Consider the following 57,671-nt stretch of genomic DNA (forward strand, 5'->3'; position numbering starts at 1 on the left):
TTGAAGAATCTATAAGCACTGATGCAAAACAAAGTTCGAGGATTAATTTCCATGGAGATATGGCAGCGTTGGAGTTAGAGTTGAGTAAAACCAAAAGATCAATAGCAGGAACAACCGGAGGGGGAATGCAAAACTTTGGTGATGGAAAACATGATGGAGGTGGAATGGGCGGAATGCAAGGCGGTGGTCGCCACGGAGGAGGAATGCATAGAGGAGGTATGGGAATGAATGGCGGTAATAGCAGCTTCCCAATGCAAAGTTCAGGAACAGAAAATACTTCTTTTAGTGGAGGAAGTCAAAACCCAATTGAATTAAAATAAATTACAAATGAAAAAAATAACCCTCATTGCTTTAGTTCTGTCGATGCAAAGTGTTTTTGCACAGGTGAACAGGTTTGTATATCAGGTGACTATGAAACCTGATGCTGAAAATAAGAGTGATATAAAAACTGAGAATGCGTATTTGGATATCTCACAGGAAAAGTCCGTTTTTTACTCTGAAAATAGAGTGAAAAGAGATTCAATTATGCAAAAAACATTTCAAAGTGGAGGAGCGATTAGCTTTAACAGAGACCAGATGGAAGGGCTACGAAGTAATATTAATTACTCAGTAGAAAAAGATAAGAAGGATCAAAAAATATTTTTTAAAGATAGGTTAGGACGCGATATGTATTCTTATGAGGAAGATCGTCCTTTAACCTGGAAAATACTGCCTGAGACTACAAAAATCGGAGATTATAAAGTTCAAAAGGCTGAAACCGATTTCGGAGGAAGAAAGTGGACGGCATGGTTTACTACTGATCTTTCCTATCAGGATGGCCCCTATAAATTCAATGGACTTCCCGGTTTGATTGTAAAGGTAGAAGATAGTCAGGGAGACTATTCTTTTGATTTAATGAAAAATTATAAGATAGCTGCTTTTCCCACAATGAATCAATTTGGGAATATTATTAAAGTTAAAAGAGCCGACTATTTAAAACAACAGAAGAAATTCTTTGAAGATCCAATGTCTTTCATGACTCAGGGCGGTGGTGGCTTTGCTCAAACCAGAATTGGCGGTGGAGAAAGAGGCGTAACAGGACCAAGAGGTAATGGTGGCAGAAATCCAGCAGATCTTCGAAAGAGGATGGAGGAAAGGGTGAAGAGTGAGGCAAAGAAAAATAGCAATCCGATAGAATTACCATAAATAAAAAAATCCCCGGAGAACTTCTTCGGGGATTTTTTTATATTAAATGTCTTATTTTAAAAGCTGATTGAATGTATCTCCTTGTCGGATATCACCCGTATTAAAGCCCTTCATAAACCATTCTTTTCTTTGAGCAGATGATCCGTGGGTAAAGCTTTCCTGATTTACATATCCCTGCGATCTTTTTTGAATGTTGTCGTCGCCTACAGCTTCTGCAGCATCAATGGCAGATTCAATATCACCAGGCTCAAGAATATGTTTCTTATCGTTGGTTCTTTTTGCCCAAAGCCCGGCATAGAAGTCAGCTTGTAATTCTGTCGCTACTGAAACTCTGTTCATATCAGCCTCTGTATATCTTCCGCTTCTTCTAAGCGCATCTACTTTTTGAGTCGTCCCTAAAAGAGTCTGTACATGATGACCTATTTCGTGAGCCAAAACATAAGCAACTGTAAATTCTGTTACTTTTGCTCCAAATCTTTGCTGTAATTCATTGAAGAAGCTCATATCCATATATACTTTTTGATCTGCCGGACAGTAAAAAGGCCCCATGGCAGATTGTGCAGTACCACAGCCGGATTGCGTTGTATTTTCAAAAAGAACAATTTTTGGGGGAGTATAGGTCATTCCATTTTCTTTGAAAACTTCTGTCCATGTAATGGTATTCCAACCATCCATCATATCCACCATTTCATATATTTTTTTCTCATCTGCATTTAATTCCCTCTGCTCCGTTTGAGTGGGTGATGACATGCTGCCTGAGCTTAATATGCTGGATGGATCGCCTCCTAAAAAGAAAACAATCGCGGCAATAATTAATGTTCCCAGTCCTCCGCCAACGATCATACCACCACTCCCTCCGGAGCCACGGCGGTCTTCAACGTTTCCACCTCTATCGTCTGTCCATTTCATAGCAATTTTTTTGTGTATGTAAATTTAAAAATTTAAACCATACAATTAAAATGTAATTACAGGAATATCTTGTCAGCTGAAAAATAAAATAAGAGGATTGTAAAATCCTCTTATTAATTTATTTAAATTGTGATATAATCATCGATTAAGCTGATTGGTTTTTAGCCAATATGAGGTTGATTGATAGGCTGAGATCGCATCATCTACAACTTTTTGGTTGGTCTCCTTTAAAAGTTTTTCATCATAGTAAATGCTAAATTCCGGTGCTAGTTTTTCCTGTTTTAGAGATAGGGAATATTGCTTTATTTTCTTTACCGGGGAGATTACCGTTAAATATCCATCTTTTATAAATCCAAGATCCTGATAAGTGGCTACATAAGCTTTAGGTTGAAATCCATTTTTTAAAACATCTTGTCCCAAAAACTTTGATTGATAACTAAAATTAAGCAATCCTAATACGGTAGGCATCAGATCTATCTGAGACATCAGTTTATCAAATTTTTGCGGCTGAATAAATCCATCAGAGAAAACCATTGCAGGAATCCTGTATTTATCCATTGGCAGTTCTGTACTTCCGGCACTGGATGCGCAATGATCTGCAACAATAACGAAGACAGTGTTCTTATACCACTCCTGTTTTTTTGCCATATTAAAAAACAGGCGAAGCGAGTAATCAGTATATTTTACTCCTCCTTCTCTTGATTTCACATCACCTGGGATATCTATTCTTCCATTTGGATAGGTAAAAGGTCTATGGTTGGAAACGGTCATCCAGTGGTTGAAAAATGGCTTTCCTGATTTTGATTCAGCATTCATCACCTGAATTGCTTTCCTTGCCATATCTTCATCTGCAACACCCCAAACATTGGCAAAAGTAATTTCCTCCGGTTTAAAGTTATTCCTGTCAACAATTCCATATCCGTTGCCAGCAAAGAAATCCTGCATATTGTCAAAGTAGCTGTAACCACCGTATAAGAATCTTACGTCGTATCCTTTAGATTTAAAAATACTTCCTGTAGTAAATTTATTTTTGTTATTTTCTCTTTTAATAATACTTTCTCCTGCTGTTGGAGGGATACAAAGAGTCAGTGCTTCAAGGCCACGGACTGTTCTGTTTCCTGTTGCATATAAATTGGTAAACATCATAGACCGATCAGCTAGACTGTCCAAAAAGGGAGTAATCTTTTGTTCATTTCCATAATGTTGCATGAACTCTGCAGATAAACTTTCTATTGAGATCAGCACCACATTCTTTTTGAGTTCAGGCTGTTCTGAGATTATTTTTCTTGTAAGGTTAGGCTCTGAATACTGGCTTAAGAAATTACTTTCTGCTTTCTTTTGATCGATTTGAGGATAAAACTGGAAATAATCTAATTCATTGTGGGTAAATGCCCAATAAAATTTTGGAAATCCGTTTGCCTCAATCTCTTCAGCAAATACATTGGAAGATCTTATCTGCGTAGTGAACGTTAAACATATTAAGCTGATGCCGGCAAGTAGAATAAAAGAACCTAATAGAATCAATTTTTGTTTGAAATTGGGAAGATCTTTGAGTTCATTTTTTGTTTTCTTGTAAATAAACCAGGTAATCGCTGATGTAATAGCAAATATAATCAGGAACAGGGGAACTACAGGATAGCTCTCCATAATGTTTCCTATTACTTCATTGGTGTAAATAAGATAATCTACCGCAATGAAATTATAGCGTAATCCAAACTCATTATAAAAGAAATATTCGCTTACGGCATTAAATACAATAAGCAATACATATAAAAATAAAGTAATGAAGTAGAGAACATTCCTGATCTTAATTCTTTGGGATGGAAGAAACAACATTAAAGCAAAGAAGATGATTTTTAAGCCTATAAAAGCAAGTGCTATTTCTGCTATCGACCCACCATATTGCTTAAAAATATTATTTGGAATAAGCAGGATGTAGAAAAAAAGGAGCAGTAAAGCTCCCAATATTATTTGTCCGTAAGGCTTTTTATATTTTGAATCTGAAAGAAACAGGAAATACAAAGCCAGAAAGGAACTTGCTAAAATGAATACAAAAATATCATTGGCAAGCCCCACTACCAAAACTTTCAGTACCTCAAAAAAGCCAAAGCTTGCGGTAGTTATCGGGTGAAAAAAGAATACTACTCTTACAATCAATGATACGATAAGATAAAAATATCCCAGGTATAAGAATGGTTTTATTTTTTGAGGATACATAATGATTTAGGTTTTAAGAATTTCCAAAGCCAATATTAGTCTTTTTTTCAGATAGTTTCCTTTTAAAATCTATCATTCTTAGGGCTGTAACGGCAGCTTCAACACCTTTATTGCCTAAATCTCCGCCGCTACGTGCGATAGATTGCTCTTTGGTGTCATCAGTAAGAACACAGAAAATGGTTGGAGTATCCGTTAGAATGTTACAGTCTTTTATTCCCTGAGCTACTCCTGCAGATACGAAATCAAAGTGAGGAGTCTCTCCTCTGATAATACATCCTATTGCAATTACTGCATCGAATTTTCGTTCTTTGCAAAGCTGCATACTTGCATAATTTAATTCAAATGCTCCGGGAACGGTAAAAAGTTTTATATTTTCTTTTTTTACTCCTTCTTTTTCAAGGATTTCTAAAGCTGCATCACGAAGATTGTAAGTTACAAAGTCATTCCACTCAGAAAAAACAATGCCGATAGAAAAATCTTCGGCATTGGTTATATGAAGTGGCTTGTAATCGGAAAGATTAACTGTTGCCATTTTTTAATAATATTTAGTCATTTCAATATAAGAGTCAGACATTCCGTTGTCGTAGTCCTGATATTTTTCTTCAATAGATGAAAAGTATTTTTTAGCGTCTGCATTTTTCTTTAATCCTAATGCAACGATCCCTGCTTTTCTTGTAAAATAATATGAAGTATAAGGATCAGAAGAGGCTGTAGAAGCTTTGTCTAATAAGGATAGAGCTTCATCATTTTTATTAAGACCTGATTTAGCGTCTGCCATAGCTCCGTATTTCATAGCCATTAATGTTTTGTTATCTGAAGAAAACTGATCTAAAAGATCATAAGCTTCCTGGAATTTTCCTTCTTTGAATTTTAATAAACCAGCATTATAACCAGCAAGTTTACCTATGTCAGTAGAAGAGAAGTCATTGTAAGTTCCAATAAAACCTGGGTTTGCAGCAGACTTACCCCCTAGAGCTTCTTTATCTTTACCTTCAGTAAGATTTTTTTGAGCGGCAAGGAATGTTTTTACTGCTTCAGTATTTTGAGGAGCAACTACAAATTGTTTGTATGCGAAAAAACCTAGAACTCCTAAAACTAAAGCCCCAAAAACAATACCTAGAGGTTTTGAGTACTTTTCAAGGAATCTTTCTGTGTTTAAAGCCTCTCTGTCAAGATCTTTAAAAAATTCCACTGTTTCTTTACCTTCTTGCTCTTTTTGAGCATTCTTTGCAAGTTTTGCCATAAATTCTTAAAAATTGAATTGCAAATTTAATTGTTTCTGAGGGATTTACAAAATACTTTGAATGTATTATTTAATATTCTAAAATATGATAGATTTCCGCGTTGAATTTTTTTAGTTTTTCATCACCATTTAAATCTTTTAAAGCAGTTAAAAAACTGAACTGTGTTACTTTCGCACCTTGTTTTTCAACTAATTTTGCAGCAGCTTCCGTTGTTCCTCCAGTTGCAAGCAAGTCATCATGAATTAGAATTCGTTGTCCTTTTTTTATCTGGCCTTCGCGGGTTTCTATTTCTGCGCTTCCATATTCCAGATCATACTTTTCTGAAATTATGGGTGGCGGTAGTTTCCCTTTTTTTCTAATTAAGATAAATGGAACCTCCAGAGCGACTGCTATGGCAATTCCGAAAAGATATCCACGACTTTCAATCCCACAAACGGCATCTATTTTTCCTTTACTGAATTTAACAAGATCTTCAATTACATCTTCATACAACTTTGGATTAAGAAAGATAGGTGAAATGTCTTTAAACTGAATTCCGGGAATCGGAAAGTCAGGGACATTTTCAATCGTATTTTCCAGTTGCTGTATTAATTCCTGTGAGGCCATTTATGGATTTATTTTATAACTGGAAATTTTCCAGTCGCCGTTTACATTCTTAAGGCCGAAAGTTACTTTCAGAGAAGTTGTTTTTCCGTTTTTGTCTGTAACATCGTATGTCGCATTTACACTTGAGCTGCTTGTGTTGGTTGCATTCGTAGTGATATTTTTAACGCTAACATTCTTTACTGATCCAAATCCTGAAGTAGGGTTTGAAAAAGATTCATAACTTCCCCAGCTTGGATTATTTGAAGCATCAAATGCTGCTTTTAAATTCTGTGAACTTACGTTATTTAAAAATTTAGTTACAGTGTTTTTTGGATCTGCTACTGGTTGTTTAGGTGTAGCAGGCACTGGAGTTGCAGAAGGATCTGTCGGCGAAGGAGCAGTTCCTGTCGGATTGTTAGGATCAATTACTGCGTTTGGATCTGTATTTACTACTGTTGAGTCTGTTTTTGGAGGTGCAGGAACTTTTAATGCTGAAGGATTAACATCCAATCCGATCTTAGACATTTTGAAAGTTTTCGCTGTCGTCTTAACAGAAACTGTGATATCTATTTTGTTATCTACAACTTTTGAGGCTAAGAGTGACGAAAATCTCAAATTGAATCCTTTAAAATTATTATCCGTCATTAGGTTTTTAGCTGTTGAAAGTTTTACACCATTACTGAAAACTTCCAAGGTTGCCTCAAGTCCTGCACCGGTAAATGTAACTGGATTTCCAGCATTATCTACAAGTTTAGGAATGATTTGAATTGCTGTTGCACCATTTCCATCGTCAGCTGATGGTCTTGTGATAATACTCAATGAATTAGCTTTAACATCATTAGGATCGCTTTCTTTTGCTTTTTCATCTCCAAAGATATTCATTTCACCAAGTGAAGGAGGGGCAGTACTTGCCCATTCGATATTGTTTTTTTGAGCAACTTCATCAGCCATAGACAAAATTTCAGGAACTTTTTTTCCATCAATAAGTTTACCCAGGGCCTTCACTTCATTGATATCGCCATCTGCATCTACTCCAAATGTTTTGAGGATGTAAAGCGCTTCATTAAACTTGATCTGTTTAATGGTAGAAAGGCTGGAAGCCATGTCGTTGATACTTGACTGTAAAGTTTTTGTACTCGTAGCATCTACATGATCTTTCTTGCATGCTGTAAAAAGCAATAAACTAAAAATTAGTAGAAGAGAAAACTTTTTCATTTTTATTTGGTTTGTTACAAATTTAGTAAAACCTTTATTAATAGAAATTTTTTATTTTTTATTTTCTTTCTGAGACCATCCATTTCATATAAAAAGTTGATTTTATTTTTTGTTAAGCTGCTCTTTAAGGTCGCCTTTAAAAAAATTACTGAAAATAGTTTGCATATTAGGAAACGATGCATCTTGCCAGAATTTTGTTTGATAATTGCTGTTATCCTTATCATATCTTACTTTTTCGATATCGTTGTTATTTTCGAAACTGAATTCAGTAGGATAGAAGTTTGAATAAGCGATTATTTGATTAAAGTTCGGCTCACTTTTATGTTTTAATTTAATAAAGTTAAGTTCATTATACTCCAGAAAATCTTTTAAGGTTTTGGAGGAGCCTTGTTCAAATGAAAGATTCAGAATTGTTCTTAGATCGTAGAATCGAAATCCCAGGAAGGCAAACTCTTTCTCCTGCAACAAACCACCGGAAATTTCTATTTGATCTTTTCGTTCTCCTTTGAGCTCTTTTATTGCTGTCATTCTTGTTTTATACTCTTCAGGATTCCCGATATGTTTTAATTTTGGAAGATTTAAAGAATTTCCATAATCCCATGATGAAGTATGTTTTTTTTCATTTTTAGGATCTTCTAATCTATAAATTCTATATTGTTGAACATTCGTGCTTTTTAACTTTTTACTTTTATTGTCAAAAATGTATGTTATAATTCCGTCAGCATAAGCATTGAGTTTGTTATTGACAGTTACATATGAATTGAAATTGCCTTTTATAAAAATATATTTTGCAGGTTTATTATTCTTGATAATAACGGGCTCAATTTCCTTGATACGATCATTGATCTTTATTACATCATGATCAAGTTCTGCATATGAAAGTGATGCTACCGAGAAATTATCATAGATTAATTGAAACTTTTCCTGAGTTGGATCTAATGTCTTTTTATCTATTTTACCCTCAATGTCAGAATAAGCCAAGATGCTTCCATCTTTTCCAAATACTGAGACTCTCGGAAGAGGTTTATTGTCTTTTTCTGAAACAAAAGTAATAGTCTGCGCATGGGTCAGATTAAGTATGAGTGTAAAAAGAATTTGTAATAAATAGTTTGTTTTCATAGTAAATAATGGGTGTTTACTGATTGGTATTTATATGTAAGACAACATATTTCCTGAATGGTTGCATGAAAACCCGATTTTTTGCATAAAAAAAGACTGATTATTTAATAATCAGTCTTTTATAGTTTTATTTTGTTACAAGTCCTTAGAAAGGATACTCATAAATTTCAGATTCGTGTAAGAACGGGTTTCCTGTAGGAATTAGTTTCAGTTTAGATAATGCTGTCATTACAGTAAACATGAACAACCCAACTACAAATAAGATAGATCCCAGTATTAAAATGAATACCTCAGGAGTTTTCCAGTATGGTCCAACCGTTCCAGGCATTACCATATTGAAGTAATCTAAAATATGTCCTAAAATAACAACCACCGCCATTACAGTAACTACTTTATAGTTTCTCTTAATGCTACTACTTACTAATACTAATAAAGGTAATAGGAAGTTGATAATTAACATTGGTAAGAATGTTGGTGAATAGTGTTGGAATCTTCCAAAGAAGTAGTTAACCTCTTCTGGTACGTTTGCATACCAATAAAGCATAAACTGTGCAAACCATGTATACGTCCAAAGCATACTTGTAGCGAAAAGGAATACCCCAAGATCGTGCAAGTGATTATCATTGAACTGAGGTAAGAATCCGTTTTTCTTAAGATATACACTGATCAAAATAATCACAGCAATACCACTAGAAAGACAACTTACCATTGAATACCAGATATACATTGTAGAATACCAGTGAGGGTCAATAGACATCAACCAGTCCCAAGCCCAAGCAGCTGAACAGAAGCCGAAGAATACGATATATCCTACTGCCCATCTGTAAAGGAATTGATACTCTACTCTTGATTTTGTCTCATCCACTTTTTTAGACTGCGCTTTCAGTTTCCATGCAAAGAAAGAAGCTCCAATTACATATAAGAAAGTTCTGAATGCATAGAAAGGGATATTTAAGAATCTTTTCTTTTCAAATAAGATCACATCAAAGTGCGGGGAATCCGGGTTTGTCAACTCAGGATCCATCCAGTGGAATAAGTGCCCTTGGTGATAGATATTTAATAACATAAGGATAATCAGAATTGCTCCTCCATATGGAATATAAGAAGCAATCGCTTCCATTACTCTTGTAATAATGATTGGCCAACCTGCATGAGCAGCATGCTGAATACAGTAGAAAAATAATACTGCACAACTTACTCCAAAGAAAAATACAGCTACAAAGTGTAATGATGCCAAAGGTTGGTTGTGAACCTGTAATTCTGCATGCTCTAAATGAGCAGCATGATCCTGAGGACCTACCATCTCACTTGAATGAGTAGGAGCATTATGACCTGAAGCATGAACAGCTTCCATCATCTGTTCAATTTTCTCTGTGCTGATTCCTTTGTTCAAGAAAAAACCAATACTAAATAGAACTAAACCTACTACAAGTAGTATTATAGAAATTGATTTTAATTTTGGTGAAAAAGTATACATTTCTTTTCTTATTTTTTAGTTGCGGTAGTAGTCTCTGTTGTTGCTGCAGCTGGTGTAGCTGGAGCTGTTGTAGCTGCTGCAGGTGCTGCATTTTTCTTGAAAGCACTGATTACATACATTGCTACTCTCCATCTGTCTCCTGCGTTCAATTGTCCCGCATAAGAACCCATTGCATTTCTACCGTTTGTTAATACATAATGAACAGATCCTACAGTAATTTCTCTGTCAGCGTAATTAGGTACACCAGAGAAAGCACCGCTTTGTACAATTGGACCTTGTCCATCTCCTCCTGTTCCATGACATGCTGCACAAGTACGATCAAACAACATTTTACCTCTTTCAATATCCTTAGCTGCATTAGCTGGATTTAAAGGTGAAGCTGTCAGTTTTTTTGATGCATCATATCCTGCATTGTACTCATCTACATTTTTCGGAAGTAAACTTTCTTCGAAAACTCCGTCTTTATTTTGAGCAACACTTCCTTCTACCGGAGCAAGTCCTGTTGCAAAGCTATTTTTTACAAACGCTGGAATTTCATTCTCATGATCTGAATAAGCGTCCTGAGCTTTCATCAATGGATCATAAGCTACCGGGAAATACATATCCGGGAAATATACCAGGGGTGCATTTTCTTTCGGTCCGCAAGAATTAAGTAAAACTGTTGTTAAACCTAAGATTGCAGTAATTCTTAGTACATTCTTTTTCATTTTAAGCGTCTTTAACAGTTATTTCTTCAACTCCAGTTTCAATAAGTAGCTGTTTTACAGATTCTACATCTTCAGTTACAAACTCCATCATGAATTTGTCATCTGTAGTTCTTGGATCTGGATTTTGTGCCGGAGCTCCAGGATACATCTTATTTCTAACTAAGAAGGTAAGAGACATCATGTGAGCAGCACAGAATACCATTAATTCAAACATTGGAACTACGAATGCCGGCATGTTATGTCCCCAATCAAAAGCTGGTTTACCACCAATATTTTGAGGCCAGTCATGATTCATTACGTACCAGGTTACAGTCGCACCGATGGTAACACCATAAAGTGCATAGAAGAAAGCAGCATCAGAAATTCTGGTTTTCTTTAAACCTAAAGCTTTATCTAGTCCGTGAACAGGGAATGGAGTATAAACTTCGTTTATCGTTATTCCTTTATCGTTGAATGCTTTAACGCCGTTCATTAAATCGTCGTCATCAGCATAAAGTCCGTATACAATTTTAGTGGTGCTCATCTCCTTCTTTTGCTTTATAAGTTTCACCTGAGATTTTCAAAATCGATTTTAATTCAGCCTGTGCAATTACAGGGAATGTTCTCGCATATAATAAGAATAATACAGAGAAGAATCCGATTGTTCCTAAATATACACCCACGTCAATAATCGTTGGTTTAAACATCGTCCATGATCCTGGCAAGTAATCTCTTGAAAGGTTGATAACGATGATATCAAAACGCTCAAACCACATACCGATGTTGATAATTAATGCAACAATAAATGTCCAGATAATATTCGTTCTTGCTCTTTTGAACCAGAAAGAAGCCGGGATAATTAAGTTACAAGTAATCAACGCCCAGAAAGCCCACCAGTAAGGTCCTGTTGCAGCACCTGGAGAAAGATAAGTAAAGTCTTCAAATCTTGATCCGGAATACCATCCGATGAAATATTCAGTTGCATATGCTACGGTTACCATACCACCTGTTACAACGATTACGATGTTCATAATCTCGATGTGATACATCGTGATATAATCTTCTAAGTGGCAAACTTTTCTAGCAATTAACAATAGTGTTTGTACCATTGCGAATCCTGAGAAAATCGCACCTGCAACGAAGTAAGGAGGATAGATCGTAGAGTGCCATCCTTTAATAACCGAAGTTGCGAAGTCAAAAGATACGGTAGTGTGTACTGAGAATACAAGTGGAGTTGCTAAACCTGCCAATACCAAAGATAGTTCTTCGAATCTCTGCCAGTGTTTTGCTTTACCACCCCAACCGAATGCAAGGAATGTATAAATTTTTCTTGTCCAAGGCGTTTTAGCTCTATCTCTGATCATTGCAAAGTCAGGGATTAATCCCATAAACCAGAATACTGTAGATACTGAGAAATACGTAGAGATTGCAAATACGTCCCAAAGTAGAGGAGAGTTAAAGTTCCCCCAAAGAGAACCAAACTGGTTAGGAAGAGGGAATACCCAATATCCAACCCAAACTCTACCCATGTGAATTACAGGGAAGATTGCTGCCTGTACAACTGCGAAGATCGTCATCGCTTCAGCTGAACGGTTTACAGACATTCTCCAACGCTGTCTAAATAATAATAATACCGCTGAGATTAAGGTTCCGGCGTGACCAATACCTACCCACCATACGAAGTTGGTAATATCCCAACCCCAGTTAATAGTTCTATTAAGCCCCCATGCTCCAATACCTGTTCCGATAGTATAAGCGATACACCCGAATCCATAGATGAATAGAACTAATGCTGCATATAGTGATACCCACCATAATTTACCTGCTCTTTCTTCGATAGGTCGTGCAATATCTTCTGTGATATCGTGATAAGTTTTGTGACCAATAATTAGAGGTTCCCTTATCGGAGCTTCGTAATGTCCTGACATTTTTTACCTATTTATTATTTAAACTTTATTTTTCTACTCTGTTTCTTACTTTAGTGTGATAGAACACATTTGGCTTGGTTCCGATCTCTTCCAGTAAATAATATCTTCTGTTACTAGAATATAATTCTCTAACTTCAGACTCTTTATCATTCATGTCCCCGAAAGTCATAGATCCGGTAGAACAAGCCGCAGCACAAGCACAAGAGGCTTTAAATTCAGCATCTGATACTTTTCTGTTGTCTCTCTTAGCAGCTAAGATTGTAGCTTGAGTTTCCTGGATACACATTGAACATTTCTCCATTACCCCTCTTGTTCTTACAACCACATCTGGATTAAGTACCATTCTTCCTAAATCATTGTTCATGTTGAAGTCGAACTTATCATTCAGGTTATACGTAAACCAGTTGAAACGTCTTACTTTGTAAGGACAGTTGTTTGCACAATATCTGGTACCAATACATCTGTTGTAAGCCATGTGGTTTTGTCCTTGCTTACCATGAGAAGTAGCCGCTACCGGACATACAGTTTCACATGGAGCGTGGTTACAGTGCTGACACATTACCGGTTGGAAAATCACATCTGGACTTTCGTTTGGTTCGATTAAGATGTCATATAGGTTAGGAACATTTAATCCTCTGTCAATACCTTCTTTAGTTTCGATTTTCTCTTTAGCAGAGTAGTAACGGTCAATTCTTAACCAGTACATATCTCTTGACATTCTGATCTCTTCTTTACCTACAACAGGAACGTTGTTTTCTGCCTGACAAGCAATGATACATGCTCCACAACCAGTACAAGAGTTCAAGTCGATTGATAAGTTAAAGTGAGGTCCGTCTGTATCATCAAAAGCATCCCAAAGATCTATCTTTCTTGCAGGAAGAGCTCCACTGATTGTGTGGTACTCCAAAGGTTTATTCCATCCTTTGTGCTCATCATCGAATGCTACATTTAAGTATTCTGTTAAAGGAACTTCCTTAGCAATTTCATAACGACCCATTAGAGTGTTTTGAAGCTGAATACCTGCAAACTCATGATCTTCACCTGTTTTTTCTATTTTAGCGTTTGATACTACTAAATTAGAACCATCAAATAAAGGATATGCATTTACTCCTGTATCAGCAGTTGCTCCAGAATCCTTTTTACCATACCCAAGTGCAAGACCTACTGATCCGTCTGCCTGACCTGGTTGAATAAATACAGGAACATCTTTTATTACTACTCCGTTTACAGTAAGATTTACGATAGAACCATCTAACTGCATTCTTGCATTAAGATCATTCTCTATTCCTAATCTTTCAGCATCTTTAGGAGAGATTGTCAAATAATTATCCCAAGACATTCTAGTCAATGGATCAGGTAATTCTTGCAACCAAGGGTTGTTAGCCTGAGTACCATCTCCAATTGAAGTCTTAGTATACAATACCAATTCTAAATCAGAAGCTTTAAAGTTTCCTAACTCAGCAACAGCCTGAGCTGCATTTCCTCCAGCGTAAGACAACGTTGTTGCATTGTTTGAAGGAACGATACCATTATATAGAGCTTTGTTGAAAGAAGTCGCTCCTAAGATAGAAGCAGCACTAGCTTTTAAATAGTCATAGTAGTTGTTTGCAGCATTGTTTTTTCCATTTTTCCAAACCAATAGAGACTCTTCAATCTGTCTTGATTTATAGATTTTCTGGATAGTAGGCTGCATTAATGTATAAACTCCAGTCTGAGGTTCCATATCCCCCCAAGATTCCAGCCAGTTTGCTACAGGAATTACAGCTTTCGCTGCTTTATACATTGCGTTTTTCTTATCAGCAACTGCAATTACGTAAGGAACGTTTTTAATTGCTTTTTCAAATTCAGCACCTTTATAGTGAGAATAAATAGGATCTACATTGTTTGTAATTAAAACTCCAACCTGTCCTGCATTTACCCATCCTAAGAATTCCTGATATCTTGCTTTATCAAATTCTTTTAAGAAGTTCGCTTTACCAGTGAAAGCAACAGATCCTAATTTCTGATTAATTAAGTGAGCTAAAACTTGAGCTGCTTTAGAACCGTCTGCAAATACAACAGCTTTGCTGCCTTTTGCTTTAAGTTCTTTTACAATTTCAGTAGCTGTTTTATCAGATGTAGCACCGCCACCCACAATTGCATTGTAAACTTCCACTAATGTTTTGTTTACTGCACTTGGTTTTAGTCTGTATCTTGAGTCAGCGTTAGCACCAGTTAAAGACATGTTAGATTCCACCTGGATATGTCTCAACATGTTTGCTCCCGGTTTTCTAGCTTCAGCATAAGATGTTTCTAAGCTTGCAGCATTGTATTCTCCTAAGAAATCTGCCTGGAAAGAAACGATCAGCTCAGAACCTTTAAGATCGTAAACCGGTAATGCTCTTTGTCCGAATACTTCCTGAGCAGCATCTAATGCAGCAGAGTAAGGGAAAGCATCATAAGTTACAAGTTCAGCTGTAGGATATTTAGCTTTAAACTCAGCAAATAACTTTTTAAAAGTTGGTGAAGCAAAAGACTGAGATAAAAGGACAATCTTTTTACCAGCTGCCTGAGCCTCTCCTAAACCTTTAAGAACAAAATCATCTACTTTGTCAAAAGTTTCGTCTTTACCATCCAGCTTAGGCTGTTTTACTTTATCATTATCATAAAGAGAAAGTACACTTGCCTGAGCTCTTGCGTTAGTTTTACCTAAATCGCCTGCTGCTGGGTTTGGATCAATTTTAATTGGTCTTCCTTCACGTGTTTTTACTAAAACGCTGGCGAAATCGAAACCATCAAAATATGTTGAAGCGTAGTAATTAGGAACCCCAGGAATGATATCGTGAGGTTTTACCACGTAAGGAATCGTTTTAATTACCGGAGCTTCACAAGCAGCAAGTGTTACTGCTGCAGTAGAAAATCCTAATAATTTTAAGAAATCTCTTCTTGAAGTACCTGATCCGTTTTGTTCAGCATCTCCAAGGAAATCCTCTACCGGAATTTCTTCCTGAAACTCTTTTTGAGCCAGCTTATTATTTAAAGCTGGGTCTTTAAGTTCATGAATACTTCTAAATTGTATTTTGTTTGAAGCCATTTATACTTCTAATTTTTAGTTATTAATAATGACATTTACCACACTCAAGACCTCCAATTGCATCTACAGTAATCTTACCACCATCTTTAGGGTATTGTTTTTTCAACTTGTCGTGTAGATTTTTGAAGTATTCTTTATTATAACCGTTGTTCATATCAACTTCAGTAGTTCTGTGACACTCGATACACCATCCCATAGTGAAATCATTAGCCATTTGAACAACATTCATTGTATCTATTTTTCCGTGACAAGCTTTACAAACAACATCAATTTTGTTATTTGGATTTTTCTTGTTGAAAGAGTTGATAATTGCTTGCTCACCTGCAACAACGTGCTGAGAGTGATTGAAATATACGAAATCCGGCATATTGTGGATTCTTGTCCACTCTACGGGTTCAGTTTTTCCTGTATATTGTTGTTTCGCAGGATCCCAGCCTGTATGCTGATAAATCTTTTGAATTTCACCGTCGTAGAATGCCTTATCTTTTCCAGGCTCCATATAGTGTTTTGCATTGTATTCAGAAATTGTTCTGTGACAGTTCATACAAACGTTCATAGAAGGGATTTCAGAAACCTTACCATATTTAGCACTTGAGTGACATAATTGACAGTCAATTTTTTGTTCTCCAGCGTGAATTTTGTGTGAGAAATAGATAGGCTGATCTGGCTTATATCCTTTGTAAACCCCGATCCACATGATCCAGTTCCAAATTCCATAAGTTGCCAAAATAGCTAGAATTGCAAGCAATCCTTTACCTATATAATGGTATTTTTCGTAGATTTCACTGAATGAACGAACTCTAGTTGCGTTTAATCCAGCTAAGTCTTCAGATTGACCTAACTTAACTAATTGTCTTAGTTTAAGTAAGATCCAAACCAATAAACCTGCAATCGCTAAAAGTGAAATGATTACCACATTGGTTGTTGTTTTGTCTGCTGGCGCCGCTGCTGCTGTGTCTGTTGCAGTGGTAGCAGTTGGTTCCGGTTCTGGAGCCGGAGGATTAGTTGTAAAAGCTAAAATATCATCAATATCCTTCTCTGTAAGATTAGGAAACTGTAACATTTCAGTTTTATTAAATTTTTCAAAAATCTCGTTGGCGTATTTATCCCCAGAAGCCCTTAGAGCTTTATTGTCTTTGATCCACTTATGAAGCCAATCTCTGTCTTTACCACCCTCTGTCTTTACTCGTTCTACAACTCCTTTTAAAGGAGGTCCTATCACTTGTTTATCCAGAGCGTGACATGCAGTACAATTCGCTTTGAAAAGTTTCTCGCCGTTTTTAGGATCGCCGTCTTGCCCGTAAAATGAAGCACTGGTTGATAGCAATAAGCCTATTGCGATCAACGTTTGTTTATAATGCTTTCTCCAACTAATCATTTAAATTATCTTATGTTAGTAAAATATTGAACATTCAATCAATCCCGCAAAAATAATATTTTTAACAGGAATTTAACGGCATAAGGAAAGGGGAAAATATCATTTACGTTTAATTTGTATTGATTCTAAATAACTCTGTTTGGTATAATTTTTTAATTTGTATAAATTTGCGGAAACAAGTTTAAATGAAAAATTTAATCAAAATATTGTCAATACTGTCCTTTTTTGGATTTTATAAGATTGAAGCCCAGCAGGTTGTAAAGAAGGATACGTTATCTGGAACGGAACTCATAATGTCTATGGATCCTAAAGTAAAAGATGCTTTAGAGAACTTAGAAGACAAATGTTCAAGAGTGGTTACCACTACAACTCCCAGAGACAATAGTGAAGAAACTTATACAAAACCTACAAAAATATATGTTCCGAATAGGGAATTGACCAATGCTGAAATCTGTAGAAAGAATCCAAGGATTCTTGGGTACAAAATACAGATTACAACTGTGAAAAGTAACGATGAAGCAAACGAAATTAAATCGTATTTTAGAAAAAGGTTTCCTAATTTAAAGGTTGAAACGGATGCTTCATTAAGACCTAATTATAAAATTTTAGCGGGTAGTTATTTTACAAAACAGAGCGCGTCTTCAGACCTTTCCAAAATTAGAGAATACTTTAAATCTGCTGTAGCAGTGCAATATAGAATATTCTGTGCGGAAGCAAAATAAGTTTTGTTTTGACCTAAAATAAAAAAGCTGAGAAGATCTTCTTCTCAGCTTTTTTATTGATAATAAGAATTTAAAAACCAGAAAAATTCTGTCATCCTGATGTAATTATTTATCGCAAGATAAATGAATAATATTCCTATTGTAACTGTTAAAAACGATAATATTTTGGGAGAAGATCTGTACGAATAAAATAGCCACCCTAATAAAATTGGAAATACAAAAACAAAATGCCCACCATAAATGTATGAAGTATGCAACCCAAACCTCATGATACAATGAATGATAATATCCAGAATAAACGAGATCATGACTATTTGAACCAGTTTATTTTTGAAGTTTCTAAAATAACTCCACAATATCAACCCTAATAAAAGGGCGATAAATACATAGGGGATCCATGAGGAATAGACATCCATAATTAATCCTTTGAAATTAAATCCCTTCATATTGTGCTTGTCGCGTATAATGAAACTTGAAAACAGGATGTTACCACCGAAAAAATAGGATAGTATCATATCCCAGATTGGGGTTGATTTTACATTAGAAAATTTTTCATACTGTTCATTGGTCTTGTTAAAGATGTTTTCATACTTAAAATGAATGCGGTTTAAGTAAAGAAGAATAAAACATATACAGGTAAGGATTGTCCGAAAAGTGGCATCTCCAAATTTTTTCCAATTTCTGAACAGGCCTTTTTCAAATACTACAGGAATAAAAGCTTTAACAATATTTGTAATGGTAAGCCCGCCGATTGAAATTCCAGCGAATATGAGTGCTAAACCAGATATTTTTTCTTCTTTTTTAAGTTTAATAGCTGCATAATGATTATACAGGCAAAGAAGAAGAAGAGTATACGTGAAATTTTCCGGCGTGAAAGAAAGTAAAATACATGTTGAGAAGAAGCTGAAGAATAATATAATTAATAGGTTAATCATCAAAGGAATTCTGATGATGTTCTTTAAATATTTAAAGACCTGTAATACGCTTAAACTGACAGCAGTAGTGCTTAGCCATGCTAATACTAACCGGAAAGTAGCATCTGTTTTTCCGTTAGATACTAAAAATGCAAATTCTCTTATCCAATTAAAAAAGTAATAGGAGAGCGGGTGTCTCTCAAAGCTTCCGCCTGTCATTACAATAGAGCGGTTGTCAAAACTAAAGTAGGCATCCCACGGAATCCGATCATCAAAAATAATGGTGTAATTAAAAGCGATATAAGAGCTTAAAATTCCATATGCTATCATAAAAAATAGAAACACCCATAATTCAATTAAGGATGAAGGAAATATAAGCCGGAAAAAATCGATCAGTTTAGATTTGAAGTTCACTTTATTTAAAGTTTTTGCAAAAGTAAAATAAAAAACTCACCAACAATGGTGAGTTTTGTTCTATATGATAAAAGTTATTATTCTTTAATTACTTTTTCTGTAGATGAAGTTCCATCGGCAAATTCAATTTGCAGTAAATAAGTTCCTTTAGAGAACGAAGAAAGATCTTGTTTTGCTGATGTTGTTTTTAAAACGGATCTACCAGAAACATCAAAAATGGAAACTGATTTTATTTTTTTATCTGTTTTAATTTCAACTTCTCCTTTAGTAGGATTAGGGTAAACACTTGCTTTGGTTTTGGAAGAAACTTCATTTGTTGAAAGGGTCCCTGTCGTGATTTTAACATCATCTACCATAAACATATATTTATCGGAAGACATGTACTGGATACCTATTCTTATTGTTTGTCCACTATAAGCGTCAAGGTTTTGAGTAGCTTGTTGCCATGCCGCATACGGAGCAACTAAGGGGCTGGCCCCGGAAATTATGGTGAAATTAGCCGCAGCTGTAGGAGTGCCACTACCAACATATACACCTATTTTATAATTTTCAACATAGTCTGGAGAAAGAGCTTTTACCCAAAGGCTTAGTTGGTTACCGCCCGCTCCTAGTGTTACCGGAGGAGAAATAAGCCAGTCATTATTTACGGGAACACCACCTGGTAGAGATGCTGCCCAAGATACTGCGGTTTTTAGTCCTCCATGTGGCGTGAAATTTCTTACTTCTTCATCAACGCCTGTTACTGCTGTAAGATTATTTGTGGCGTTACTTGCAGAAGGATTAAAGATCTGAAATGCCATTGGAGCTCCGGCATTGGTCCAGTTGGCGGTCCAACCAGGTACAGTAGTTCCTCCAACTACAGGTCCACCTCCCGTATAAGTATCTAAGCCATCTAAGTCTAAGGTTTTCCAGTTACCAATCCCAGTGATTGCAAAGTCAGTATAAGATTCGAAGCCTTCTTCTAACAGAACGGTTTGGGCGTTCCCCCAAATCCCTGCGAATAATACTAAAGAAAGTAAAGTCTTTTTCATAATGCTATTATTAAATTGTACCAAAAATAAGCATTTTTTCAATAAGAGTTACATATCTTAATTAATATTATAAACTTACGAGCTGCATGATAAAGTGGAGCATCCTGAAATGTCATCATAGTCTATTGGCCTCCTTGCAGAAAATTCTGTATAAATTTCTTCATACGGATTTTCTAAAGCATGAGTTAGTTTTTTTAATAAGTCTGTTTTGCCATCATTAATTTCTTCGATGCATTGATATAAAAGATAGTTTCTTAGAATAAATTTTGGATTTGCCTTTTGCATTAATTTGAAAGATTCTTCTTTTGTGATGGTATTTTTTGAGAGTCTTTCATTGTATTTTGTAATAAAACTTTCAAATTTTCTTAGTAGGTCATCATGTAAATGGATATAAGAAATGTTTTTAATTAATTCGTTGTTATTTTCTACTTTCAGCTTTTCAAGCACGTTAAAAAATAAAGTATGATCAAGTCGTAATTCCTGCATCAATCCTTGCCAGTTGCCAAAAAACTCCTCATCTCCTTCCAATAATTGATCGAAACCAAACTTTTTACAAAGCATTTTATCATGAGCTTCCCAGAAATAGGTGCCATAATTATTAAGGGTATCCTCAAGGAACTTTTCATCTTTTATTAATGGATGGAGAGCGTTTGCAAGCTGCCAAAGATTCCATTGTGAGATCTGGCCTTGTTTTCCAAACGCATATCTTCTTCCAGGTAGATCGGTCGTATTGGGTGTGAAATTCAAATTATATTCATCCATCATCGAATAGGGACCATAATCAATGGTCAGACCAAGAATAGACATGTTGTCTGTGTTCATGACTCCATGCACGAATCCTACTCTGAGCCATTCTGTAATCATATCTGCAGTTCTAGTGCAAACACTTTTAAAAAAGTCTTTGTATTTGTCAGTATCTAATGATGTGACCTCAGGAAAATAGTTCTTGATGGTAAAATCAACAAGATCTTGTAATGTTTTATATTCCTGTTGAGCTGAAGCTAATTCAAAATGACCAAATCGAAGAAAGCTTTCTGCAGTTCTGATAACTACAGCTCCTTTTTCTTTCTGTGGATTTCCGTCGTACATCATGTCTCTTATGACATCTTCTCCCGTAAAGCATAAACTTAAGGCTCTCGTAGTTGGAACTCCTAAATGATACATCGCCTCACTCATAAGATACTCTCTGACTGAAGACCTCAGTACAGCTCTTCCATCAGCATGTCTTGAGTAAGGAGTGGCTCCGGATCCCTTCCATTGAATTTCATTTTTTTGCCCGGATTCGTTTATTATCTCTCCGGCTAGTATCGCCCTGCCATCCCCGAGTTGTCCTGCCCAGTTCCCAAACTGATGACCTGCATAAGCAGTGGCATACGACTGAATATTTGCCGGAAGATTATTTCCAACAAGAAAATCGAGATCAGTGTCTTCATAAGTTCCCAAACCAATTTCCTCCGAAAGTTTTTCATTAAAAACAATTAATTGAGGATTTTCAAAACCTGCCGGATAGGTGGTTGAAAAGAGAACTTTTGGAGTAACTCTTTGCATTGGGTTTTCCGAGAAATCTCCGGGAAAAGCTTTTATAAAGGGTTGTCGGATGTCTTTAATATTCATGATTCAAAGATACAATAATAAAAAAAGACCTTTCAAATTGCTTGAAAGGTCTCATGTATTTGTAAAAGAGAAATTATTTATTAAAATCTATATCTTCATTTTTATTGAGATTGTCATTTACGTTTTCTTCTTTTTTAGTAGAATTGTTTTTTGGTGTCGGATCAACAGGTTTTGGATTTTTAATCTCATCAATGGTCTGTAAACCACCATCGTCACCGTAGCCTCCGCTTAGCCCTTTAAGGTCTGAGCATCCGTCTTTCCAATCAGATGGTTTTGTGAATTTATCGTCCGGAGTGACTCCTAAACTCTTATCAGCCCAAACTTTTTTCATGAAAATAGCCCAAATTGGTAAAGCCATTCTAGCTCCCTGCCCTTCACCAGTTCCATAGAAGTGCGTTGCTCTGTCTTCCCATCCAACCCACGCTCCTGTAGCAAGTTTTGGAGTAATACCCATAAACCAACCATCAGAGTTATTCTGTGTTGTACCCGTTTTTGCTGCAATTTCTACGGCTTTCGAAATACCCCTTCTTGAAAGTTCTCCGGAAGCGGTACCAAACTGGGCAACTCCTTTCATCAATTCAATCATAGTATAGGCATAACGAGGATTCATTACTTCTTTTGGATTTACATTGACTTCCTTAATAACCCTGCTGTTGGCATCTTCAATCCTCCAGATCATTTCCGGTTTATTGTAGTTACCATAATTAGCAAAAGTACTGTAGGCACCTAGCATCTCGTAGATTGTAATATCAGAAGAACCTAATGCAATAGTATTGTTTCTTGGTATTTCTTCAGTAACTCCCAGATCTCTTGCGGTCTGTATTACTGCATCAACACCCGTCATTTCGATCAGTCTGGCTGCAACAGGGTTTTGAGAGTGTGCTAAAGCATCTTTCAATGTCAACATTCCTCCTCTACCAGGAACATGCCATCCATTATGATCGTAAGTTCCATTTGAAACTGCTGAACAAGGAGTCATGCCAAGTTTCATAATCGCTGTTGCATATACGAAAGGCTTAAACGTGGAACCTACCTGTCTCTTTCCTTGTTTAATATGGTCGTATTGGAAATGTTGCCAGTCAATTCCTCCTACCCAGGCTTTAATTTCACCTGTTCCCGGAACCATTGACATTAGCCCTGCCTGAGCAATTTGTTTGTGATATCTGATAGAATCCCAAGGTGACATTTCAACTTCTTCCTCCCCATTCCAGGTAAAACGTGATGTTTTTATTGGCTTGTGGAATTCCATTAAAATTGAATCCTCAGAAACTCCGGCAGCTTTTAGAAGTTTATAACGCCCGGTTCTTTTCATCGCCTGGGTCATTACACCACTAATTTGCTTATCCGTTAAGTAGTAGAAAGGTCTGTTTTTTCTTCCTCTTTGCTCTGCATCAAATCTTTTTTGCAGATCCGTTAAGTGTTCCTTGATCGCTTCTTCTGCATATTTTTGCATTTTAGAATCAAGGGTTACATATATTTTTAGACCGTCTTTGTAAAGGTTTAATTTCTTTCCGGTTTCTTTTTCGTGATCTTTAAGATAAGTGTCGATTTCTTTCTTTAAATAAAACTTATAGTAAGCAGAGTAGTCATCGTTGATGTTTTTGATTGGATGATAATCTAAAGTAATAGGGGTTGCTACTGCCTTGTCATACGTACTCTGATCAATATATCCTGTTTTCTGCATTTGTTCTAAAACAACATCTCTTCTTGCCTTTGCTCTTGTTTCATTACGCATCGGATTGTTTTTTACCGGATTTTCCAGCATAGCAACAAACATAGCAGCCTCAGGAAGTGTAAGCTGATTTGTACTTTTATTAAAGTAGATTTTTGAAGCCATTTCAATTCCGTTTGCATTGTATAAAAAGTCAAACTTATTGAAATATAGGGTGACGATTTCTTCTTTCGTATATCTTCTTTCAAGGCTTACTGCTACAACCCATTCCTTTAACTTTTGAAATGCTCTTGCAAGTTTGTTTTGCGAAGCACCTCCTGTGAAAAGTAATTTTGCAAGCTGTTGAGTAATCGTAGATCCTCCACCTCTTCCACCACCATAAACCACAGCTCTTGCAATTGATTGTAAATCAATTCCTGAATGTTCTTTAAAGCGCTCATCCTCTTTAGCCTGTAAAGCATAAACTAGAAAAGGAGGAAGATCTTTATAAGTGATCGGTTGGGTCTTTTCTTTTTCAAATTTGCCTAATAGAACCCCATCTGCAGAAAAAATTTGAGAAGCAACATAAATATCAGGATTCTCAAGTTCTTCTACATCTGGCATTTCACCAAGAAAGCCTTGTGAAACAGCAAAGAAAGTTCCTGAAATTCCTAAAACAGCTACAATAAGTCCAAGCCAAATAAATCTAACCCATTTCTTCCAACCGGTATTTTTATTATTCTTTTTGGGGGGAAGAGGAAATGTTTTTCCTTTAGTCCCTGTGTTTTTTTTGTTTTCTTCCATTTATGGTTACGGTTTAGCCGTTTCTATTTTTACTCCTACATCTTCAATTCCAGGAAGGAAGTCGTTTCTCATCGCTTGTATCAATCCGATTTCATATTTTCCCTTTTCAGGAAATTTATAATTCAATTTATACTGAAAGAGTGTTTCCTTCGTGTCTCCAAAACCTGTTCCAAGCCATTCTCCATTCGGTTTTGTAAGGACATAATTCAATGTGTCAGTCTCTTTTTTCTTGTTTTGAAGATTAGTGAAATTAACAATAAATCTTATATTGCTATAAGGATAATCGTTATTATTTCTTACAACAAATATAATATTTTTAGGATTCTGTGGGTCTGAAATTTCAAGATTAAATTTTTGCTCACTTTTCTTATTCCATTTGTTATCAACAGAATTCATTGTTACATTTTCTCCTGAAGAATTACAACTCAAGAAAAGAATAAGGGATAATAATCCTAAAAATTTATGCATTGTTGTCTTTTTTTGGAGGAAATTTCTTTTTAAATTTTTTCTTATTTGGACCTTGTTGCGGCTTTTTATCAGGATCAGAATTTGCTTCGGTTTTTTCTAAATGCTGCACTTTTGGCTGTTGAGGCCTTGGTTGCTTTGGATTGTGATTAGAATTTGCCTGAGCATTTTCAGATCTTTCAGGTCTGTTTTTTCTTGGACCCTGATTATTGTTTGATCTGTTCTGGTTATTATTCTGATTATGGTTTTGGTTGCGGTTTTTATTGAAGTTTTTATTCTTCTTTTCAAATCTGTCAACACTATTTTCCTGAATCAAATCAATGCTTTGCAATGGAATATCGGGTTGTTTAAGGTCTTCCAACGGTTGGATCCTTTCCCCTCTTTTATTTTTGGAAATAAATTGTTTTACCAGGTCGATATCAAAATCATACCATGCAACAGAGCTGTCAACATAAGCAAACCACATTTTCTTTTTAAACACATCAATTTTAATACAGAAAGCTCTTCCTTTTTCTGTATCCAATGTTGTAGAAGAAGATGGGAAATTGCTTAATGCATCAAGATAGCTGTCTAGTTCATAATTAAGACAACATTTTAATTTGCCACATTGTCCTGCCAGTTTTTGTGGGTTTATACTCAGCTGTTGATATCTTGCTACGTTTGTATTTACAGATCTGAAATCTGTAAGCCATGTCGAGCAGCAAAGCTCTCGTCCACATGAACCAATTCCTCCGATTTTTGCAGCTTCTTGTCTGAAACCGATCTGTTTCATATCGATCTTGGTTCGGAAAGTAGAGGCGTATTCTTTTATTAACTGCCTGAAATCTATTCGGTTATCAGCCGTGTAATAAAAAGTTACTTTTGAAGCATCACCCTGATATTCAACATCGGTAACTTTCATTTCAAGCCCAATGTTGTGCGCAATTTTCCGTGCCTGTATCTTTACACTATCTTCTTTCTTTCTCGCTTCCTGCCAAACTTCAATATCTTTTTGATTGGCCAATCTATATATTTTTAGTGAGTTCTCTTCAGAAGATTTTTTCTTTTTCATCTGAATTTTCACTAATTCACCGGTGAGACTTACCACACCTACATCATGTCCGGGACTTGATTCTACAGTGACTACACTACCTATATGTAAAGGAACATTATTTACATTTTTATAAAATGATTTTCTGTCATTTTTAAATCTAACTTCTACAAAATCACACCTGTTAGAGGCGGGATTGTTGATGTTAGATAGCCAATCGAAAACACTTAATTTATAACTATTACCACAGGTATTTACATTTTCACAACCATTCGCGGATTTCTTGGGTCCGCAAGAATGCGCAGAATCGCCGGATGTTTTACATCCACAACTCATATAACTAATATTTAATCTTGCAAATTTATATATTTTTATCTTTATGTAATTCTAAAAAATTCAAATATTCATTAACATCCTTGATTAATATTAAACAAAAATGATAATCGTCGGATGAAATATTATCAATGTACTAGTATATATGCTTTTAAGGTGAGTTTTCCTTAAAGTATTATTTTAAACATAGTTTTCTTTTGGGATTCTGTTTAAAATATTAAGAAATATTAACAGACGTATTCAAAATAATTTTATATTTGGATTATATAATAATAGTCTATGAAAAAAATATTAGTATCAACTGCTTTATTGGCAGGTGTTTTATCTTACGCTGGAGGCTTCAGAGTTTCTTTGCAAGGGGTAAAACAATTGGCAATGGCACATACTAGTGCTCATGCTGAAGATGCAAGTGTGGCGTTTTTTAACCCTGCAGGTATGTCATTCATTCCTTCCAAGCTAAGTATAGTTGCCGGAGGATTTGGAGCAAGTAATAAAGTTACTTTTCAAAATTTAAATACTTTAGAAAGTACAGAAACTGATAACCCTCTTGGGACACCAATTTATGCGGCTATTGCTTATAAACCACTTGAGAATTTATCAGTTGGTTTCAGTTTTTCAACTCCATTCGGGAGTACTATAAAATGGCCAAGTAATTGGGAAGGAAAAGAAATGGTTCAGAAATTAGAACTAAAAAGTTTCTATTTCCAACCTATGGTCTCTGTAAAATTAGCCCCTTGGTTGGCTTTTGGAGCAAGCTATATTTATGCCCGCGGAAAAGTGGATTGGGATAAAGCGGTTACTCAGTTTGGAGGACAGATTAATATTAATGATGAAAAAGCAAGTGGTCACGGATATGGTTTTGGTTTTTACTTCAGACCTGAAGATAAGCTGGACGTAAGTATTGCTTATCGATCTCCGGTAGACATGAAAGCTAAAAAAGGAACGGCTACATTTACATTCCCTTCACAATCCATCTATTCTTTATTAGGGTTAGGTGCCAACGGTCAGGATGGCTTTTCAGCAACACTTCCTTTAGTAGAAGAATATACTCTGGGTTTAACCTACAAAATTACTCCTAAATGGTTGGTCTCTGCTGATTTTAACTATCATGGATGGCAAAGATACAGCAAGTTAACATTGGATTTTGCAAATGCTCCGATTGGAAACCAGGCAGATCCTACCATTCTTGTTACGCCGAAAAACTTTAGAAATACCAAAACCTTCAGACTGGGAACTCAATATGCATTCAGTAATATGATCTTCGGTCGTTTAGGTGCATACTATGATGAGTCTCCATATTCTGACGATAACTTTGTCGCTGAAACACCTTCATTTAATACGTATGTAGTAACCGGTGGGGTTGGTATCAAATTAAAACAATTTGGAGTAGATATCGCAGGAGGTTATGCGATGCCTCAAGCTAGAGACGTAAATAATACTAACCTTGGGTTTGTTGGACAAGCTAAGGCTACCGCGTTTTATTTTGGTCTAGGTTTATCTTATAACCCTTTTTAATTGAAAGACTATGAAAAAAATTATAATTTCTACAATCGCTGTTTCTGCCCTTTTATTTACGACAAGCTGCGAAAATGATTTTGATACGGATGTAAAAGATATCCAGGTGGAAAAGGGTGAAGCAAACTTTTCTAAATATGTTGCATTGGGTAATTCACTTACTTCAGGATATAGAGATGGTGCTCTTTATTTAGATGGGCAAAATGAATCTTATCCATCTATGATTGCTCAACAAATGAAACTTGTTGGAGGAGGTGACTTCAAGCAACCATTAATGGGTGATAATAATGGTGGATTAATTTTAAATAGCCTGGCAGGTCCCGTTCAGATCGCGGACACAAAACTATTTATCAATGCCTTTGTAAATGGCTCACCAGATATAAAAAATGCAAATAATAATGCTGCTACCACAGTAGTTAATACAATTCTAACAGGACCTTTCAATAATATGGGAGTACCTGGAGCAAAAGTAGCTCATTTGCTGGCTCCGGGTTATGGAAATATTCAGGGAATTCCTACAAAAACAGCTAATCCTTATTTTGTAAGATTTGCTTCAAGTCCTACAACATCTGTTATTGCTGATTTTAAAGCACAAAATCCTACCTTCTTTTCATTATGGATAGGAAATAATGATGCCTTATTATATGCTCTTGCGGGAGGAGATACTGCAATTGAAACCCTTACTCCACCTGCACAGTTCACACAATATTACAACGCACTAATTAATGAAATAGCATCAACGAATGCTAAAGGGGTGATCGCGAATATTCCTAGCGTTACTTCTATTCCTTCATTAACAACCGTGCCTTACAATCCATTGACGGCTGCCGTTCTTGGAGGAGGAAATGTAACGGTAGGTAATGCAACAATAGATAATTTAAATGCTAATTTATATGGGCCACTCAGCCAAATATTAACAGCAATAGGAGCAGGGGATAGAATAAAATTACTTTCTAAAACAGATGCAAATCCTTTGCTTATAGTTGATGAAAGCTTAGCTCCTTTAGGAACTCAGATTACTGGAGCAGCATTAGCTTCTGGTAATCCAACCTTGATTGCTTTAGCTCCTTACCTTGGTGCTACTTATGGACAAGCGAGACAGGCTAAAGCTGGAGATCTAGTTCCTTTAACTTCAAAAGCGGCGATAGGCACCCTTCAGACTTTGCCTCCGGGAGTTCCTGCAACACTTGGAGCAAGAGGGATTGCTTACCCATTTGCTGATAAATATGTATTAACACAAACTGAAGTTACAGATGTGAATACTACTATTGATGCTTATAATGTTACCATTAAAGCGGCAGCAGATGCTAAAGGATATGCTTTTGTCGATGCCAATAAGAAAATGGTTGAACTTAATAGTCAATCAGGAATTTCATTTGATGGAGTAAAATTTACTGCAAAATTTGTGACAGGTGGCGCTTTTTCTCTTGATGGGGTTCACCTAACAGGAAGAGGATATGCTATCGTTGCAAATGAATTTATTAAATCGATTAACGCGAAGTATAAATCGACACTACCACAGGTAAGTGTTAATAATTATTCGGGTGTAAAATTCCCATAATATTTCAAGAAAATAAAAACTTAGAAACCACAAGACAAATTCTTGTGGTTTTTTTTTAAATTTGCAAAATCTTAAAAAGTAAAAATGGCCGATCAGTTAAGTTATCTATTTAGTACAAGAACCAGTAAGGACTTGGCAGAAAAAATTGCTCAGCATTATGGGCAAGGATTAGGGAAAATAAACTTCCAGGAGTTTAGTGACGGGGAATTTGAGCCCGTATTAGACGAGTCTGTAAGAGGTGGAAGAGTTTTTCTAATAGGATCTACATTCCCACCGGCAGACAATCTTTTAGAACTTCTTCTAATGATTGACGCTGCAAAAAGAGCTTCTGCAAAAAGTATTACTGTTGTGCTTCCATATTTTGGGCTTGCAAGACAGGATAGAAAGGATAAACCAAGAGCTCCGATAGGTGCTAAATTGGTTGCTAATCTTTTAACTGCTGCAGGAGCGACAAGAATTATGACCATGGATCTGCATGCAGATCAGATTCAAGGATTCTTTGAAATTCCTGTTGATCATCTTTATGCTTCTACTATTTTTGTAGATTACATCAGAGATCTGAATTTGGATAACCTTACTATTGCTTCACCAGATATGGGAGGAGCTAAAAGAGCTAAAAACTATGCAGGACATTTAGGTGCTGAAGTTGTAATTGCTTATAAAGAAAGAAAAAAAGCAAATGTCGTAGAGGAGATGTTCCTGATTGGAGATGTAGTTGGTAAAAACGTTATTCTTATTGACGATATGATCGATACTGCGGGAACGCTTTGTAAGGCGGCAGATATTTTAATGGAAAAAGGAGCAAAAACAGTACGAGCGATGGCTACTCATGGAGTACTTTCAGGAAAGGCTTACGAGAATATTGAGAAGTCTCAATTATTGGAAGTTATTGTAACTGACTCAATTCCTGTGAAAAATAGTTTGTCATCTAAAATAAAAGTGCTATCTTGCGCCCCATTATTTGCAGACGTTATGAAGATGGTTCATGAGCATCAGTCAATCAGTAGTAAATTTGTTATCTAATTGATTATTTGCGGTTTGCGAGTTTATTTTAAAACAAAATTTTAAATTTTTATAAATGAAATCTATTACAATTCAAGGTACAAAAAGAGAAAGCGTGGGCAAAAAGTCGACAAAAGCTTTACGTGATGCTGAATTAGTTCCTTGTGTTGTCTATGGAGGTACAGAGCCATTGAACTTCTCTGCAGAAGAGAAAGCTTTCAAAGGTTTAGTATATACTCCTGAAGCACACACGGTATCTATTGAAGTTGACGGACAAACAATTCCAGCAGTTCTTCAGGATATTCAGTTCCACCCAATTACGGACAAAATTCTTCACGCTGACTTCTATCAGTTATCTGCTGATAAGCCAGTTGTTATGGAAGTTCCTGTAAAAGTTACAGGTCGTTCTAAAGGTGTTGTAGCTGGTGGTGTTTTACGTCAGTCTTTCAGAAAATTAAAAGTGAAAGCGATTCCTGCAAACTTGCCGGATGAGATCGTAATTGATATTACTTCACTTAAAATTGGTAACAAATTATATGTTGGTGCCATTAAAACAGAAGGATATTCTTTCATGCACCCTGACAATGCAGTTGTTGTAGCTGTTAAGATGTCTAGAAATGCAATGAAAGGAGGTGCAGCAGCAGCTGATGATGATGATGATGAAGAAGCAGTAGAAGAAGTACAGACTCAATCTCCTGACGTTCCAACAACAGAAGAAAAATCTGCAGAATAATAATTTCTGAAGATAAAATAAAGAAAACCTGTCAATTTTTGACAGGTTTTTTATTTTAGATTACATCTATCATACTATTCATTCTTTACCCTTTCCAAAAAAAGCTGTAAATTTGAAGTGTTCTAAATAAGAACGCCATAATTGTAAAATTTATAATAAATGTTTGACATTCAAGAAATAAGAAGTCAGTTTCCTATATTAGATCAGAAGGTGAATGGTAAACCATTGGTTTATCTGGATAATGCTGCGACCTCTCAAAAGCCAAATTCTGTTCTGGAGGTTTGGAATCAATACTATACTGAAATTAATGCAAATGTTCATAGAGGGATTCACACATTAAGTCAGCTTGCTACGGAAGAAATGGAGCTTTCAAGAAGAAAGATTCAAAAATTCATTAATGCAAAGCATGATTTTGAGGTGATCTTTACAAAAGGAACAACCGAAGGATTAAACCTCATCGCTTATATTCTTACCCAAGAACTAAAAAAGGATGATGAAATTATTATTTCATACTTAGAGCACCATTCTAATATTGTTCCTTGGCAATTGTTGTGTGAAAGAACCGGAGCAAAGCTTCGGGTGATTCCAATTAACGAGGAAGGTATTCTGCAGTTAGATTATCTGGATCAGTACTTAAGTGAAAAAACAAAAATTGTTTCAGTAAATCAGGTTTCTAATGCGTTGGGAATTGTAAACCCTATTGAAGAGATTATTTCTAAAACCAGAAAAGACTCCAATGCTTATATTGTAATTGATGGAGCACAATCGGCTCCGCATTTTAGTATTGACGTTCAGAAATTAGATTGTGATTTCTTTGTGTTTTCAGGACATAAAATGTATGCCCCTATGGGAACTGGAGTTCTTTATGGAAAGCAAAAGGTATTGGAAGCGCTGCCACCATTTCATGGAGGTGGGGAAATGATCGCCGTTTGTTCTTTTGATAAAACGACTTATGCCGGATTGCCATTTAAATATGAAGCAGGGACTCCAAATGTGGGTGGAAATATAGCATTAGGCGCTGCGGTTGATTTTATTGAACGAGTAGGACAGGAAAATATTCAAAGACATGAAAATGTCCTTTTAGAGTATGCTCAGAAACAGCTTTTAGAGATAGAAAACCTTAAGATCTATGGAGAGAAAGCGAATAGAACCGGAGTAGTCTCTTTTAATCTGGAAGGAGTCGGTATTTCTTCTGATGTAGGGATGATCTTAGATAAAATGGGTGTCGCTGTAAGAACGGGACATCACTGTACACAGCCTATTATGGATTTCTTTAATATTGCGGGAACAGTAAGAGCTAGTTTTGCAGTATATAATACTTTTCAGGAAATCGATTTGTTGGTAGAAGGCGTAAAGAAAGCTAAGAAGATGCTTAGCTAAAAAATAAAAAGCAGTTGAAAAACTGCTTTTTTTATTTTTTAAAATTCCCAAGGAACACATTGACATCTTCCCTGGATAATAACCTGATAATAACCATAAGCACATTCAAGGCAGATTTCACCTCCTGCGATGATCGATTTCATCTCTTTTTTGTCTAGTTTTTTCATAGTGATTGTTTTAAAGTGTTAGTAATCAAATATAAATATAAATTGTAGTACAATGAAAATTATATTTGTATGCTTGAAAAACAACATGGTTAACCGAAGACAACGACTTTAAACGACTTGTGTATAGTTGTTGTTTTTTCATTAAAACTGTTTATTATGTTAAATTTAATAATTAATGTTTCTTTAATTGTTAAATTTGTTACAACTAATAAATTGAATCATGAAAAAATATTTACTTTTTTTACTTTTCATCTGCGGAGTATGTAGTGCGCAGGTTTTCTCTGAGAATTTCAATGGAGCTGTTTTACCTGCCGGGTGGACTACGGAGAATCCCGATACCTCTTTCAACTGGGGAGTAGGGAATGAAAATGGGTTTGCTTCATTTCCTAACGGAGCAGCATTTTTTGATGATGATGACGCAGGACCTAATGGTATCAATACAAATGCGAGATTAGTTTCTCCGGTTATCAATCTTTCAGGAGTTTCAAATCCAAGGCTTTCATTTAAGTATGCCAACCAGATCTACAATGATGATACAACCCTGAAAGTAGAAGTGTTTAATGGAACCTCATGGGTGCAGGCATTTACTTATTCAGGCGATGCAGGAACCTGGGATATTGATCTTAGCACTCTTACCTTAATACTTACTGATTATGATGCTGCGACTAATATCGATCTGACTCCTTATGCCAATGCTAATTTTCAGATGAGATTTGTATATGATGATGTGGGGGACTATTCGTATGGAGTAGTGGTAGATGATATTGTTATTACATCAGGATTGTTGGGAACTTCAGAGGTTTCTCAGGCAGATAAGATGGAAGTTTATCCAAATCCTGTGAAAGATTTTGTGCATATCCAATCTGGAAACTTGAAATTTGATTCCAAAATTACAGTGCTTGATATGGCAGGAAGGAAGGTCAAAAGTTTTGTCGGGGAAGCAGATGGATACAATCTTTCTGATTTGCCGAAAGGAAACTATCTGATTCTAATCGATAATAAAAAAGAAATTATTAGCAAAAAGATTATAAAAGAATAACGTATATAATCACTTCATAAAAAATCCCTTTCAACATTGAAAGGGATTTTGTTATTTCATATTGCAATCAGCTCGGATTACAATTATTCATATGTTTTTAGATGTTTGGTTTCCAATCCACAACTGCTCTAATAAATGCCTCTGCATTTTCCACAGGAATATTAGGTAAAATTCCATGGCCAAGATTCGCTATATATCGATCTTTTCCAAAACGGTTAATCATCTCATGAACCATCTTTTTGATGGTTTCAGGAGTCGAATGTAATCTTGCAGGGTCAAAATTTCCCTGAAGTGTCATCGTATGATTGGTTAAGGTTCTTGCAAATTCAGGTTTAATAGTCCAGTCAACTCCCAGAGCTGAAGCTTTAGACATTGTCATATCTTCTAGAGCAAACCAACATCCTTTTCCGAATACCACAACATGTGAAAGCGGGCTTAGAGCCTCCACGATCTGGTTGATATATTGCCATGAAAATTCCTGATAGTCTGTAGGGGAAAGCATTCCACCCCATGAATCGAATATTTGAACCGCAGAAACCCCTTTTTCAACTTTTCTTTTTAAATAGGCAATGGTGGTATCTGTAATTTTTTGAAGAAGTAAATGAGCAGCTTCCGGCTGTTGGAAACAGAATGACTTAGCGATATCAAAAGCTTTACTTCCTTTTCCTTCTACGCAATAACAAAGAATAGTCCATGGAGATCCTGCAAAACCGATCAATGGAATTTCATTGTCTAATTTTAGAAGGGTTAATTCGATCGCATCAAAAACGTATCCTAAAGTATCATTCACATCGGGAACGACCACATTCTGAACCTGCTCCATCGTTCTGATCGGGTTATCCAACCATGGACCTACTGATTCTTTCATTTTAAAATCAATTCCCATTGCCTGAGGAACCACTAAAATGTCTGAAAATAAAATGGCAGCATCCAATGGAAACCTTCTAATGGGTTGCACGGTAATTTCAGCAGCTAGTTCCGGCGTCTGGCATCTTGTGAAAAAATCATATTGATCACGAAGAGCAATAAATTCTGGAAGATATCTTCCGGCTTGTCTCATCATCCAGACAGGAGGTCTTTCTACGGTCTCTCCGCGAAGTGCTTTTAAATATAGGTCGTTCTTAATCATAATTTATTTAAACTAATCTGTAATGTGTTGATCTTGTGTAGACCCCATTACAGGTTGCTGTTAATTTCTCTTCTGATCATCTCTAAAATAGAGATTAGATTGTTGTCTTCAGAAGTGAAAATTTTATGTTGGGTATGTTTTTTTATCTCGTTGGAAGTTGTTTCTCCGATGGAAAAAATTTTCATACCATCCAATGAATTTTGTTTTGCAAAACTACGAACTCCACTTGGACTGAAAAAAACTATAGCATGATATTTTTCAGTTATTAAGGGATTGATCTCTTCTGTGTTGTAAACAGTTACTTTTCGGTATTTGATATTCTGTAATGGAAGCTCATTATCTAAAACATCAATCGCTAAATTTCCACAAAAATGAATGAAGTGTTCATGAGGACAATGTCCAATAATAAATTCGGAAAGAGCCTCTGCATTTTTTAAAACTTTGAAGGTTCCATAACCATGTTTTCTTAGGGCTCTTTTCGTTTTCTCGCCAACACAATAGATTTTGTTGTAATTCTTTGCTGTACAATCTTCACATGGCTTAAACTGGTTTTGAAAAAAGGAGCTCACCCCATTAGTGCTTGTGAAAATAAGGGAATGATTTTTTAAGTCAAATGATTTTACCCTTACAGGAGTAATCTTAATTACTTCAATACAATCAATCACCGCATCCTCTCCTAAATCTTTGGATAAAATGGATGGGTCTATATTTTTGGTAAATAAGATTTTCATTGAATGTAACCTGGATAAGCAAAAAAAGTGAGATTATATCTGGCTTTTTATTTCTGTCATCAGTTCTTTTCCACCGTTTTCAAGAATTACTTTTGCATATTTCTCTCCAAAATTTTCGGAATCGTTGTATACAAAACTTTCGTCTGTGGCAATGCAATTTTTTCCGTCTAGTGAACAAAGTGCTGCTTTGAAGCGGATCTGATCATCAAATATTTCTGCAAAAGCTCCAATTGGCGCAGTACATCCTCCTTCAAGAGTACTTAAGAAGTTTCTTTCAATTTCTACACAAATCTGTGTCTGCTTATGATTGATTTTACTTACAATCTCGTTGATTTCCTTTTTATCCGAATGTCCTGCGATTGTAATAACTCCCTGGGAAGGCGCTGAAATCATCAAAGGAAGCATTTCGTAATCAATGTCCATCTTCATTCTTTTGATCCCTGCTAAAGATAATATGGTGGCATCAAAATCCTGCTCTTCTAATTTTTGAAGGCGGGTCTGAATATTTCCTCTGATATCTGAAAAAGTGGCGTCCGGATAATATTTCAACCAGAATGCTCTTCTTCTTAAACTGCTTGTTGCAAGCTTAAGTTCGTGAAATTCTTTATTTTTAGAGGATTCTTTTCTTATTAAGACATCCTGTGGGTAATCTCTTTCTAGATAAGCAATAAGCTCAATGTTCTCTGGCAATTTAGTGGGTACATCTTTTAGGGAGTGTACGGCAATATCTATTTCGTCGTTTAATAATGCAGTATCCAGATCTTTTGTAAAAACACCTGTGATTCCTAAAGCGTAGAGAGGTTGGTTGAGATTTTTATCCCCTGAAGATAGGATGGGAACAATCTCAGTCATGTAATTGTTGTTTTGCAAATATCTTGCAACTTCTCTTGCCTGCCAAAGAGCAAGTGCGGAATTTCTGGTTCCAATTCTAATGCTTTTCATTGAATTCGTTGTTAGGTTGTTCAACTAATATTTCGTGCATTAATTTACTAATTTCTTCGGCTTTCAAAGGATTGTCTATAATATATTTTGCAAAACGGTTGGTAATTTTCTGAATCATCTTTTCAGAAAGAGCCATATCGTCTATATTGATGTATTTATTTTTTCTGTAAAACTGGTGCATTTCATTGCGTTCCATGTTTTTTAAAACAGCCTTAAAATGATGGATATTAGGTGCTAATTTTCTCTTTTTCTCCCATTCAAGGAAATCTTTTGCCATTTCTTTAATAATCAATTCCGCCTTTGGAATTTCTTTTTCTCTCTGTTGAATCGTTTCCTGGATTTGTTTTGAAAGCTCATCCACATCAATTAATGTTACATTTTTATTATCCGTAACATTTTTTTCAACATTATGAGGAATGGAAAGGTCGATTACCAGGGTTTCTTTTCCATTAGGGAAATGAGAGGCATTCACAATAGGATGTTTTGCTCCCGTGGCAACGATCAGAATGTCCGTGTTTTTCAATTCTTTATCGAACTCGGCATAATCAACATGGGGAATAGCATATTTCTCAGAAATTTTCTCTGCCTTTTCCTGTGTTCTGTTGGTGATTTTTATTTTAGGTTGGTAAACGTGCTTTACAAGATTTTCAACCGTATTCTGTCCGATTTCTCCTACTCCTAAAAGTAAAATATTTTTCTCTGTAATTCTTTTCTGATTATTTAGAATATAATGAACCGCTGCGTAAGAAACAGAGGCAGCTCCGTTAGAAATGCCGGTTTCATTTTTAATTCTTTTTGAAATCTGAATCGCAGAGTTGATCGCTCTTTCCAGATAAGGATTGGAATTTTGTCTTTCTTTTTTAAAACGACTGTATGCTTTTTTGATCTGTCCTATAATTTCAAAATCTCCGATGATCTGACTTTCGAGTCCGGCAGCAACTCGGAATAGATGGGTTAGTGCCTCTTCTTTTGTCAGAATATTAGCAAATTGCAAAAAGTCTGTGATATTTACTCCAATTGTTTTACAATACTCCTCTGCAACTAAGAGGTAATTGGATGTAGTCGTGTAGATCTCGGTTCTGTTGCAGGTAGAAACTACAAAAGCATCCCCTAAGTTTTCATCATGGATTCTGGTGACGAAATTTTTTATGTTTTCATCAAAAAACGCAAATTTTCCTCGTGTTTCCCCATCAGCCTTTTCATAGCTTATGGAAAGTACGGCAAAATTTGAAGTTTGATTTGTATGAGTGTATTGTAACATATCCAGGCGCAAATTTACGTTTTTTTTAATTAAACACTTTCTGAAATTGTGTATGATAATTATCGTGAAAAACTATAAATCGGCTGCTGTTCTGAGTTTGAATTTAGTATGATAAGAAATTAAATTAATCGTTAAAGAATTATTTTAAATTTTAATAAAATTTTAACCAAATTATATGCTCGTCAAATTTTATTAGTAGTGTTTAATTTATATCTTTGTAAACTTAATCAGAAGAAAAATATGAGTTTATTCGATATGTTTACGCAAGAAATTGCGATAGACCTGGGAACTGCTAACACACTTATCATCCATAATAATAAAATTGTTATTGACCAGCCTTCAATTGTTGCAATTGAACGATCTACTGGCAGACCGATAGCTGTGGGCGAACAGGCAAAACATATGCAGGGAAAAACCCATGAAGATATCAAAACGATACGTCCATTGAAAGATGGGGTTATCGCCGATTTTCATGCTTCTGAGCACATGATTAAAGAATTTATCAAAAAAATTCCTGGGATTAAAGGTAAGTTTATCCAACCTGCCTTAAGAATCGTAATCTGCATCCCTTCCGGAATTACCGAAGTGGAGAAAAGAGCCGTAAGAGACTCTGCACAGAAAGTAAATGCGAAAGAAGTAAGGTTGATTTATGAGCCAATGGCTGCTGCAATAGGAGTTGGGATAGATGTACAGAAGCCTGAAGGGAATATGATCATCGATATAGGTGGAGGTACTACTGAAATTGCAGTGGTAGCTTTAGGAGGGATCGTTTGTGACAAATCAGTAAAAATTGCTGGAGATGTATTTACGAATGATATTGCGTACTTCCTAAGAACACATCATAACCTTTATATCGGTGAAAGAACTGCTGAAAGAGTGAAAATTGAAGTAGGATCTGCAGTTGAAGATTTAGACGTTGACATTGAAGATATCCCGGTACAAGGTAGAGACCTTATTACAGGTAAGCCAAAAGAAATCATGGTGGGTTACAAAGAAATTGCCCGTGCATTAGACAAATCTATTATCAGAATTGAAGATGCAGTGATGGAAACTCTTTCATTGACTCCACCGGAATTGGCTGCTGATATTTATAAAACTGGTATTTATCTTGCAGGAGGAGGTGCATTATTGAGAGGTCTTGCAGACAGGTTACACAAGAAAACAGGACTTCCTGTTTTTGTAGCTGAGGATCCGCTAAGAGCGGTGGTTCGTGGGACTGGTATTGCGCTTAAGAATATGGATAAATTCAATTTCTTAATTAAATAATTTTAACTTTTTACGAACACTATCTGAATGGGATTTTTGCTGAGATTATTTTCGAAGAACGCTCTTTTTGTCTTCTTTATTTTCTTGCAAATAATTGCTCTGGTTCTTATATTCTCTAAGAATGCCATGCAGAAATCATGGATTGCAGGCCAGTCGGCAGCATTAAATTCTTGGGTTTCAGGATATATTGATGAAGGGGTTTCTTATTTGAAACTCAAGCAGATCAACGAAGATCTTGTTGCACAGAACAAAGCTTTAATGATTGAACTGTATGGAAAAGACGGGTCGAAAAAACCTGTTTTCAGAAAGGTTCATGACACGTTAGGAGGTGGACAGATTTATACATTCGTAGATGGTGAAATTGTTTTCAATAGCATTAATAGACGAAATAATTATTTTACAATCAACCGTGGTCGTAGAGATGGAGTATTCCCACAAATGGGGGTCATGGCACCGAAGGGGGTTGCTGGAATAGTAATTAATTCTACTGATAGCTATGCTTTGGTTCAATCGGTCTTAAGTGTAAACAGAATCAGGATCAACGCTTCTTTAAAAAAATCAGGATATTTTGGGACATTAACCTGGAGTGGAGATAATTCCCGCGTCATGCATTTGGCGGATATTCCAAAATATGTGGCCTTGAAAATTGGAGATACTATTGTTACTGATGGTAAATCTGCCATTTTTCCGAAAGGAGTAATGATTGGTACTATTGCAGGATATTCTGTAGATAATAAAACTGGTTTTTGGGATATTTCAGTAGAGCTAAGTGAGAAGATGGGATCTCTGAGCAAGGTATATGTTGTAAAAAGTCTCAAAAAAGCTGAAGTTCAAAAGATTCAAGATACATTACAAGCAGTAATAAAAAAAGAAAATGATTAGTAGAACACTCTTTACAGATATTTTGATCATGATTTTTCTTGTTGCATTACAAATTTTTGTTTTGAACAGAATTACCTTGTTTGGAAAGTACACTCCTGTATTGTATCCTGTCTTTGTAATGTTCTATCCTTTCTTTAGAAATAAATTTCAATTTTTAGCATTAAGTTTTTTAATAGGACTGTCTATAGATGCTTTCTTATATTCCTGGGGAATAAATGCTCTTGCGACTACGCTTATAGCTTATTTCAGGACATTAATTTTCAGGACGTCTACCGACACGTCCACAGACTTCTTTTCATTTCAGTCCCTTCAGTGGGGACAGTTTTTACTGTTTCTCTTTTCAAGTATCTTCCTGCACCAGCTTTTAGTGCAGTATATTGAGTTCTTCAAGTTCAGCAGATTTTTTGAAATATTGTTTAATGTGTTGGTAACAAGTGTAATTTCCTTTATATTTATAGTTATTTACGCACTAATATTTAAAATCAAACAAAAAGTTTGAACACACGTTATTTAAAAATCTTTGCCGTTGTTGCCGTTATTGCCCTGATCTTTGTGGCAAGGTTGGCTTATTTGCAATTATTTACCGACCGGTATGCATTGAATGCAGCCAATACCTCTATTAAGATAGAATACGTGATCCCACAGAGGGGCGTTATTTTTGACAGGAATGGTAAAATTATGGTGGGTAATCAGCCTGCCTATGAAATTTCTTTTACACAGGCATTAATGAAGCCTGATTTTGATACTCTTGGATTCTGTAATTTAATGAAAGTAAGCAAGTCTGATTTCATTAATAAGATCAATACTATTAAGAAAGAAAAGTATTATTCTAAGCTGACTCCAATGACATTTATTAAGGACCTCAGCCGTGAAGATATTGCTAGAGTTCAGGAAATTATATTCAAGTATCCTGCTTTTAGCATTGTTTCCAGACCTCAGCGTCAGTACGAGGTTTCTACTTCAGGAAATCTTTTGGGATATACAAGTGAAGTTAACGAACGGGAGATCAAAAAGGATTCTCTCTACTATCTTCCTGGGGACTTCATTGGAAAGACCGGTGTTGAAAAGTCTTATGAGAAAGAACTTCGGGGTGTAAAGGGAATGAAGTATATCCAGAAAGATATTAGACTCCGGAACATTGGATCCTATAAAAACGGAACGCTTGATAAAGATGTTGTTACCGGAAAAGATATTACTTTAACCATTGATTACGATCTTCAGAGAATGGCGGAAGAAATGATGGTTAATAAACACGGAGCAATTGTTGCTTTAGATCCTAATAACGGGGAGGTTTTAGTTGCTGCAACAGGTCCGGATATTGATCCAAATCTTTTTAAGGGACCGGCCAAATCAAAAAACTTATACGCTTTATCTAAAGATACGATTTACGAAAACAAACCTACCTTTGACAGGTCTCTTCAGGCTGCATATCCTCCGGGATCTACTTTTAAGCTACTGACTGCTTTAGCCGGTATGCAAATGGGAGTGATGGATGAAAATACGGTTTTTCCTTGTGGAGGGGGATTTAATTACAGAGGTTTAAGAATTAAAGGCCATGGTGGAGCAATTCCTTTGATTCCTTCCATACAAGTTTCCAGTAACTGTTATTTCTCCTATGCGTTTCTGGCTATTGTCAATAAATATCCGGGAAATCCTTCAAAAGGAGTTGATGAGTGGAAATCCATCATGAGTAGCTTCGGGGTAGGAGAATTCCTGAATAATGATTTTGCAGTGGGAGCTAAAGGTAGAATTCCATCAGGGGAATTTTATGAAAAAAGGATGGGTAACATCCTTAAAGCGAGTGGTTCCAAAAAAGATGCAAAAAATTGGGATGTTTTAGCGACCGGTGCGGTTTTCAATGGAATGGGGCAAGGGGATGTTATGGTTACACCTCTTCAATTGGCTAACTATGTTGGTGCTATTGCAAATAAAGGATGGTATTACACACCACATATTGTGAAATCCATTGATGGAAAACCAAATCCTGATCCAAGATTTAAAAAGAAACATAAAACTTTAGTTGACCCTAAACACTTTGGTCCTGTTTTAAAAGGGATGGAAGCTGTGGTTCTAAATGGAACAGCAAGAGGATTAAAATCAAATGACTTTACCCAATTGGCAAAAACGGGTACGGCACAGGTTCCTCAGGGAAAAGATAATTCAATTTTTGTACTGATTGCACCGGCGGATAAACCTAAAATTGTGGTGGTCGCGGTAATGGAACATGCTGGTTTCGGAGCGACATGGGCTGGTCCGGCCAGTACGGTCATTGCCGAAAAATATATTACCGGAGATTTAAAAAGAGAGAATTTATATAAAAAGATGACCTCAGCCAGTTTCATGCCTGAATATAAAAGGCAGTGGATTGTTGATTTAAAACGTAAAGGTTTATATAAAGACCCTAAACAAGATTCTGTAAAACTTAAAAAAATACAGGACAGTCTTGATTTTATCAAAAAACAGAAGGAAAAACTACAGAAACAAATAGACGCAGAAATTCAAACTAAAAAACCTCAAAAGCAATGAAATGGACAGAAGGATTAGATAAATTAGGCCTTGGTTTATATTTCCTGCTTTGCATCTTTGCGATAGCAAATATCTACAGTGTTGAGCCTGCCAGTGGGACGAGACAGGCAGTTTGGTTTGGAGTATCTGTATTTGTAGGTCTGATCATTTTCTTTACCCGTACCAAATTTTTTGAGAATATGGCGGGGATCATTTATATAATTGGAGTCCTCCTATTGATCGGTCTGTTTCCTTTCGGTAAAGAGGTTTTAGGACAAAAGAACTGGTATAAATTCGGACCATTAAGTTTGCAGCCGGTAGAATTTGCCAAGCTTGGTACAGCTTTAATGTTAGCGAATTATGTTTCGGGGCCTGATTTCAACCTGGGGAATAGAAAATCACTCTTAACATCATTAGCGATCGTAGGGATTCCCGCAGTAGTTGTACTGGCAATTCCGGATGTAGGATCATTACTTGTTTTTGTAGCGTTCTTCATTGCTTTATATAGAGAAGGATTAAGTGGATTGCTTTTTGGAATTGGATTTCTTTTTGCGGGTGTTTTCTTAGTTTCATTAGCTGTAGATCCCATTTATGTTGTGATTGCCATTTTGGTGATTGCCGGAATTTTAATAGCGATGAACTATTATAAGATGTCATGGAATATCATATCGATTTCAAGTATCGCAGGATCCATTATATTATTATGCGGTCTGGCTTTTGCGACCCCCTTCATTTTAGAAAAATTACCTAAGCACCAGAGAGAAAGAATTGAAGTTCTCTATAAGGGTGAAAAGGCATTTAGAGATACTTCAGGCTACAACTTACTTTATTCTAAGACAGCGATTGGTTCAGGTGGACTTTTGGGAAAAGGATATCGTGAAGGGTCTGTGACCCAAGGGAAATTTGTACCGGAACAAAGTACTGACTATATTTTCTGTACCGTGGGAGAAGAATGGGGATTTTTAGGAAGCGCCGGATTAGTCTTGTGTTACATGCTATACATTGGACGCATTTATTATCTCGCAGAAAAGCAGAAATCTATTTTTAACAGGGTATTCGGCTATTGCTTTGCTTCGATCCTGCTTATGCACTTTTCTATCAATTTGGGGATGGTTATGGGGCTTTTCCCAACCGTTGGAATTCCTTTACCTTATTTCAGTTATGGAGGAAGTTCGTTGCTGGCATTTTCTACGATGACTTTTATCTTTTTTAAACTTAATTACTCGGATAAGAACAGTTTGGTGTAATTTGTATTTTGGTTAAAATGCGAAGTGGTAGAAAGGCTAGAATATATAATTATTTAAAAGATCTGCCAAAGTGTAGGCTATCCTGTTGTTTACAACTCTTATATACATAATGAAAGATACATATATTCTTGATCAGAGCTTTGAGAACATTGACTTTACACAACAGCCTTTTGATAGGGGAGAATACGAAAATTGTACATTTACGAATTGCAATTTTGAATATTCTGATCTTTCCGGATTCAATTTTAATGACTGCGAATTTACCGGATGTAATCTAAGTATGATAAAACTGGTATCTACTGCTTTTAGAGATGTTACTTTCAAGGAGTGTAAGATGCTTGGGCTGCAGTTTACTGACTGTAATGAGTTTGGCTTATCCTTCAAGTTTGAAGGTTGTACATTAAATAACTCTGTATTCTATAAAACATCACTTAAGAAAACGGTATTTAAAAATTCAAAATTAATTGAAGTGGACTGGACAGAGTGTGATTTATCAAATGCATTTTTTATGAATTGTGATTTATCCGGAGCTATCTTTGAAAATACTAATCTGGAAAAAGCGGATCTTAGGACTTCCATCAATTATAACATTGATCCTTTCTCCAATAGGCTAAAGAAGGCTAAATTTTCACTTTCTGAGGTGCATGGTCTCCTTTATAGGTTAGATATAGAGATCGATAAGAATAGTTAGTTTTGTAAGGGGGAAAGTTGAAAGTTGAAAATGGAAAGTTTTAACTCCGGGGAATTTAATAAAAAGAAAAAGCCATCAAACATTTGATGGCTTTCTTTATTTAAATCAATTATTTATTTAAAATTAAAAACTTGTTGCTGATGATGCTGTAGTTGCAGCTAAGTTGTTATATGCATCACCTTCTTCATTAATTACTCTCTTTGCAAACCTGAACTTTGGTGCCCAATAAGAATCATTAAGGGATGAAATCATAACTCCTTTTGAAGTGGCTGCGTGAATAAACTTAATTTCACCATCTTCAGAAACACTTTCTACAATACCTACGTGAGAAATTCTTCTTCCATGTGAAAAGAAAATCAAATCTCCTTTTTGTAGATCTTCCTTTTCTATTCTTTCTCCTTCCTGAGATTGAGAAGCAGCTACTCTAGGTAAGCTAAGGCCTGCTGCAGCTCCGAATACAGAAAGAACGAAAGCTGAACAATCAATACCGTTTCTTGTTGTTCCTCCGTATCTGTAAGGAGTTCCAAGGTATGTTTGAGCTTCGTTAAGGATATTGTCGATTGTTTTATTGTGTTTGATTGCTTTAGCAATCTCAGAATTTTTTAAAGTATTTCTTGCATTAGATAAAACGGCCGCCTTTTCAGAGATAAAAGAGCTGATTAACTGCTTTTTATCTTGTTCCATTTTCTTAGTATCTATAGAAGCTAGTTTGGCATCTGTTTTGTATTCTTTAGTGTAAGTTGCTGGTTTTGAAACCACGTAGTTCGTAACGCAAGATTGTAGAGACACCGTAGAAACTAAAGCAACTAAATAAAACAAGACTCTTTTCTTCATATATATTTGATTATCCGTGTTAAATAAGGAATATTTATTTCCAAAAGCATTACAAAAGTAGAGATTCCAACCAGAAGAGCTTTGATATGATTAATGTCAGGTTCTTACTTTAACACATTTTAACATATTATTTAAGTATGTTAAAGAAAAACAAACCGCAACATCCCTTTTTTGGTGATACTGCGGTTTTTTTTATTAAGATTCTTTAACAAAGTAAATTCGTAATCCTTTGTTCATGGGTTTTATTTTATGCTTTATCAAAAAACGGATAGAAAATATCTTTAACAACCATTTAAGGTTTATTTACTTTGAAAGCTTTACTTTGATGTTCTGTCCATCACGGATTTCTTCCGTAGCCGTTTTGATAATCACATCATTAGGAGTCACCTCACCAATGATCGTTGTGGTATCACTATTTGAAATACCGGCCGTAACAGGAATCCAATGCGCTATATTTTTTTCTACCCTGATGACAAATACACCTAACGTAGAATTTAGAACCGCTGAAGTAGGAACTGATAAAGCTTTGTTATTATCGCTTAATGGAAGGATTACATTGGCAACCATTCCGGGGAGTAGTTTTTTGTCATTATTATATACGTCCATTTCTACGGATTGAGAACGTAAGCGATTATCCAATGCACCAGCGAATCTTGATACTTTAGCCGTAAAGGTTTCTCCCGGGATAGATTGTACAGAAAACTTTATTTCTCCGTTTTTGTTCAGACTTCCTGTATATGATTCAGGAACATTAACCGTCAAACGTAATTTGTTTTGCTGTACAAGACTGAAGAGTGGAAACTCAGATCCTTTTCCGGATGGACCTACATAAGCTCCTGCGCTCACATTTCTTGTTACAATATTTCCGCTAAACGGTGCCTTGATCTGCAGATAATTTTTTACATCCATTACTTCGCGATAAGAAGCCTTTGCTGCTTCCAGCTGAGCAATGTCAGACTGTTGTGCCGCAAGAGCCTGCTCAAGATCAAGAGCTGATATTGTTCCGGGAGTTTTGCTTGTTTCTTTTAATCTGTTGTATTTTGCTTTACTTGCAATATATATAGCTTCCTTCGATTTTAATGTGGAAGCGGCAGCATTTTGCTGTGCATTCATTTCAGGGGCTTCTAAAGTAGCCAAAAGTTGACCAGCCACCACTTCATTTCCTACATCTACATACAGCTTCTTAACAAAACTGTTTATTTTAGCATACACATCAACCTTTTGAAAAGGCTGAAGCTCTCCCGGGATCGTAGTTGAAGATGCAAAATCTCCCTGCTTAGGATTAATGGCTTCTATTTCTGGTGCTGAAGGGGTTGTGGTTTTTTTTACTTCTGCCTTGTTCTCTCCGCAGCTTTGTAAAGTGAAAACTAAAACTACTGCCGGAATGAAATATTGATATAATCGGTTCATATTTAAATTTTTAATAGCCGTTAGGTTATTTTTATTTTGATAGTTCTGGAATAAAATGGATACTCTCCTCGTCTTCAGGATCAAGTGACACGCTCTGTGTTGATGTTTTTCCTTGTCCCCATGCAAAAGCCAATGGCAGGATAAATAAGGCCGCAAATGTAGAAGCGATCAGACCTCCGATTACGGCACGTCCTAAAGGGGAAACCTGGTCCCCGGCCTCACCTAGTCCTAAAGCCATAGGAACCATTCCTACTACCATTGCTAAAGCTGTCATAACAATAGGTCTTATTCTTAAGGCAGCAGCTTCTTTGGCTGAAAGCAAGGCGTCGCCGTTATGTTTTCTCAACTGTTCAGCATTGGTGATCAATAATACCGCATTTGAAATAGATACCCCGACCGACATGATAATTCCCATATAGGATTGAAGGTTAAGAGTGGACCCTGCAATAATTAAGAGAGCAAGTGATCCCAGTAATACGGCAGGTACGGTAACCAGCACAACTCCGGAAACTTTAAAAGACTGGAAATTGGCAGCCAGCATCAGGAAGATAACCAGAATGGCAATAATTAAACTGCTTTGCAGACTGCTTAAAGTGTCATTCAGTGTTTGGCTTAAACCAATTAATCCTACGTTAAGTCCTCTTGGCAACTCGCCGAGATTATTGATAACTTTCTGGACATCTTTTGAAGCCCTGCCGAGATCCGTATGATTTAGGTTGGCGGTCACGGTAAGCATTGGCATGGCACCAAGGTTATCGGTTTCGCCATACGTATAGCTGTCTTTTATGGTTGCTACATCTCCCAGGTTAGGTCTGTTAGAGTTTTTCTGTAACGGAATTCCGGCAATCTGAGCTTTGCTGTTCATTTTGTTTTCAGGAATCTGTACCTGAACGTTATAACTGTAGCCGGCCTTTTCATCAGTCCAGATATTTTTTTCAGTATACCGGGATGAGGACGTGGAAGCTACCAACGAACGTGAAATATCAGTCATATCCACTCCCAGCTGAGCCGCTCTGATACGGTCTATATTAATATCAATGGAAGGGTACTTTATTGACTGACCTATTTGTACATCCCGCAGATAAGGGATCTTTTTAAGTTCTATCTCAATTTTTTTTGCATATGCTTCATTTAATTCTTTACTTCTTCCGGAGAGTCGCACTTCAATAGGAGTTGGAGATCCCTGGCTCAGGATTTTTTCTGTTAATTCTATAGGCTCAAATGAAAGCCTCATTTCAGGATTAATACTTTTAGCTTTTTCTCTGATCTTATCTTTAAGGTCGTCTAAGTTGGCATGGAATCCTTCTTTTAGTCCAACCTGTAATACGGTTTCATGAGAACCTGCCATCCAAAGATATATGGGGCTTACTGAGAAAAGGTTAGGGTGATTTCCTACATATGCTGAAGTAATGGAGACGTTGGCTTTTCCTACAATATCTTTAATTCCATCGAGTAATTTTAAAGTTTGAAGTTCAGTGGTTTCGATTCGGGTACCATCCGGGATACGGGTTCGGACCTGAAACTGGGAGCCGTTCACCTGAGGTAATACATCTCGTCCAATACTGTTCAGAAGTAATGCAACAAATCCCATTGCGACTAAGATATAAGCGGAAACGATTATCTTTCTGAAAGGCATGATCCGATCCAGAAACTTCAGATAGCGGAATCTCATTTTCTCGAACATGCTGACTTTGCCGTCTCTGTTACTATCCATATTTTTCAGCAATATTTCCTTTTGGCTCCAGGTATCACCTTCATCACTTAAGCCAGCGGCTTCTAATTCCTCTGCTTCTGTCATAATATGTCCATCTTTTGCTTTATGATGTTTTACTTTCATGATCCAGTTGGCCATAACCGGTACGAAGGTCTGTGCAAGGAAATAAGAAATGATCATACTAAAGCCTATCGCTAATGCAAGGGGTAGGAATAGAGATCCCGGAATCCCTTCCATTGTAAATGCAGGCGCAAAAACGGCAAGGATACAGAATAAGATCAACAGCTTAGGGAAAGCAATTTCCTTACAGGCATCCCATATAGCTAATGCTTTCGGTTTACCCATATCCAGGTGCTGATGTATGTTTTCAATGGTTACTGTACTTTCGTCGACGAGGATACCAATCGCCAGCGCGAGCCCGCTTAAGGTCATGATGTTGATAGTCTGCCCGAAAAGGTTCAGAAACAGGACTGCTGAAATAATAGAAATAGGGATGGTAAGAATGACAATAATAGCCCCGCGTATGTCTCCGAGGAATAAAATCACCATCAATCCTGTGAGTAAGGCTCCGATTGTTCCTTCACTCATCAAGCTTTTAACGGAATTGATTACATATGTAGACTGGTCGAATTCAAAACTTACTTTTACATCGTCCGGAAGATTCGATTGGATCTGTGGAAGCTGTTTTTTAAGGTTCTGAACAACGTCCCAGGTTGATGCATCAGCACTTTTGGCAATACTTAAATAAACGGAGCGTCGGCCATTGACCAATGCATAACCAGATGTCATATCTGCCCCATCCGTTACGGTTGCTACATCTTTTAAATAAAGATTTTGTACTCCACCCTTATATAAAGGAATGTTTCCAAAATCTTTTACATTTTTGATCATGGTGTTCGTTGGGGTGATATAATACTTATCACCAATACGGACATTTCCTGATGGAGCAGTTTGATTGTTCAATCGCAATGCTTCTACCAGTTGATCGGGAGTTAAATTATGTTGACGGAGTAAATCCGGGTTTGCATTGATTACTACGGTTCGTATGTTTCCTCCAAATGGTGGTGAGGAAACAATTCCGGGAATAGAAGTGAAAGTAGAACGGACGTAAACATTTGCCAGATCAAGAAGTTCATTGTTGCTTCTTTTGTCACTACTTAGAACAAGTTGCCCAACAGGTAATGTAGAGGCATCAAAACGAATGATAAATGGAGGGTTTGAACCTTGCGGGAATGCTGCCTGGATTCTGGTTGAAAATGAATTGAGCTCGGCTGCAGCCTGGGCCATATTGGTTCCCGGATAAAAATTGATTTTCATCAAAGTGAGTCCCTGGATGTTTTTGGTTTCAATACTTTTGACTCCATTCACAAACAGGAAAATATTGATGTACTGTTTAGCGAAAAATGCCTCCATCTGTTGTGGGGTATATCCGCTAAACGGGTGTGAAACATAAATAACCGGAAGATCCAGTTTGGGAAAGATATCGACTTTGATAGAGCTTGCTGACCGTATTCCAAAGAAAAACAGCCCTGCTACAAGTACCAGAATCGTAATGGGTTTTCTTAATGCAAATCTTATTAAGTTCATTGATCTATTGTTGAATGTAATTTATAATTAGACTTACAGTTCACTTTCAAAAACTGTAAAATCACCTGTTGCAGCTGCTTTTAATAGTAAGGCATTCCATACGTTGCTAATGGCGATGTCTCTGTCAGTCTCAGCTCTGATCAATGCATAAATGGACTGAGAGAGATCGACCAGATCAGTTAGCCCGTTTTTGTAAAGCGCAGACCTTTGGATGTAAGCGTCACTAGCGGATTTTAACTGGGTGGGAACCTGATCGTAAACTGTCAGCGCGTTGTTCCATTTATTTTCTGATAGCTCTAATTGAGCTTTTAACTGTTGTTCTGCTAAGTCATATTCGTGTTTTAATCCCTGGCTTACATAATCCTGGGCACTGATCTCTTTGGATAGTCTGAAAGTCTGTGTGAAATTCCATGACACTCCTAATCCAATCAGATAGTTGCTTCGTGTAGGATGAATCCCATCCCAGTAAGAGGTAGAATAATCATTCTGATTCTGGGCGTATCCGTTTCCGAATCCTGATGCCCTGGTCTGTATGATCCCCACCATAGAAAATGATGGGTAGTATTGAGTTTTCAAAAAGTTTTTTTCCTCTTCACTAACGTCAATACGGCTTTTATAGAAGGCTAAAAGAGGATGGTCTTTTAAAACAGATGTTGTTTCTGATGGAAGATCAGCCGGAATTCTTTTAAGTATAGTGCTGTCCAGTGTGAACTCCTGAGCAGGAATACCCATAAGCTGAGCTAACTTATTCTCCTGTTCCTGTTCATTGTCCCTGGATTTTGTATAAGTAATCATAGCATTAGCGTAATCTGCTTTTGCAAGAGAGAGGTCAACTCCAGGAACAAGACCATTTCTTTCTTTTACCTCAACGATCCTTCTTATAGTATCAGTTCTTCCTACATTTTTCTCGTAGGATAATTTTAATTTTTTAGCGGCAAGTACATTAAGATAAGCTGCTGCTACTTTTATTTTGTGTTGAAAGATCTCATCAGAAAGGTCTCTGGTATCTCTTTGGTTTTTGAATTGGGCAACCTTTACTCTTTGTTTGGCTTTACCAAATGAGAAAAACTCCCAGTTGACATTAGCAAGATACAAGGCACCAAACGAGGCGTTCCAGTTTTGTTCAGGAAGAGGAAGTCCGGATGATGCAACACCGTATCCTCCAAATCCGTATAACGGCCCATTCTGCCCATTTACAGTTCCAAAATCCTGCTGGACGCTGAGGTTCAGATTAGGTAAATACTGTCTCTTTGCCAATTCTACAGATTCCTGAGAGGACAAGCGATAGGACTCCTTTGCTTTAATTGTTCCATAATTGTGAACGGCTGTCTCAAGGGCAGATTGTAAAGAAATAACTTCCTGCGCATTTACTTTGTTGATTAAAAAAATCGTTGAGACGGATAGAATAAAAGCTCTTAAAAGCATCTAATATATTTTTTTCTTTATTCAAAGTAAAAAACACATTTTGAAGCAAATTTGAAGTTCCCTATAAATTAATCAAATAAGTTGATTGGGATAATGGATTTTTTATTTGGCAAAATGAAATGCAGGCTGCATATTTTCAGTTTCAGTCAATGGACTTTTATAAGGTGTTGAGAGAATAGGACAGTTGTGGTTTTCGATTTTTTTGAAATATACCGTAATACTATGCCAGCCATTTTTAAAATCATAATAAACAGGAAATGCATTGACTTCACAAATTTGTTTTACAATAGATAGCCCAAGTCCTATGCTTTCTGTGGATTGATTGCTTTTCTTGAATCTTTTAAATAATTCCTGAGTAGGAATATCCGGAGGTAAACCTGTATTGCTAATCTGAAAGGATTGATGGGTAAGTGAGATTTCTATATTCCCATTTTTTACATTATGTCGAATGGCATTGGATAAAAGATTGCTTAGGAGAATTTCTGCCAAAGCCGGATGGATTTTTATAAATACATCTTTTTCACACTGTCTGTTAAGAGTGATGTTCTTTAGTGCAATATGATCAGAATATGCAGATATTGCTTCTTTTTCGACTCTGCAGAATTTTAGTTTCTCATCGGTTAAAAATTCCTGATTATTAAGTTTGGTCAGTAGAACCAATGAACGGTTGATTCGGCTAAGCTTATCTATGGAATTTTGAATGTCTGTAAGTAAAGCAGCTTGTTTTCCATTAATTTCTGTTTCAGCTAAAAGTTCAATCTTACTTTGTATAACAGCTAAAGGTGTTTGTACCTCATGAGAAGCATTTTCGCTGAATTCTTTAACAGAAGTATAGTCTTCAATCGCTTTGTCTGTCATTAACCGAAGAAACTCGTTGAGCTTTTTAAACTCATTAGTACTTGTGGGAAGTAATTGGAGTGGTTCCCGTTTTTGAATGTTAAATTGATGAATAGTATCGATGGCATGATGAAAAGGCTTTAATATGTATCGCGATAATATTCTGGCAGTAACGAAAACAATAAAAGTAATGAGTAATACTTTTAGAATTAAGGCACTTAGCATGCCTTTCATAATTTGTTCTGTAGAGGTTATATAGCTGTACGAAGAAATTTTATAGGTTTTGTTGGCTGCTGTTACAAAGGAATTGATCTGTATTTTGCATTCGTTACGCGAAGCTCCACTGTTATCGAGGCATGTGTGGATGATTTCCGGATTTGTGGGAATGATCCCACTTCCTGCATAGGGTTTGATGGATATGGGTAAACCCTGGGATGTTTTCTCAGGAGTTTCGCCTCTTTTTAATTGGTTTGCCACATAATTATTTACGGATCTCAGGCGCTCTATTTCAACATTATCCAATCTTTTTTTAATGTTAGTATAAGATATATACATACTGAGAGGGGTGACCAATAGCACAATTGTAATAAACCAAATGGATATTTTATTTAATAAATTCATCAGCTGATGTATTTTAATGCATTAAACTTATAGCCCAAACCATAAATAGTTTCTACATAATCATTGCCCTGTGCAGTCGCTATTTTTTTTCTGAGGTTCTTAACGTGTTGATAAACAAAATCAAAATTAGCTAAATTATCTGTATAATCTCCCCAAAGATGATTCGCTATTGACTGTTTGGATAAAACGCGGTTTTTATTAACTAAAAAATAAAGTAATAATTCAAATTCCTTTTGAGTAACTTCTAATCTTGTCTCATGAATGAAAACTTCAAGGGTATCGGTGTTTAGTATGATTTCGTTAAACCTTACATCATTGTACCCGTCCATTTTTTTTCTGCGGTAGACGGCTCTGAGTCTGGCGTGTAATTCCGGTAAGTGAAAAGGCTTGGTGATATAGTCGTCGGCTCCTTTTTCAAGGCCTTTGATTTTATCGTCCAGAGCATCTTTAGCAGAGATAATTAATACACCACTATTGATCTTCTCGTTTTTTATATAATTTAACAGATTCAGCCCGTTTCCATCCGGAAGCATGATGTCCAGTAATAAGCAGTCGTAAGTATTAAAGCTCAGGCGTTCCAAAGCTTCATTATAATTAAAGGCGCATTCGCAGATGTAATGTTCTTCTTCGAGATAATAAGACATGCTTTGAGCGAGTTCTTTATTATCTTCAATGATCAGGATTTTCATAAGGAAGCAAAGTTAAATCTAAATTTTATATCAATCTTGAAGTTGGGTAAAATATTGGTTTTGAGAATGAAATTAATTGATATTTAAATAAAAAACTCCCCGAATAAATCGAGGAGTTTCACTAATATGGACTATACAAATGTTACTTTGTAAATAACATTTCTCTGTATTTTGTCATTGGCCAAAGCTCATCATCCACCATCATTTCAAGGTTGTCAGAAGCTTCTCTGATTCCTTCAAACAATGGGATCACTTTGTTACAGTAATCTTCAGCTTGCTTTTGGCTGTTAGAAACTGCTTTTGCTGCTTCTCTTGCTTTGATAAGAGCCTCAACTCCCAATTTAATTATAGAAACATTTTCAGAAATGTGGGTAATCAAACTCATTTGCTCTTTCGCTAATGTTTTGAATTCTTTGTCTCCAAAAATCTCTTTAAGACCTTTTACGTTCTCAATTAATCTGTTTTGATATTTTAAAGCAGAAGGAATGATGTGATTTCTTGCGATATCACTTAAAACTCTCGCTTCAATATCAATAACTGTAGAATATTTTTCAAGTTTGATCTCGTTTCTTGCTTCTACTTCTCTGTGAGTAAATACTCCTATTTCTTCATATAACGCAAGGAATTTTTTATCCATTTCCTGTTTAAGAGCTTCAGGAGTAGTCTTCAAATTGTTCAGACCTCTCTTTTTAGCTTCTTTTGCCCAGTCATCAGAATATCCATCCCCTTCAAACATGATGTTTTTACACTGCTTGATGTATTCTCTTAAAACATTGAAGATCGCTTCGTCTTTCTTCAATCCTGTTTCGATCAATGCATCAACTTCTTTTTTGAAATCATTCAATTGTTTTGCCGCAATCGTGTTCATTACAGTCATAGATTCTGCGCAGTTTGCAGAAGATCCTACCGCTCTGATCTCAAATTTATTTCCTGTAAATGCAAATGGAGATGTTCTGTTTCTATCCGTGTTATCTAATAAGATTTCAGGGATTTTTCCAACTACATTTAATTTTAATTCTGTTTTTTCTTCAGGAGATAGTTTCCCGTTGGTTACTTTCTCTAATTCTTCTAAAACTCTAAACAACTGACTTCCGATAAATACAGAAATAATTGCTGGTGGAGCTTCATTAGCACCTAGTCTGTGATCATTACTCGCTGATGCAATACTAGCTCTTAAAAGGTCAGCATATTCGTGAACTGCTTTAATCGTGTTAACGAAGAATGTTAAGAACTGTAAGTTTTTCTTAGGGTTCTTCCCTGGACTCAACAAGTTTTCTCCTGTGTCTGTAGCCAATGACCAGTTATTGTGTTTTCCGCTTCCGTTTACACCAGCGAATGGCTTCTCATGGAATAAAATATGGAAGTGGTGCTTGTGGGCAACTCTTGCCATGATATCCATCAATAAAGAGTTGTGGTCTACTGCAACGTTTACTTCTTCAAACATTGGAGCCAGCTCAAACTGGTTTGGAGCTACCTCGTTGTGTCTTGTCGTTACTGGAATTCCCAATTTCATACATTCTATTTCCAACTCTTTCATGAAGTTCATTACTCTTGTCGGGATAGATCCGAAATAGTGATCATCCAGCTGTTGTCCTTTTGCAGGTGAGTGACCCAATAAAGTTTTACCTGTCAATACCAAATCAGGACGTGACTGATATAATGCTGAATCTACTAAGAAATATTCTTGCTCCCATCCTAAGGTAGGAGTTACTTTTGTTACGTTTTTGTCAAAATACTGCATTACGTTTGTTGCAGCTTCATCCACAGCATTTAGAGCTCTAAGAAGTGGAGCTTTATAATCTAAAGTTTCTCCTGTATAAGAAATAAAGATCGAAGGAATACAAAGTGTAGTTCCCATAATGAAAGCTGGAGACGTAGGATCCCAAGCTGTATAACCTCTCGCCTCAAATGTGTTTCTGATTCCTCCATTCGGGAAAGAAGATGCATCCGGCTCTTGCTGAATAAGTAAATTTCCACTAAATCTTTCAATAGCTCTTCCGCCTTCAATTGGTGTGAAGAAAGAGTCGTGCTTTTCAGCAGTTGTACCTGTTAAAGGCTGAAACCAGTGTGTGTAGTGTGTTGCCCCTTTGCTCATTGCCCAGTCTTTCATAGCTACTGCTACCTGATCTGCAATGTGTCTCTGGATTTTAGTTCCTTTCTTGATAGCATCCATAATAGAGTTGAATGCTTCTTTCGTTAAATATTCTCTCATTGTTTCCTCAGAGAAAACATTTAGACAGAATAGCTCAGACAATTTTGCAGGAACTTCAATAGAATTATCTTTTCTAAAGTCCTTGAATGGTAATGTTTCTAACGCTTTGAATCTTAAAGTTGACATAATAGGGTTAATTTTTACAGGGCAAATTTACAAAAAAAATAGATTCAAAATACTTTGGCCCTAAAAATTTTAGGGGTGTTGGTTGAAATTTATAATTTTTAATCGGAAATTTATTTTTTTTAGATGGGAATGCCCCAAAAGAGACCGAAGTTTAGAATCCAGGGCGACGAAAAGATTATGCATTCGAAATTTACAAAAAATATCCATATTTTAAACTCCTTATTAAAAGATAGTTAAAATAAGTTGGAGGGAGATTTTGTATATTTGTGTGAAATTTATTTTATGACAAATTCTAGAGCAAGAGAGACAACAGAGGCTATTGAAAGATTATACATCTCTATGAGACATTTATTTTATAGAGGATTTTTCAAGCCGGGTGGTGTTTCAGGAGAAAGTATCAGAAGTTTGTTAAAAACAATCAATCCCGAGATTTATGGTACCATGAATGTTCCCAATAAGCTGGAACTTGATGGTTTGATGTATGTTTTAGACAGACTTCCTGAAGGAATAGAGGAATGTGCTTTTATTCATCTTACATCAGATGAGGGTTTTGATAAAGGAAGTTTCGAACCTATTGTTCCTAAAAAGAGAAGAAGAAACTGTTATAGAATTGATGAACACCAGATGAATATTGAAGTTCTTTTGGGACGTTCAGAGATCTATGATATTCTTACTCACTTAACATTCTTATTTATAGAAGCGGACAAGATCCGTAATCTGGCTTTCATTCAGGATGAAAACTGGAAACCAACACGTGCCTTTAAAATTATCGAAGAGGTAGTAAAAGGAGAAAAGAAATTCAGCAGAAAAGAAAAAGAGGTAGCGATTATTCATCTTTCTTCTTTAATAGGAAGAACGTTTGAAGAAACATTAAGGGCTTACAATACTTTTGGTGATGATGAAAATCCTGACCGTCTATTCAAGATCATTTACAACTTAGGAAAAGTAAGTCTCGAAGACGCTAAACAAAGCAGGGAAAGAGAAATTCATTTCAGTGCTATATTAAAGGAAAGAGTAGGGCACCATTATTTTGGTGAAAAATGGGCCAATACAGTAAAAGAAGTTTTATTTGAAAATAATCTTCATATGCGTCCATTGCATATCATCTCAGCGAACATGCACTCTGTAAAAAATATGCTGTACGCTAATGATGCATTAAAGAAAAAAGACCACAAAGAAGTAGACTATAAATTATATGGTGATATTTCGGATAAAAAAGACCTTCGCGATAAAGTTTCAAAATATGCTGCTGATCAGGGGCTGATCTATATCGATGATAAAAGTGGAAGTAATATCGATGTTCAGATCATTGATTTAAGCAAGACTGATTTGAAAAATACACCTTTCGGACATATTAAATATTCCGGAGATGATGTGATCATGGTTTTTGATTATGCTTTCGGGGAGCAGGCGTATGAGGTAATGGATGAGCTTTTAAGACCCTTTGAACATAAAGGTGAGGTCTATATGATGAAAGTAAAATCTGTTTCCATCATGGGTAAGGCAGGGATTCTTAGTGGAGGGAAAGGAGATATTATGATTCCTACATCCCACATTTTTGAGGGTACTGCAGATAATTATCCGTTTGAAAATGCTTTAAAATTAGAGGATTTTCAGGATGATGAACTGAAAACTTTTGAAGGGACAATGATTACTGTTTTAGGAACATCACTTCAAAACAGAGATATTTTATCCTATTTTATGAATACTTCATGGAAGGCAATAGGTCTTGAAATGGAAGGTGCACACTATCAAAAAGCAATTCAGGTAGCTTCTAAAATAAGACACCACATTGCACCGGATTTATTCGTGTGTTATGCTTACTACGCTTCGGATAACCCACTAGAAACAGGAAGTACCCTTTCTTCAGGAGGATTAGGTCTTACAGGGGTAAAACCAACCTACCTCATCACTTTAAAGATTCTTGAGAAGATTTTGCAAAGTGGAAAGAAAGAAGTTTCCGCGAAAAAATAATATTATTTAAAATTAGATATAAAGCCTTAAGTGTAAAACTTGAGGCTTTTTTTTACCCAGAATAACATAAATTTTTCAGAAATAACACAAACATATTTGTGTTTGAAATTGTGCAGGCATTTGTGTCATTTGTGGTTTAGAGTTTTTTTACACGGATAACACGAATTTTTTTTTCACCAATACCACGAGCATATTTG

47 protein-coding genes (1 of these 47 running past the window's edge) are annotated in these 57,671 nt (G+C 36.1%); 16 read left to right on the forward strand and 31 right to left on the reverse strand.

Going from position 1 to position 57,671, the window contains the following annotated elements:
* A protein-coding gene (locus CEY12_RS15190; protein WP_089028489.1) for a GLPGLI family protein crosses the window boundary here: on the forward strand, positions 1–320 show its 3' end. The gene continues 619 nt to the left of window position 1, outside the view; only the last 320 of its 939 coding nucleotides appear in the window; the start codon falls outside the window, past its left edge; its stop codon occupies positions 318–320.
* A gap of 7 nt (positions 321–327) precedes the next feature.
* Positions 328–1,185, forward strand: coding sequence for a GLPGLI family protein (locus CEY12_RS15195; RefSeq protein ID WP_089028490.1), 858 nt, complete (start codon positions 328–330; stop codon positions 1,183–1,185).
* A 51-nt stretch (positions 1,186–1,236) separates the two neighbouring features.
* On the opposite strand, the gene CEY12_RS15200 is transcribed toward CEY12_RS15195, so the two are convergent.
* The 13 genes from CEY12_RS15200 to CEY12_RS15260 form a co-directional block, all read right to left on the reverse strand.
* On the reverse strand, positions 1,237–2,094 hold the full coding sequence (locus CEY12_RS15200) for a neutral zinc metallopeptidase (protein WP_089028491.1): 858 nt from the start codon (positions 2,092–2,094) through the stop codon (positions 1,237–1,239).
* A 138-nt stretch (positions 2,095–2,232) separates the two neighbouring features.
* Positions 2,233–4,311, reverse strand: a complete 2,079-nt coding sequence (locus CEY12_RS15205) for an LTA synthase family protein (protein WP_089028492.1) — start codon at positions 4,309–4,311, stop codon at positions 2,233–2,235.
* A gap of 13 nt (positions 4,312–4,324) precedes the next feature.
* Complete coding sequence (gene ribH / locus CEY12_RS15210) at positions 4,325–4,843, reverse strand: 6,7-dimethyl-8-ribityllumazine synthase (RefSeq protein WP_089028493.1); 519 nt, start codon at positions 4,841–4,843, stop codon at positions 4,325–4,327.
* A gap of 3 nt (positions 4,844–4,846) precedes the next feature.
* The gene (locus CEY12_RS15215) at positions 4,847–5,554 is read right to left on the reverse strand and encodes a hypothetical protein (RefSeq protein WP_089028494.1); all 708 of its coding nucleotides are present in this window, start codon (positions 5,552–5,554) and stop codon (positions 4,847–4,849) included.
* A 70-nt stretch (positions 5,555–5,624) separates the two neighbouring features.
* The gene (locus CEY12_RS15220; protein WP_089028495.1) at positions 5,625–6,161 is read right to left on the reverse strand and encodes an adenine phosphoribosyltransferase; all 537 of its coding nucleotides are present in this window, start codon (positions 6,159–6,161) and stop codon (positions 5,625–5,627) included.
* Positions 6,162–7,355, reverse strand: a complete 1,194-nt coding sequence (locus tag CEY12_RS15225; protein WP_089028496.1) for a hypothetical protein — start codon at positions 7,353–7,355, stop codon at positions 6,162–6,164.
* 102 nt (positions 7,356–7,457) lie between these two features.
* Positions 7,458–8,474 (reverse strand): hypothetical protein, encoded by a 1,017-nt coding sequence (locus tag CEY12_RS15230; RefSeq protein WP_089028497.1) that lies wholly within the window; start codon positions 8,472–8,474, stop codon positions 7,458–7,460.
* A gap of 145 nt (positions 8,475–8,619) precedes the next feature.
* A complete protein-coding gene (locus tag CEY12_RS15235; RefSeq protein ID WP_089028498.1) occupies positions 8,620–9,951 on the reverse strand; it encodes a quinol:cytochrome C oxidoreductase in 1,332 nt (443 codons plus the stop codon).
* An 8-nt stretch (positions 9,952–9,959) separates the two neighbouring features.
* Positions 9,960–10,658, reverse strand: a complete 699-nt coding sequence (locus tag CEY12_RS15240; RefSeq protein ID WP_089028499.1) for a c-type cytochrome — start codon at positions 10,656–10,658, stop codon at positions 9,960–9,962.
* A 1-nt stretch (position 10,659) separates the two neighbouring features.
* A complete protein-coding gene (locus CEY12_RS15245; protein ID WP_089028500.1) occupies positions 10,660–11,181 on the reverse strand; it encodes a DUF3341 domain-containing protein in 522 nt (173 codons plus the stop codon).
* Positions 11,168–12,565, reverse strand: a complete 1,398-nt coding sequence (nrfD, locus tag CEY12_RS15250; RefSeq protein ID WP_089028501.1) for an NrfD/PsrC family molybdoenzyme membrane anchor subunit — start codon at positions 12,563–12,565, stop codon at positions 11,168–11,170. Before nrfD ends, CEY12_RS15245 begins: the two co-directional genes overlap by 14 nt.
* 25 nt (positions 12,566–12,590) lie before the next feature.
* Entirely contained in the window at positions 12,591–15,638 is a 3,048-nt protein-coding gene (locus CEY12_RS15255) for a TAT-variant-translocated molybdopterin oxidoreductase (protein WP_089028502.1), read from the reverse strand.
* 22 nt (positions 15,639–15,660) lie between these two features.
* Positions 15,661–17,016 carry a c-type cytochrome gene (locus CEY12_RS15260; RefSeq protein ID WP_089028503.1) on the reverse strand — a complete coding sequence of 452 codons (1,356 nt, stop codon included), beginning with the start codon at positions 17,014–17,016 and terminating at the stop codon, positions 15,661–15,663.
* A 185-nt stretch (positions 17,017–17,201) separates the two neighbouring features.
* Here CEY12_RS15260 and CEY12_RS15265 point away from each other — a divergent pair, with 185 nt between their 5' ends.
* Complete coding sequence (locus tag CEY12_RS15265) at positions 17,202–17,738, forward strand: sporulation protein (protein ID WP_089028504.1); 537 nt, start codon at positions 17,202–17,204, stop codon at positions 17,736–17,738.
* 53 nt (positions 17,739–17,791) lie between these two features.
* On the opposite strand, the gene CEY12_RS15270 is transcribed toward CEY12_RS15265, so the two are convergent.
* From CEY12_RS15270 to CEY12_RS15295, 6 genes are all read right to left on the reverse strand, one after another.
* Positions 17,792–19,066: a DUF6080 domain-containing protein gene (locus CEY12_RS15270; RefSeq protein ID WP_089028505.1), complete on the reverse strand. Its 1,275-nt coding sequence runs from the start codon at positions 19,064–19,066 to the stop codon at positions 17,792–17,794.
* 77 nt (positions 19,067–19,143) lie between these two features.
* On the reverse strand, positions 19,144–20,097 hold the full coding sequence (locus CEY12_RS15275; protein WP_089028506.1) for a T9SS-dependent choice-of-anchor J family protein: 954 nt from the start codon (positions 20,095–20,097) through the stop codon (positions 19,144–19,146).
* A gap of 75 nt (positions 20,098–20,172) precedes the next feature.
* Positions 20,173–21,711 (reverse strand): protein adenylyltransferase SelO, encoded by a 1,539-nt coding sequence (locus CEY12_RS15280; RefSeq protein WP_089028507.1) that lies wholly within the window; start codon positions 21,709–21,711, stop codon positions 20,173–20,175.
* A 73-nt stretch (positions 21,712–21,784) separates the two neighbouring features.
* Positions 21,785–24,166, reverse strand: a complete 2,382-nt coding sequence (locus CEY12_RS15285; RefSeq protein ID WP_089028508.1) for a transglycosylase domain-containing protein — start codon at positions 24,164–24,166, stop codon at positions 21,785–21,787.
* Between the two features lie 6 nt (positions 24,167–24,172).
* A complete protein-coding gene (locus tag CEY12_RS15290; protein ID WP_089028509.1) occupies positions 24,173–24,634 on the reverse strand; it encodes a gliding motility lipoprotein GldH in 462 nt (153 codons plus the stop codon).
* Positions 24,627–25,997, reverse strand: a complete 1,371-nt coding sequence (locus CEY12_RS15295) for a stage 0 sporulation family protein (protein WP_089028510.1) — start codon at positions 25,995–25,997, stop codon at positions 24,627–24,629. Before CEY12_RS15295 ends, CEY12_RS15290 begins: the two co-directional genes overlap by 8 nt.
* Positions 25,998–26,273: 276 nt before the next feature.
* Between CEY12_RS15295 and CEY12_RS15300 the strand changes: the two genes are divergently transcribed.
* The 5 genes from CEY12_RS15300 (at position 26,274) to CEY12_RS15320 (ending at position 32,185) form a co-directional block, all read left to right on the forward strand.
* Positions 26,274–27,509, forward strand: coding sequence for an OmpP1/FadL family transporter (locus CEY12_RS15300; protein WP_089028511.1), 1,236 nt, complete (start codon positions 26,274–26,276; stop codon positions 27,507–27,509).
* A 10-nt stretch (positions 27,510–27,519) separates the two neighbouring features.
* Complete coding sequence (locus tag CEY12_RS15305; protein ID WP_089028512.1) at positions 27,520–29,070, forward strand: G-D-S-L family lipolytic protein; 1,551 nt, start codon at positions 27,520–27,522, stop codon at positions 29,068–29,070.
* Between the two features lie 84 nt (positions 29,071–29,154).
* Positions 29,155–30,093, forward strand: a complete 939-nt coding sequence (locus CEY12_RS15310) for a ribose-phosphate pyrophosphokinase (protein WP_089028513.1) — start codon at positions 29,155–29,157, stop codon at positions 30,091–30,093.
* Between the two features lie 55 nt (positions 30,094–30,148).
* Positions 30,149–30,805 carry a 50S ribosomal protein L25/general stress protein Ctc gene (locus CEY12_RS15315; RefSeq protein WP_089028514.1) on the forward strand — a complete coding sequence of 219 codons (657 nt, stop codon included), beginning with the start codon at positions 30,149–30,151 and terminating at the stop codon, positions 30,803–30,805.
* 159 nt (positions 30,806–30,964) lie between these two features.
* Positions 30,965–32,185 (forward strand): aminotransferase class V-fold PLP-dependent enzyme, encoded by a 1,221-nt coding sequence (locus tag CEY12_RS15320; protein WP_089028515.1) that lies wholly within the window; start codon positions 30,965–30,967, stop codon positions 32,183–32,185.
* A gap of 38 nt (positions 32,186–32,223) precedes the next feature.
* On the opposite strand, the gene CEY12_RS15325 is transcribed toward CEY12_RS15320, so the two are convergent.
* The gene (locus tag CEY12_RS15325) at positions 32,224–32,352 is read right to left on the reverse strand and encodes a GNAT family acetyltransferase (protein WP_089028516.1); all 129 of its coding nucleotides are present in this window, start codon (positions 32,350–32,352) and stop codon (positions 32,224–32,226) included.
* 220 nt (positions 32,353–32,572) lie between these two features.
* Between CEY12_RS15325 and CEY12_RS15330 the strand changes: the two genes are divergently transcribed.
* The gene (locus CEY12_RS15330; RefSeq protein WP_089028517.1) at positions 32,573–33,391 is read left to right on the forward strand and encodes a T9SS-dependent choice-of-anchor J family protein; all 819 of its coding nucleotides are present in this window, start codon (positions 32,573–32,575) and stop codon (positions 33,389–33,391) included.
* A 97-nt stretch (positions 33,392–33,488) separates the two neighbouring features.
* On the opposite strand, the gene hemE is transcribed toward CEY12_RS15330, so the two are convergent.
* The 4 genes from hemE to hemA are packed head-to-tail and all read right to left on the reverse strand — an operon-like array spanning position 33,489 to position 37,454.
* Positions 33,489–34,520 (reverse strand): uroporphyrinogen decarboxylase, encoded by a 1,032-nt coding sequence (hemE, locus tag CEY12_RS15335; RefSeq protein WP_089028518.1) that lies wholly within the window; start codon positions 34,518–34,520, stop codon positions 33,489–33,491.
* 47 nt (positions 34,521–34,567) lie between these two features.
* Complete coding sequence (locus CEY12_RS15340; RefSeq protein WP_089028519.1) at positions 34,568–35,251, reverse strand: uroporphyrinogen-III synthase; 684 nt, start codon at positions 35,249–35,251, stop codon at positions 34,568–34,570.
* Positions 35,252–35,284: 33 nt separating this feature from the next.
* The gene (gene hemC / locus CEY12_RS15345) at positions 35,285–36,193 is read right to left on the reverse strand and encodes a hydroxymethylbilane synthase (RefSeq protein WP_089028520.1); all 909 of its coding nucleotides are present in this window, start codon (positions 36,191–36,193) and stop codon (positions 35,285–35,287) included.
* The gene (gene hemA / locus CEY12_RS15350; protein WP_089028521.1) at positions 36,180–37,454 is read right to left on the reverse strand and encodes a glutamyl-tRNA reductase; all 1,275 of its coding nucleotides are present in this window, start codon (positions 37,452–37,454) and stop codon (positions 36,180–36,182) included. The genes hemC and hemA overlap by 14 nt, the downstream gene beginning before the upstream one ends.
* Before the next feature lie 240 nt (positions 37,455–37,694).
* Here hemA and CEY12_RS15355 point away from each other — a divergent pair, with 240 nt between their 5' ends.
* The 6 genes from CEY12_RS15355 (at position 37,695) to CEY12_RS15380 (ending at position 44,045) form a co-directional block, all read left to right on the forward strand.
* The gene (locus CEY12_RS15355; protein WP_034680746.1) at positions 37,695–38,720 is read left to right on the forward strand and encodes a rod shape-determining protein; all 1,026 of its coding nucleotides are present in this window, start codon (positions 37,695–37,697) and stop codon (positions 38,718–38,720) included.
* 27 nt (positions 38,721–38,747) lie between these two features.
* A complete protein-coding gene (mreC, locus tag CEY12_RS15360; RefSeq protein WP_089028522.1) occupies positions 38,748–39,602 on the forward strand; it encodes a rod shape-determining protein MreC in 855 nt (284 codons plus the stop codon).
* A complete protein-coding gene (locus tag CEY12_RS15365) occupies positions 39,595–40,101 on the forward strand; it encodes a rod shape-determining protein MreD (RefSeq protein WP_089028523.1) in 507 nt (168 codons plus the stop codon). Before mreC ends, CEY12_RS15365 begins: the two co-directional genes overlap by 8 nt.
* Entirely contained in the window at positions 40,098–42,128 is a 2,031-nt protein-coding gene (locus CEY12_RS15370) for a peptidoglycan D,D-transpeptidase FtsI family protein (RefSeq protein ID WP_089028524.1), read from the forward strand. The genes CEY12_RS15365 and CEY12_RS15370 overlap by 4 nt, the downstream gene beginning before the upstream one ends.
* Positions 42,125–43,354, forward strand: coding sequence for a rod shape-determining protein RodA (gene rodA, locus CEY12_RS15375; protein WP_089028525.1), 1,230 nt, complete (start codon positions 42,125–42,127; stop codon positions 43,352–43,354). Before CEY12_RS15370 ends, rodA begins: the two co-directional genes overlap by 4 nt.
* A gap of 109 nt (positions 43,355–43,463) precedes the next feature.
* The gene (locus tag CEY12_RS15380) at positions 43,464–44,045 is read left to right on the forward strand and encodes a pentapeptide repeat-containing protein (protein ID WP_089028526.1); all 582 of its coding nucleotides are present in this window, start codon (positions 43,464–43,466) and stop codon (positions 44,043–44,045) included.
* 123 nt (positions 44,046–44,168) lie between these two features.
* Here the strand turns inward: CEY12_RS15380 and CEY12_RS15385 are convergent, their stop codons facing one another.
* The 7 genes from CEY12_RS15385 to CEY12_RS15415 all read right to left on the reverse strand — a co-directional run bounded on the left by CEY12_RS15385 (position 44,169) and on the right by CEY12_RS15415 (position 55,500).
* Positions 44,169–44,879 carry a C40 family peptidase gene (locus tag CEY12_RS15385; protein ID WP_089028527.1) on the reverse strand — a complete coding sequence of 237 codons (711 nt, stop codon included), beginning with the start codon at positions 44,877–44,879 and terminating at the stop codon, positions 44,169–44,171.
* A gap of 303 nt (positions 44,880–45,182) precedes the next feature.
* Entirely contained in the window at positions 45,183–46,289 is a 1,107-nt protein-coding gene (locus tag CEY12_RS15390) for an efflux RND transporter periplasmic adaptor subunit (protein WP_089028528.1), read from the reverse strand.
* A 31-nt stretch (positions 46,290–46,320) separates the two neighbouring features.
* Positions 46,321–49,590 carry an efflux RND transporter permease subunit gene (locus tag CEY12_RS15395; protein WP_089028529.1) on the reverse strand — a complete coding sequence of 1,090 codons (3,270 nt, stop codon included), beginning with the start codon at positions 49,588–49,590 and terminating at the stop codon, positions 46,321–46,323.
* Between the two features lie 33 nt (positions 49,591–49,623).
* Positions 49,624–51,015: a TolC family protein gene (locus tag CEY12_RS15400; RefSeq protein ID WP_089028530.1), complete on the reverse strand. Its 1,392-nt coding sequence runs from the start codon at positions 51,013–51,015 to the stop codon at positions 49,624–49,626.
* Between the two features lie 102 nt (positions 51,016–51,117).
* Positions 51,118–52,473 (reverse strand): sensor histidine kinase, encoded by a 1,356-nt coding sequence (locus tag CEY12_RS15405; RefSeq protein ID WP_089028531.1) that lies wholly within the window; start codon positions 52,471–52,473, stop codon positions 51,118–51,120.
* Positions 52,473–53,162, reverse strand: a complete 690-nt coding sequence (locus CEY12_RS15410; protein WP_089028532.1) for a response regulator transcription factor — start codon at positions 53,160–53,162, stop codon at positions 52,473–52,475. The genes CEY12_RS15405 and CEY12_RS15410 overlap by 1 nt, the downstream gene beginning before the upstream one ends.
* Before the next feature lie 142 nt (positions 53,163–53,304).
* Complete coding sequence (locus CEY12_RS15415) at positions 53,305–55,500, reverse strand: glutamine synthetase III (RefSeq protein ID WP_089028533.1); 2,196 nt, start codon at positions 55,498–55,500, stop codon at positions 53,305–53,307.
* Positions 55,501–55,782: 282 nt separating this feature from the next.
* Between CEY12_RS15415 and CEY12_RS15420 the strand changes: the two genes are divergently transcribed.
* The gene (locus tag CEY12_RS15420) at positions 55,783–57,474 is read left to right on the forward strand and encodes a DUF6909 family protein (RefSeq protein ID WP_089028534.1); all 1,692 of its coding nucleotides are present in this window, start codon (positions 55,783–55,785) and stop codon (positions 57,472–57,474) included.
* Positions 57,475–57,671: the final 197 nt, after the last annotated feature.

Origin of the sequence: Chryseobacterium sp. T16E-39, assembly GCF_002216065.1 — a bacterium.
GTDB lineage: Bacteria > Bacteroidota > Bacteroidia > Flavobacteriales > Weeksellaceae > Chryseobacterium.

Bases quoted from the DNA above. Each gene is read 5' to 3' on its own strand.
- CEY12_RS15230 (WP_089028497.1), bottom strand. From the start codon at position 8,474: ATGAAAACAAACTATTTATTACAAATTCTTTTTACACTCATACTTAAT.
- hemE (WP_089028518.1), bottom strand. From the start codon at position 34,520: ATGATTAAGAACGACCTATATTTAAAAGCACTTCGCGGAGAGACCGTA.
- CEY12_RS15415 (WP_089028533.1), bottom strand. From the start codon at position 55,500: ATGTCAACTTTAAGATTCAAAGCGTTAGAAACATTACCATTCAAGGAC.
- CEY12_RS15320 (WP_089028515.1), top strand. From the start codon at position 30,965: ATGTTTGACATTCAAGAAATAAGAAGTCAGTTTCCTATATTAGATCAG.
- CEY12_RS15400 (WP_089028530.1), bottom strand. From the start codon at position 51,015: ATGCTTTTAAGAGCTTTTATTCTATCCGTCTCAACGATTTTTTTAATC.
- CEY12_RS15215 (WP_089028494.1), bottom strand. From the start codon at position 5,554: ATGGCAAAACTTGCAAAGAATGCTCAAAAAGAGCAAGAAGGTAAAGAA.
- CEY12_RS15380 (WP_089028526.1), top strand. From the start codon at position 43,464: ATGAAAGATACATATATTCTTGATCAGAGCTTTGAGAACATTGACTTT.
- CEY12_RS15305 (WP_089028512.1), top strand. From the start codon at position 27,520: ATGAAAAAAATTATAATTTCTACAATCGCTGTTTCTGCCCTTTTATTT.
- CEY12_RS15275 (WP_089028506.1), bottom strand. From the start codon at position 20,097: ATGAAAAAGACTTTACTTTCTTTAGTATTATTCGCAGGGATTTGGGGG.
- CEY12_RS15385 (WP_089028527.1), bottom strand. From the start codon at position 44,879: ATGAAGAAAAGAGTCTTGTTTTATTTAGTTGCTTTAGTTTCTACGGTG.
- hemA (WP_089028521.1), bottom strand. From the start codon at position 37,454: ATGTTACAATACACTCATACAAATCAAACTTCAAATTTTGCCGTACTT.
- CEY12_RS15410 (WP_089028532.1), bottom strand. From the start codon at position 53,162: ATGAAAATCCTGATCATTGAAGATAATAAAGAACTCGCTCAAAGCATG.
- CEY12_RS15245 (WP_089028500.1), bottom strand. From the start codon at position 11,181: ATGAGCACCACTAAAATTGTATACGGACTTTATGCTGATGACGACGAT.
- CEY12_RS15340 (WP_089028519.1), bottom strand. From the start codon at position 35,251: ATGAAAATCTTATTTACCAAAAATATAGACCCATCCATTTTATCCAAA.
- CEY12_RS15390 (WP_089028528.1), bottom strand. From the start codon at position 46,289: ATGAACCGATTATATCAATATTTCATTCCGGCAGTAGTTTTAGTTTTC.
- CEY12_RS15405 (WP_089028531.1), bottom strand. From the start codon at position 52,473: ATGAATTTATTAAATAAAATATCCATTTGGTTTATTACAATTGTGCTA.
- CEY12_RS15300 (WP_089028511.1), top strand. From the start codon at position 26,274: ATGAAAAAAATATTAGTATCAACTGCTTTATTGGCAGGTGTTTTATCT.
- CEY12_RS15420 (WP_089028534.1), top strand. From the start codon at position 55,783: ATGACAAATTCTAGAGCAAGAGAGACAACAGAGGCTATTGAAAGATTA.
- CEY12_RS15240 (WP_089028499.1), bottom strand. From the start codon at position 10,658: ATGAAAAAGAATGTACTAAGAATTACTGCAATCTTAGGTTTAACAACA.
- CEY12_RS15290 (WP_089028509.1), bottom strand. From the start codon at position 24,634: ATGCATAAATTTTTAGGATTATTATCCCTTATTCTTTTCTTGAGTTGT.
- mreC (WP_089028522.1), top strand. From the start codon at position 38,748: ATGGGATTTTTGCTGAGATTATTTTCGAAGAACGCTCTTTTTGTCTTC.
- CEY12_RS15200 (WP_089028491.1), bottom strand. From the start codon at position 2,094: ATGAAATGGACAGACGATAGAGGTGGAAACGTTGAAGACCGCCGTGGC.
- CEY12_RS15295 (WP_089028510.1), bottom strand. From the start codon at position 25,997: ATGAGTTGTGGATGTAAAACATCCGGCGATTCTGCGCATTCTTGCGGA.
- CEY12_RS15255 (WP_089028502.1), bottom strand. From the start codon at position 15,638: ATGGCTTCAAACAAAATACAATTTAGAAGTATTCATGAACTTAAAGAC.
- ribH (WP_089028493.1), bottom strand. From the start codon at position 4,843: ATGGCAACAGTTAATCTTTCCGATTACAAGCCACTTCATATAACCAAT.
- CEY12_RS15365 (WP_089028523.1), top strand. From the start codon at position 39,595: ATGATTAGTAGAACACTCTTTACAGATATTTTGATCATGATTTTTCTT.
- rodA (WP_089028525.1), top strand. From the start codon at position 42,125: ATGAAATGGACAGAAGGATTAGATAAATTAGGCCTTGGTTTATATTTC.
- CEY12_RS15205 (WP_089028492.1), bottom strand. From the start codon at position 4,311: ATGTATCCTCAAAAAATAAAACCATTCTTATACCTGGGATATTTTTAT.
- CEY12_RS15285 (WP_089028508.1), bottom strand. From the start codon at position 24,166: ATGGAAGAAAACAAAAAAAACACAGGGACTAAAGGAAAAACATTTCCT.
- CEY12_RS15330 (WP_089028517.1), top strand. From the start codon at position 32,573: ATGAAAAAATATTTACTTTTTTTACTTTTCATCTGCGGAGTATGTAGT.
- nrfD (WP_089028501.1), bottom strand. From the start codon at position 12,565: ATGTCAGGACATTACGAAGCTCCGATAAGGGAACCTCTAATTATTGGT.
- CEY12_RS15195 (WP_089028490.1), top strand. From the start codon at position 328: ATGAAAAAAATAACCCTCATTGCTTTAGTTCTGTCGATGCAAAGTGTT.
- CEY12_RS15265 (WP_089028504.1), top strand. From the start codon at position 17,202: ATGAAAAATTTAATCAAAATATTGTCAATACTGTCCTTTTTTGGATTT.
- hemC (WP_089028520.1), bottom strand. From the start codon at position 36,193: ATGAAAAGCATTAGAATTGGAACCAGAAATTCCGCACTTGCTCTTTGG.
- CEY12_RS15280 (WP_089028507.1), bottom strand. From the start codon at position 21,711: ATGAATATTAAAGACATCCGACAACCCTTTATAAAAGCTTTTCCCGGA.
- CEY12_RS15395 (WP_089028529.1), bottom strand. From the start codon at position 49,590: ATGAACTTAATAAGATTTGCATTAAGAAAACCCATTACGATTCTGGTA.
- CEY12_RS15235 (WP_089028498.1), bottom strand. From the start codon at position 9,951: ATGTATACTTTTTCACCAAAATTAAAATCAATTTCTATAATACTACTT.
- CEY12_RS15310 (WP_089028513.1), top strand. From the start codon at position 29,155: ATGGCCGATCAGTTAAGTTATCTATTTAGTACAAGAACCAGTAAGGAC.
- CEY12_RS15355 (WP_034680746.1), top strand. From the start codon at position 37,695: ATGAGTTTATTCGATATGTTTACGCAAGAAATTGCGATAGACCTGGGA.
- CEY12_RS15225 (WP_089028496.1), bottom strand. From the start codon at position 7,355: ATGAAAAAGTTTTCTCTTCTACTAATTTTTAGTTTATTGCTTTTTACA.
- CEY12_RS15260 (WP_089028503.1), bottom strand. From the start codon at position 17,016: ATGATTAGTTGGAGAAAGCATTATAAACAAACGTTGATCGCAATAGGC.
- CEY12_RS15325 (WP_089028516.1), bottom strand. From the start codon at position 32,352: ATGAAAAAACTAGACAAAAAAGAGATGAAATCGATCATCGCAGGAGGT.
- CEY12_RS15315 (WP_089028514.1), top strand. From the start codon at position 30,149: ATGAAATCTATTACAATTCAAGGTACAAAAAGAGAAAGCGTGGGCAAA.
- CEY12_RS15220 (WP_089028495.1), bottom strand. From the start codon at position 6,161: ATGGCCTCACAGGAATTAATACAGCAACTGGAAAATACGATTGAAAAT.